Annotated in this window: 28 protein-coding genes (1 of these 28 running past the window's edge); 16 read left to right on the top strand and 12 right to left on the bottom strand. The window is 69.5% G+C overall.

Annotation, left to right across the window (positions count from 1 at the left end; genetic code table 11):
* Positions 1-220: 220 nt before the first annotated feature.
* Both NLX83_RS35880 and NLX83_RS35885 read left to right on the top strand, forming a co-directional pair.
* On the top strand, positions 221-1,018 hold the full coding sequence (locus tag NLX83_RS35880) for a CoA transferase subunit A (protein WP_254239716.1): 798 nt from the start codon (positions 221-223) through the stop codon (positions 1,016-1,018).
* Entirely contained in the window at positions 1,015-1,710 is a 696-nt protein-coding gene (locus NLX83_RS35885) for a CoA-transferase subunit beta (RefSeq protein ID WP_254239717.1), read from the top strand. Before NLX83_RS35880 ends, NLX83_RS35885 begins: the two co-directional genes overlap by 4 nt.
* Here the strand turns inward: NLX83_RS35885 and NLX83_RS35890 are convergent.
* The 6 genes from NLX83_RS35890 to NLX83_RS35915 are packed head-to-tail and all read right to left on the bottom strand — an operon-like array spanning position 1,681 to position 7,632.
* Positions 1,681-2,277 carry a 1,2-dihydroxy-3-keto-5-methylthiopentene dioxygenase gene (locus NLX83_RS35890; RefSeq protein ID WP_254239718.1) on the bottom strand — a complete coding sequence of 199 codons (597 nt, stop codon included), beginning with the start codon at positions 2,275-2,277 and terminating at the stop codon, positions 1,681-1,683. The two genes, NLX83_RS35885 and NLX83_RS35890, sit on opposite strands and share 30 nt — an antisense overlap.
* The gene (mtnB, locus tag NLX83_RS35895; protein WP_254239719.1) at positions 2,274-2,882 is read right to left on the bottom strand and encodes a methylthioribulose 1-phosphate dehydratase; all 609 of its coding nucleotides are present in this window, start codon (positions 2,880-2,882) and stop codon (positions 2,274-2,276) included. The genes NLX83_RS35890 and mtnB overlap by 4 nt, the downstream gene beginning before the upstream one ends.
* Positions 2,882-3,589 (bottom strand): acireductone synthase, encoded by a 708-nt coding sequence (mtnC, locus tag NLX83_RS35900; protein WP_254239720.1) that lies wholly within the window; start codon positions 3,587-3,589, stop codon positions 2,882-2,884. The genes mtnB and mtnC overlap by 1 nt, the downstream gene beginning before the upstream one ends.
* Positions 3,586-4,578, bottom strand: coding sequence for a methylthioribose-1-phosphate isomerase (locus NLX83_RS35905; protein ID WP_254239721.1), 993 nt, complete (start codon positions 4,576-4,578; stop codon positions 3,586-3,588). The genes mtnC and NLX83_RS35905 overlap by 4 nt, the downstream gene beginning before the upstream one ends.
* Positions 4,578-5,750, bottom strand: coding sequence for an acyl-CoA dehydrogenase family protein (locus NLX83_RS35910; protein ID WP_254239722.1), 1,173 nt, complete (start codon positions 5,748-5,750; stop codon positions 4,578-4,580). The genes NLX83_RS35905 and NLX83_RS35910 overlap by 1 nt, the downstream gene beginning before the upstream one ends.
* Positions 5,751-5,769: 19 nt before the next feature.
* On the bottom strand, positions 5,770-7,632 hold the full coding sequence (locus NLX83_RS35915; protein WP_254239723.1) for an acyl-CoA dehydrogenase family protein: 1,863 nt from the start codon (positions 7,630-7,632) through the stop codon (positions 5,770-5,772).
* Positions 7,633-7,806: 174 nt separating this feature from the next.
* Between NLX83_RS35915 and NLX83_RS35920 the strand changes: the two genes are divergently transcribed.
* The 3 genes from NLX83_RS35920 to NLX83_RS35930 all read left to right on the top strand — a co-directional run bounded on the left by NLX83_RS35920 (position 7,807) and on the right by NLX83_RS35930 (position 11,890).
* A complete protein-coding gene (locus NLX83_RS35920) occupies positions 7,807-8,049 on the top strand; it encodes a hypothetical protein (protein ID WP_254239724.1) in 243 nt (80 codons plus the stop codon).
* 256 nt (positions 8,050-8,305) lie between these two features.
* On the top strand, positions 8,306-10,444 hold the full coding sequence (locus NLX83_RS35925) for an AfsR/SARP family transcriptional regulator (protein ID WP_254239725.1): 2,139 nt from the start codon (positions 8,306-8,308) through the stop codon (positions 10,442-10,444).
* A gap of 81 nt (positions 10,445-10,525) precedes the next feature.
* Entirely contained in the window at positions 10,526-11,890 is a 1,365-nt protein-coding gene (locus NLX83_RS35930) for a cation:proton antiporter domain-containing protein (RefSeq protein WP_254239726.1), read from the top strand.
* Here the strand turns inward: NLX83_RS35930 and NLX83_RS35935 are convergent.
* Positions 11,865-12,131, bottom strand: a complete 267-nt coding sequence (locus NLX83_RS35935) for a hypothetical protein (protein ID WP_254239727.1) — start codon at positions 12,129-12,131, stop codon at positions 11,865-11,867. The genes NLX83_RS35930 and NLX83_RS35935 overlap by 26 nt on opposite strands.
* Positions 12,132-12,397: 266 nt before the next feature.
* A complete protein-coding gene (locus tag NLX83_RS35940) occupies positions 12,398-13,249 on the bottom strand; it encodes an SDR family oxidoreductase (protein ID WP_254239728.1) in 852 nt (283 codons plus the stop codon).
* Positions 13,250-13,289: 40 nt separating this feature from the next.
* Between NLX83_RS35940 and lnt the strand changes: the two genes are divergently transcribed.
* Positions 13,290-14,858: an apolipoprotein N-acyltransferase gene (gene lnt / locus NLX83_RS35945; protein WP_254239729.1), complete on the top strand. Its 1,569-nt coding sequence runs from the start codon at positions 13,290-13,292 to the stop codon at positions 14,856-14,858.
* Between the two features lie 43 nt (positions 14,859-14,901).
* The gene (locus tag NLX83_RS35950; protein ID WP_254239730.1) at positions 14,902-15,672 is read left to right on the top strand and encodes a polyprenol monophosphomannose synthase; all 771 of its coding nucleotides are present in this window, start codon (positions 14,902-14,904) and stop codon (positions 15,670-15,672) included.
* A 94-nt stretch (positions 15,673-15,766) separates the two neighbouring features.
* Here NLX83_RS35950 and NLX83_RS35955 read toward each other — a convergent pair whose 3' ends face one another.
* The 3 genes from NLX83_RS35955 to NLX83_RS35965 all read right to left on the bottom strand — a co-directional run bounded on the left by NLX83_RS35955 (position 15,767) and on the right by NLX83_RS35965 (position 19,551).
* Positions 15,767-16,114 carry an RNA polymerase-binding protein RbpA gene (locus NLX83_RS35955; protein ID WP_254239731.1) on the bottom strand — a complete coding sequence of 116 codons (348 nt, stop codon included), beginning with the start codon at positions 16,112-16,114 and terminating at the stop codon, positions 15,767-15,769.
* Between the two features lie 1,059 nt (positions 16,115-17,173).
* Positions 17,174-18,115: an ACP S-malonyltransferase gene (locus NLX83_RS35960; RefSeq protein ID WP_254239732.1), complete on the bottom strand. Its 942-nt coding sequence runs from the start codon at positions 18,113-18,115 to the stop codon at positions 17,174-17,176.
* A gap of 11 nt (positions 18,116-18,126) precedes the next feature.
* Positions 18,127-19,551 carry a class I adenylate-forming enzyme family protein gene (locus NLX83_RS35965; protein WP_254239733.1) on the bottom strand — a complete coding sequence of 475 codons (1,425 nt, stop codon included), beginning with the start codon at positions 19,549-19,551 and terminating at the stop codon, positions 18,127-18,129.
* A gap of 244 nt (positions 19,552-19,795) precedes the next feature.
* On the opposite strand from NLX83_RS35965, the gene NLX83_RS35970 reads away from it, so the two are divergent.
* The 5 genes from NLX83_RS35970 to NLX83_RS35990 all read left to right on the top strand — a co-directional run bounded on the left by NLX83_RS35970 (position 19,796) and on the right by NLX83_RS35990 (position 23,973).
* Positions 19,796-20,578, top strand: coding sequence for a carbon-nitrogen hydrolase family protein (locus NLX83_RS35970; protein ID WP_254239734.1), 783 nt, complete (start codon positions 19,796-19,798; stop codon positions 20,576-20,578).
* Between the two features lie 138 nt (positions 20,579-20,716).
* Positions 20,717-21,535 carry a class I SAM-dependent methyltransferase gene (locus NLX83_RS35975; RefSeq protein ID WP_254239735.1) on the top strand — a complete coding sequence of 273 codons (819 nt, stop codon included), beginning with the start codon at positions 20,717-20,719 and terminating at the stop codon, positions 21,533-21,535.
* A 182-nt stretch (positions 21,536-21,717) separates the two neighbouring features.
* A complete protein-coding gene (locus NLX83_RS35980; RefSeq protein WP_254239736.1) occupies positions 21,718-22,746 on the top strand; it encodes a methyltransferase domain-containing protein in 1,029 nt (342 codons plus the stop codon).
* An 85-nt stretch (positions 22,747-22,831) separates the two neighbouring features.
* Entirely contained in the window at positions 22,832-23,164 is a 333-nt protein-coding gene (locus NLX83_RS35985; RefSeq protein WP_254239737.1) for a PadR family transcriptional regulator, read from the top strand.
* Positions 23,161-23,973, top strand: coding sequence for a hypothetical protein (locus NLX83_RS35990; RefSeq protein WP_254239738.1), 813 nt, complete (start codon positions 23,161-23,163; stop codon positions 23,971-23,973). The genes NLX83_RS35985 and NLX83_RS35990 overlap by 4 nt, the downstream gene beginning before the upstream one ends.
* A gap of 12 nt (positions 23,974-23,985) precedes the next feature.
* Here NLX83_RS35990 and NLX83_RS35995 read toward each other — a convergent pair whose 3' ends face one another.
* Positions 23,986-25,650, bottom strand: a complete 1,665-nt coding sequence (locus tag NLX83_RS35995; protein ID WP_254239739.1) for a flavin monoamine oxidase family protein — start codon at positions 25,648-25,650, stop codon at positions 23,986-23,988.
* Positions 25,651-26,073: 423 nt separating this feature from the next.
* Between NLX83_RS35995 and NLX83_RS36000 the strand changes: the two genes are divergently transcribed.
* From NLX83_RS36000 to NLX83_RS36025, 4 genes are all read left to right on the top strand, one after another.
* A complete protein-coding gene (locus tag NLX83_RS36000; RefSeq protein WP_441296822.1) occupies positions 26,074-37,503 on the top strand; it encodes an SDR family NAD(P)-dependent oxidoreductase in 11,430 nt (3,809 codons plus the stop codon).
* 18 nt (positions 37,504-37,521) lie between these two features.
* Complete coding sequence (locus NLX83_RS36005) at positions 37,522-47,679, top strand: type I polyketide synthase (RefSeq protein WP_254239740.1); 10,158 nt, start codon at positions 37,522-37,524, stop codon at positions 47,677-47,679.
* A 138-nt stretch (positions 47,680-47,817) separates the two neighbouring features.
* Positions 47,818-52,260 (top strand): type I polyketide synthase, encoded by a 4,443-nt coding sequence (locus NLX83_RS41665; RefSeq protein WP_441296823.1) that lies wholly within the window; start codon positions 47,818-47,820, stop codon positions 52,258-52,260.
* A gap of 16 nt (positions 52,261-52,276) precedes the next feature.
* A protein-coding gene (locus tag NLX83_RS36025; RefSeq protein ID WP_254239741.1) for a type I polyketide synthase crosses the window boundary here: on the top strand, positions 52,277-57,671 show its beginning. It continues 10,550 nt past the right edge of the window; only the first 5,395 of its 15,945 coding nucleotides appear in the window; its start codon is at positions 52,277-52,279; its stop codon lies off the right edge, out of view.

Here is a 57,671-nt window from a genome sequence, read left to right on the forward strand (position 1 = left end):
GAGGCCCAAGGGCACGCGCAAGGGGCCCCCAGGTCAAGCCGACCCACCGCTGGAAGCCCAGCGCCCCACGCTGGAAGCCCAGCCAGCTCCGCTGGAAGCCCAGCCCACGAACGCTGGAAGCCCAGCCCACGCAAGCTGGAAGCCCAGTCATACCTCCGAAGTACACCAAGCGAGGCCAGGAGTATTGGACGCCGCGCGCCAACAAGAGCAAGGTGGTGGTGTGCGAGAGATCAGCCTGGCCGAGGCCGTCGCGGAACTGGTGCGGGACGGGGACTCCGTCGCGCTGGAGGGGTTCACCCACCTCATCCCGGTGGCCGCCGCGCACGAGATCATCCGGCAGCGGCGGCGCGACCTGACGTTGATCCGGATGACGCCGGACCTCATCTACGACCAGCTGATCGGGATGGGCTGCGCGCGGAAGCTGGTCTTCTCCTGGGGCGGCAATCCCGGGGTGGGCTCGTTGCACCGGTTCCGGGACGCGATCGAGCACGGGTACCCGCATCCGCTGGAGATCGAGGAGCACAGCCACGCGGGGATGGCCAACCGCTACGTCGCGGGGGCCTCGGGGTTGCCGTTCGCGGTGTTGCGCGGCTACTTGGGCACGGACCTGGCGAAGGTGACGCCGACGATCAGGACGGTGACGTGTCCGTTCACCGGCGAGGAACTGGCGGCGGTGCCCGCGCTCAACCCGGATGTGGCGATTGTGCATGCGCAGCAAGCGGATCGGCGCGGGAACGTGGCGTTCTGGGGGATCACCGGAGTGCAGAAGGAAGTCGTGCTCGCGGCGAAGAGAGCGCTGGTGACGGTCGAAGAGATCGTTGACGAGATCGAGCCACACCACGGGCAGGTCGTGTTGCCGTCGATCGCGGTGGACGCCGTGGTGAAGGCGGAACGCGGAGCTTATCCGTCGTACGCGCACGGGTATTACGACCGGGACAACGCGTTCTACCGCGAGTGGGACGCGATCAGCCGGGACCGGGACACGTTCGCCACATGGATGCGGGAGCACGTGGGATGACGGCGACGACGGACGAGATCATGACGGTGGCGGCGGCGCGGGAGCTGCGCGACGGCGTGTTGTGCTTCGTGGGCATCGGGTTGCCGAGCGCGGCGGCGAACCTCGCGAGGGCCACGCACGCGCCGAACTGCACACTGATCTACGAGTCCGGGACGATCGGGGCGAAGCCGACGCGGCTCCCACTGTCCATTGGGGACGGTGAGCTGGCGGACACGGCGGACGCGCTGGTGTCGGTGCCGGAGATCTTCAACTACTGGCTGCAAGCAGGCCGCGTGGACGTGGGATTCCTCGGCGCGGCGCAGATCGACCGCTTCGGCAACCTCAACACGACGGTAGTCGGGGACTACGCCGACCCGAAGGTCCGCCTTCCCGGAGCCGGGGGAGCGCCGGAGATCGCGGCCTCGGCGAAGGAAGTGATCATGGTGCTGCGGCACAACACGCGCGCGTTCGTGGAGCGGCTGTCCTTCGTCACCTCGGTGGTCAAGGGGCCGCGGGTGGTGCTGACGGACCTCGGCGTGCTGCGGCCCGACGAGACGGGCGAGCTGGTCCTCGTCGCGGTGCACCCGAATGTGACTGTGGAGCAGGCGAAAGCCGCGACGGGCTGGGACCTCCGGGTGGCGGCCGAAGTCGCGGTGACCGAGCCGCCGACCGAAAAGGAACTGTCAGTCCTGCGCGCGCTGCACGCCGCGTGACGCCGCGAGGGTGTCGTAGTCGGGGAACAGCTCCGCGATGGTGCTGCCGGTGAAGTTGCCGACCCATCCGTCGTCGTCGTGGAAGAACCGCACCGACACGTAGTCCGGCCGCGTGCCCATGTCGAACCAGTGCGTGGTGTTCGCGGGCACGCTGAGCAGATCGCCCGCCTCGCACAACACCGCGTACACCCGCCCACCCACGTGCAGGTAGAACACGCCGGAGCCGCGGGCGAAGAAGCGGTCCTCGTCATCGTCGTGGGTGTGCTCGGCGAGGAACTTCTTCCTTGCGGCAGCGGCATCTTCCTGCCACGAAGGGTCGTCGGAGGGAGTCATGTGCATGGCGTCGACCAGCACGTAGCCCTCCGCCTCGACCACCCGGTCCACGTTGTCCCGGTAGACGGCCAGGACTTCCTCAGACGAGGGCGTCGGGGACAGGCCGTCGACGACCTCCCACCGCTCGAACCGCACGCCGAGCCGTTTCAGCTCGGCCTGGATCTCCGCGCCGTCCTCGGTGCGCAGCACCACCGTGCCGGGGTCGTTGTCCGGCCAGACCGTCAGTAGCGTCATCGCTCACCCTCCACCTTGAAGCGCAGCAACCATTCCAGGCACTCCGCACGGTGCCGCGCCTGGAGCAGGTCCGCGCCCCACACGTACAGCCCGTGCCGCGCGACGATCAGCGCGGGGGTGTCGGCGCGGAAGGACTTCTCGAACTCCTCGCCGAGCACCCGCATGTCCTGCCCGTTGGGCACAACGGGGATCGTCACCAGATCATCGTGCGCCGCGCGGCCGAAGCCTTTCAACATTTCCAGGTCGATCAGCTCGACGCCGTCCGGCCACCGCTCCGCGGCGAGCACGGGTGCCATGACGTGCACGTGCACCACGGCTCCGGCACCGGAGACGGCGGCGATGCGACCGTGCAGCCCGGCTTCGGCCGAGGGCACCTTCTCCGGGTGCGGCTGGTCGGGGACCGCGACGCCGTCCGCGTCGACCACCACGACGTCGTCCTCGGACAGCTCGCCCTTGTCCAGGCCGCTCGTGGTGACCGCCAAGCGCAGTGGCTCGTCACGAAGCCGCACGGAAAGGTTGCCGGACGTGCCGCGCATCCACCCGAGCGCCGCGTACCGCGCGGACTCCGCGGCCAGCGCCCGCCCTGCCTCGCGCAACCCCTCCATCAGGAGATCTCCACGTCGGCCAGCGAAGCCAGCGCCGGGTGCGGCGCGAAGTCCGCGTCGGCGAAGGGTTCCCCGGGCCGCGCCAGGCCGACCGTCTGCAAACCCGCCTCAGCGGCGGCGTGCAGCTCGGCCGGAACATCGGACAGGAACACCGTTTCCGATGGCGTTGCCCCCAGAGCGGACGCGATTGCCTTGTAGGACGGCGCTTCCCGCTTCGGGCCCGCGTTGACGGTGTCGAAATGCGCGGTGAACAGGTCGCGGAGGTCGCCATCGGTGGTGCGCGAGAAGAACGCGATCTGCCCCGGCACGGAACCGGAGGAGAACACCGCCAGGGTCAGGCCCGCCGCGTGCCACTCGCGCAGCCGCTTCGCCACGTCCGGGAAGAATTCCGCGGTCAGGTCGCCGATCGCGTACCCGCGCTGCCAGATCAAGCCCTGCAAGGTCTTCAGCGGCGCGATCTTCTGGTCGGCGTCCATCCACCCGTGCAGCACCGCGACCAGCTCTTCGGTCGTGGCCGTCTCGGAAAGCCCGCCCAGCGAACGGATCTGCGCGACCGCGTCGGCCACCACGGGATCGTCGGCGTGCGAGTCGATCCACGGGCCGAGCCGGGGGCGGGCGTAGTCGTAGAGCGTCACGTGCACCTGGCTGGTGGGCGTCAGCGTGCCCTCGATGTCCACGACGACCCACCGGGCGGTCAGCGAGATCACTGGTTCCGTTCTCCTTCTTCGTAGTACTCGTGGACTTCGTAGTACTTAGAGAGAGCTGTGGGCGCGAAAGCACCGCGATCGGTCACCACCGTGGTGACCAGGCGTGGGGGAGTGACGTCGAACGCGGGGTAGAGGCCGCGCACTCCGGAGACGTGAAACGACAACACATCGGTGCCGTCGCGGTATTCGATCGGCACCGCCGCGGCGCTCGGCGCGTCCTGGTCCGGAGCCTGGACCAGCGCGTGGAACGGCACACCGAATGCCTGTGCCGCCGCGGCAAGACCGAGAGTGCCGACTTTGTTGATCACGTGGCCGTCCATGGTGACCCGGTCCGCGGCGGTGACCAATGCGTCCACCCGCCCGTCCGCGATCAGCGCGGCGCCCATCCCGTCAGTGACGAGCGTGGTGTCCACGCCCATCTCCGCGAGGGTCGGCGCGGTCAGCCTGGCGCCTTGGAGGTAAGGACGAGTCTCGGTGCACACGAAGCTGAACTCCTTGTGCGCCTTGCGAAGCGCGACCACCAGCTCGATGAGGTAGATGTCCGCCCAGCAGTGGGTCAGCACCCGCGCGCCGTCCGGCAACAGCTCTGCGGCCGCGGTCGCCAACGCGCGGCTCCGCGCGCGGTAAAGCTCATCGCCTGCCTCGGCCGCCGCCAGCACTCCGGCTACCGATCTGTCTGAAGTGGACAGTACACAGTGGACTGCCTTGTGCAGGTGGTTGTTGGTGCGCCTGGTTTCGACGAGCAGCCGCCCGGCCGCCTCCAGGTCTTCACCGGCGCGTGCGGCCAGCACCATCCCGTACAGCGCGGCGAAGTACGGTCCAGAGGACTGCGTGACCATGTCCTTGATCGCCTGGGCGACCTCGGCGACCGTTTCGCAGCGCACCCACTCGCGTTCCAGCGGCAGCTTGCGGCGGTCCAGGATCAGCACGGCGTCCGCGGTGAGACGGACGCTGTGTTCAATTTCAGGGGGTGCGATCTCCGGAACCATCAGCTGTACCCGGTGATCGGCGGCAGCTCGCCGGTCAGCAGGTGCGCGCCCAGTTCGCGGGCCTTGTAGCTCACCGGGTCGTGCAGCGTGATCGTCCTGGCGTTGCGCCAGAACCGGTCGAAGCCGTACTTCGACGCGGTCGCCCGCGCGCCGACGAACTCGAAGATCTTCGCCGTGACCTCGTTGACCGCCTTGGTGGAGACGACCTTCGCGGAGGAGATCGTCAGCGCCGCCGCGGCGCGCAGCTCCGGGGTCAGCTCGGGTTCGGCCGCCGCCGCGTAGAGCAGCGCGCTCGCGTGGTCGGCCAGCAACCCGGCCGCCTCGGTGGACGCGACCAGCTCGCCGTAGCCGACCAACACGTACAGGTCGTCGGACGCGTTGTCCACGCCGGAGAGGAACCACGGCCGCGACATCGTCCGCGTGTACTCGGCGGCCTGCTCCAGCGCGCCCTCCGCGATGCCGACGTGCAGCTGCGAAAGCACCGCCTGGAAAGCGATCTGCGCCAGCGACAGCCGTAGTGCTGCGGGACTGTCCTCTTCGGACGGTGGGTGGACACCGAGCACGTCGTCGGCCGCGACCGGGGCGTCGGTGAAGAGCACGCCGCCGCTCTCGGTGAGCCGCTGGCCGACGTTGTCCCAGTCGTCCAGGTACCGCACGCCGTTCGCGCGCGCGTCCATGGTGAAGGTCAGCTTCTCGCCGGTGTCGGTCCGCGTCCCGCTCACCACGAGCCGATCCGCGAGGCTCGCCCCGGTCGCGAACGTCTTGCGCCCGTTGACCAGGAAGCCATCCTCGGCAGGCGTCAGTTCCAGCGCGGCGTCCAGCGGATTGGCCACACCACCCCAGAACCACTGGTTCGCCGAGGTCTCCCGGCGCAGTCGCGTGACCCGGTCCTGGTCGCCAAAGAGTTCCGAACGCCAGACGTGCAAGTAGTGGTAACCGAGCAGGTGGCCGATGGACGCGTCGGCCGCGGCGATGATCCGCGTGACCGAGTCCGAGGTCGCCGGGTCAGCGTCCCCGCCGCCCAGCTCCGCCGGGATGAACGCGGTGAGCAGACCAGACGACCGCAGCAGCTCGACCTCGCGCTCGGGCGCGGCGTTCGCGCGGTCCCGTTCGGCGGCGTCCTCGCGGAGCTTGGCCGCGACCTCCTCGGCGACGGTTGTCCACTGGCTCATGGCCAGTACTTTGCCAGCTCTACCGCTGCGCGATGGGCGCTGTGATCCACTCCATGGGAACGCCGAAGGCTTCCACCAGCTCCGTGGCGCGAGGGCGCAGCTGCGCGCACAGATCGTTGACCGCGCTGGTCACCGACTTCGCCCGCGCCGGGGTGAGCCTGCCGTGCCCGAGGAACCACGCGAGGTCGGCCTCGATGGTCGCCAGCACATGCAGGTCGCACACCCGCTCCAACAGTTCGGCCGTGGCCGCATCGGGACAGCGCTCGATCGCCGCGACGAACGCCTCCAGCACGATCCGGTCCACATGCGTCCTCGCCGCGCGCAGCACGTGGTCCTGCGCGTTGTTGAACACGTCGAACGCGTCGCCCTCGCCCGCCTTGCGCAGCCGCCGGACCAGGCCGTCGAGCACGTGCTCCTCCCGGTCGGTGAACAGCTTCAGCTGCCACGCGCGGTCGTGCAGATCGCCGCCCATCAACGACCGGACCGGAGTGCGCTCGATGACCGCGCCGACGAGCTGAGTCGCGACGAACCGGGCCATGCCGAACGCGTCGAGGTCGCCGACGTGATCGCGGTAGCCGGTGAGCAGGCCCTTCGCCACGAGCTGGAGCAGCACGGTGTTGTCGCCCTCGAACGTGGTGAACACGTCCGTATCGGCCTTGAGCTGCGGCAACTGGTTCTCGGCCAGGTAACCCGCGCCGCCGCACGCCTCCCGGCACTCCTGGATCGTGCGCGTCGCGTGCCCTGTGGCCGCTGCTTTCAGCCCGGCTGCCTGTGACTCCAGTTCACGCTTCCTTTGGTCGTTGTCACTGTCACCACCGAAGACCTCGTGCAGCTCGGTGACCAGCTCTTCCTGTGCGAAGTGCAGCGCGTAGGTGGTCGCCAGCGCGGGCAGCAGGCGTCGTTGGTGCGCGAGGTAGTCCAGGATCGGGACCTCGGTGCCATCGGGTTTCGCGAACTGCCTGCGGGCCTCACCGTGGCGGACCGCGATCGTCAACGCCTTCTTCGTCGCGCTCAGCGCCCCGCCCGCGACGCTGATCCGGCCGCGCACGAGGGTGCCGAGCATGGTGAAGAACCGCTTGTTCGCGCCCTCGACGGGACTGGAGTAGGTGCCGTCCTCGGCGACGTGGCCGTAGCGGTCCAGCAGCGCTTCGCGGGGCACGCGCACGTGGTCAAAGGACAGCCGCCCGTTGTCCACGCCGTTGAGCCCGGCCTTCTCGCCACAGTCCTCAATGGTCACTCCCGCGCGCGGAGACCCGTCCGGCTCGCGGATCGGCACCAGCAGCGCGTGCACACCGTGCCGGTCGCCGCCGGTGATCAACTGTGCGAACACGACCGCCATCCGGCCGTCCCGCGCCGCGTTGCCGATGTAGTCCTTGCGCGCCGAGGCGTCCGGGGTGTGCACGACGAACTCGCCCGTAGCCGCGTCGTAACTGGCAGTGGTGTTCAAATGCTGCACGTCGGAACCGTGGCCGGACTCGGTCATCGCGAAGCAGCCGAGCAGGTCCAGCTCGATGATCTCCCGGAGGTGGCGCTCGTGGTGCCGCTCGGTGCCCAGCGCCTGCACGGCACCGCCGAACAGGCCCCACTGCACGCCCGCCTTGACCATCAGGGACAGGTCGCCGAAACCGAGCATCTCGAAGGCGACCACCGACCCGCCGAAATCCCCGTCCCCGCCATAGCGCACGGGGAACCCGACGCTGGAGTGCCCGGCGGAGGCGAGCACCCGGAGCTGGCGCAGCACGTGTTCGCGGTGCCGCTCGCGGTCCAGGCCGGGCGGCGGCGCCTCGATGACGCCGAGCCGCTTGCGGGTGCGTTCGCGCAGATCGGCCCACCTGCCGTCGAGCAGCGTTCGGAGCACTGTGGCCGATCCCGGGGTGTCCATGCCGCAAGAGCTTGCCCGGAGACTGGCCGTTTCGCAGCGTAGCCGAATGCGTTTTCATCCCGTTATCGCTTCGGCGGTGGCTGAGAACGGTCACCGTGATATCCGGTCGAAAATACGAGTTGATAACTTTTCGGCTCGTTCACCGCGTCGGCCGCCGGCGCACGAGGCAAGGAGATGGCTGTGCCTCAGGAGGGCAACGAGACCACGCGCATGGCCCTGGCGCTGCTCGCGGGGGGAGCCTCGGTCTGGGTCGCCGAACGGCTCCTGCGCATTCATCGGCAGCGGTTGAACGCCCTTGCCGAGTACGATCGCATGCGCGAGCGGGCCGATGAGCGCGGAAACGCCCTCCGCGCCGAGCTGAACCAGGTGAACCGGCGGGTTACCGAGATCCAACGGCTGCTGGAACAGCCGGTGTGAACGACGCGGAACGGCCGAGCGGGTTAGCCCGAAAGGTCGGCAGATATCGGAGAATTCGATATCTGGTTTTTTGCCGCGAAGTGCGCGCACGAACGCTCTCGAAGCCCTTGTGATGATGGGGTCCGCCCAGTTCGGAATGCCTGTAACCGTTATCAGGGATACCTCGGGAACTTGGTCGCCAATCGCCTATTTCGGACACCTCGCTCGTGCTTAACTGCATGCGCACACACCAGGTTTCCCGAGAACTGGGGGTTCAATGGGCGACCGCTTGGAATTCACCGTGCTCGGACCGCTCGAAGTGCGGTCGAGTACCGGTCCCGTCCCGATCAGCGGCCAGCGGCAGCGCACCGTGCTGGCCATGCTGCTCCTGTCACCGGGCCGCGTCGTCTCCGTGGACAGCCTCGTCGAGGCGGTCTGGGACGACCGGCCACCCGCGACCGGGCGAACACAGATCGCGATCTGCGTCGCCGGGCTGCGCAAGGCGTTCAAGGCGGCGGGCTGCGCCGACGACGTCATCCTCACCAGGGCGCCCGGCTACCTGCTGCTGCCCGAGGCGCACGGCATCGACGCGGGCGAGTTCGAACGGCAGCTCGACCAGGCGCAGCGCCTGGAGCAGGGCGGCCGCTGCGCCGAGTCGGTGCGCGCCTACGCCGCCGCGCTCAGCCGGTGGAGCGGGCCCGCGCTGTCCGGGGTGACCGGGCGCTTCGCCGAGTCGGCCGCCGCGCGGCTGGAGGAGCTGCGGCTGACCGCCTACGAGCAGAGCGCGGCGCTGCGCCTGGCGGAGGGCGAGCACCGCGAGCTGATCGGCGAGCTGACCGGGCTGCTGTGCCAGCACCCGCTGCGCGAGCAGGTGCGGGCGCACCTGATGCTGGCGCAGTACCGGTCCGGCAGGCGCGCGGAGGCGCTGGAGACCTTCCGCGAGGGGCGCGCGCTGCTGATCGACGAGCTCGGCCTGGAGCCGGGCAAGGTGCTCAGGGAGCTGCACGAGGCGATCCTGGCCGACGACCCGGTGCTCACCCCGGTCGCGGCCGCCAGGGCGCCCGCGCCGGTCAAGGCGAAGGTGGTGCCGGCCCAGCTCCCGCCGAGCACCGCGCGGTTCACCGGTCGCGAGGCCGAGGTATCCATTTTGGACAGTCTGATCACGGTGCGCGGCAAGGCTTCCATGCTTCCGGTCGGTTACCTGACCGGGATGCCGGGCGTGGGCAAGACCGAGCTGGCGCTGCGCTGGGCGCACCGCGCTGCCGACAGCTTCCCGGACGGTCAGCTCCACGTCGACCTCTGCGGCTACGACCGGGACCGGGCCCCGGTGTCCTCCACGGAGGTGCTGGCCGGGTTCCTGCGCGCGCTCGGCGTCCCGGACGGGGAAGTGCCCGTCGAACCGGGCGAGCGCGCCGCGTTGTACCGCAGCCTGCTCGCGGGCAAACGTGTGCTGGTGGTGCTGGACAACGCCGCCTCCTACGCCCAGGTCCGGCCCCTGCTGCCGGGCAACGCGGAGTGCTGCGTCGTGGTGACCGGCCGGGACCAGCTGCCCGAGCTGGTTGGCGGCCCGGGATCGGTGCGCGTCCAGCTGAGCCCGTTCAGCGCCGCGGAGTCCGTCGAGTTCGTGCACCGCGCGCTGCCGTTGCTCGCGCTCGACGACGCGGCCGGTCTGGCGCAGCTGTGCGGCGGCCTGCCGCTGGCGCTGAGCGTGGCCACGACCCGGCTGCTGGCCAAGCCGCACTGGAGCGTCGGCCGCCTGGTGCGGATGCTGACCGACGAGCGGCGCAGGCTGGACGAGCTGAGCTGCGACGAGCGCGGCGGCCTGCGCGCGGCGTTCGAGTCGAGCTACCACCGGCTCTCCCCGGAGGCCGCGCGGCTCTACCGCGGGCTCGGCACCCTCGACGTGCCGCACTTCGCGGCCTGGGTGGGGGCGGCCCTGCTGGACGCCACGGTGCCCGAGGCCGAGAAGCGGCTGGAGGAACTGCTCGACGCCAGCATGCTCGACGTGCGACTGTCCGAAGTGGACGGATCGGTGCGGTACCGGCTGGAGCCGCTGCCGCGGATCTTCGCGCGGGAGTGCGCACTGCTCCAGGAGTCCCCTGTGGACCGATCCGCCGCCACCGAGCGCGCTTTCGGCGCCTGGATGGACCTGGCGAGCACCGCCGCGGCGCTGGCCGAGGGGGCCGCGCCCGTCGCAACCGATGAGCTCGGCAGGTGGCTGGCGCAGGAGGAGATCGCCGAACTCGCCGAGAATCCCTTGCGGTGGTTGGAGATCGAGCGCGACGCGGTGCTCGCGGTCGTGCACCAGGCCACGGGCATGGGCCTGGTGCTCTACGCGTGGAACCTCGCCACGTGCGCGCAGCAGGTGGACGGGGACCGGGACCTCACCGCCCTGCTCGGCAAGCTCGCCTCGTAGCACTTAGCGGGGCGATAACGGGAAGAAATGGGCCTTCGTCAGGGTGAATCGGCGACGATCACCCTGGCGAACGGACCCGAGATGACCCTGGAAGCGACCAAGCCCGGACGAAGACGGGCCGTGCCGCTCGGCGCGCTCGGCAGCCTCATCGCGCTCGGCGTGGTGGTGGCCGTGTGGGGGCCGGAGCTGTTCACCGGCGCGGCCGGCCCGCACGGCGGCTTCGACCCGATCGCCCGGTTCCTGTTGGCGGTGGCGGTCATCGTGCTGGTCTGCCACCTGATCGCCGCGCTGCTGCGCCGGTTCGGCCAGCCGCCGGTGGTCGGGGAGATCCTCGGCGGCCTGCTCCTCGGGCCGTCGGTGTTCGGCCTGCTCTGGCCGTCCGGGCGGGCCTGGCTGTTCCCGGCGGAGGTGCTCTCCACGCTCCAGGTCACCGCGCAGCTCGGCCTGGTGACGTTCATGTTCCTGCTCGGCTGCGAACTGCGGCTGGACGAGGTGCGCAGGCACCGCAAGGCCGTGTGGGTCACGGTGGCGGGCAGCATGGGGCTGCCGTTCGCCGCCGGGGTCGGCGTGGCGCTGGCGGCGGAGGGCGTGATCGCCGGGCGGTTCGGCAGCACGACGGCCTACGCGCTGTTCTTCGGCCTGGCCATGGCGATCACCGCATTGCCCGTGCTGGCAAGGATTCTGGTCGACCTCGGGCTCGACGACACCGCGGTCGGCAGGCTCGCGCTGACCTGTGCGGCGGTCGGCGACGGCGCGGCGTGGGCGGCGTTGACCGTGCTGCTGGCCGTCACCGGGCTCAGCGGCAGCGGCTCGGTCGCCGCCGTCGTCGGGCTGTCGGTGGAGTTCATCCTGGTGACCGTGCTCTGCGTGCGCCCGGCGCTGGCCGCGGTGGTGCGCCGCTGCGAGCGGACCCCCGCGGGGGAGCAGCTGCTGCTGCCACTGCTGGCCGCGGGCGCCATCGGGTTCGCCTCGCTGAGCCAGGTGATCGGCCTGCACCCGGTGATCGGCGCGTTCCTGTTCGGCGTCGTGGTGCCCCGCGACTCGGCTGCGGTGGAGCGGATCAGCAAGCAGCTCCAGGGTTTCGCGGTCACCATCCTGCTGCCGCTGTTCTTCGCCGGGGTCGGCCTGAGCACCTCGCTCGGCCTGCTCAGCGGTGCCGGGCCGTGGCTGCTGTTCCTCGGCCTGCTCGCGGTGGCCTCGGTGGCGAAGTTCGTCGGCGCGGGCGGCGGGGCCAAGCTCGCCGGAATGTCCACAAAGGACTCACTGAAGATCGGCACGCTGATGAACTGCCGCGGCGTCACCGAACTGGTGATCGCCACGATCGGCCTGCAGTACAAGCTCGTCAACGAACTGGGCTTCACGATCCTGGTGCTGATCGCGCTGATCACCACCGCGGCGACCGGCCCGCTGATGCAGCTGTTCAGCCGAGGTGCACATCCCCGTTGATGGTGTTCGCCTGAACCGTGCTCCCCGCGGCGTCGCCGGAGATGACGTTCTGGCTGTTCGCCACCGTGGGCGGTTTCGGCGGGCGCATCGCCCACACGGCGACCACCGCGGCGGCGAGGGTCAGCACCGCGACCGCGATCCACGCCCACATGTTCGATCCGAGGTCGGTCGCGACGTTCACCGCGATCCCGACCCCCGTGGTGACCACCGCGACCGCAAGGGCCGCCAACCAACGCCGCATACCTCCGACCTTAGCGCCCTGAATGACTCGTTCAGGTCCTCCAACGCACCGAATGAGTCATTGAGGTACTCCAACGCCCTGAACGAGTCGTTCGGGGCATTGAGCGCCCCCAACGGGTCGTTGGGGGCGTTGGGTTCCCTGAACGGGTCGTTCAGGGCATGAGCGCGCTGAGCTGGGCGTTCAGGTGGTCGAACGTGCTGAATGAGTCATTGAGGTGGTTGAGCGGGCCGAATGAGTCATTGGGGTGGTTGAGCGCCCCCAATGACTCATTCAGCACGATTGCCCAGGGCGTTGAGGACGCGTTGGGCGCGGTCGCGGGCGGTGTCCTCCAGGTCGCCGTTGGGCAGCGCGTACAGCTCGTCGTTCTCCACGGCGCGGAGGATGCGCTCGGCGGCGGTCGGCGCGGGGATGGCGGTGTCGACCAGCCCGCGCATCTGCGCCAGGAACTCCTCGACGGAGCGCCCGGCGGGCAGACCGCGGGCCAGGGACTCGTAGATCTCCGAGCCGGGTTCGGCGTCGGGGGCGGCGAGGAGATCGGCGACGAGCGGCGTGTCCACGAAGCCGGGGCAGGCGACGGTGACGCCCACCGCGGCACCGACCTGCGAAAGTTCGGCGGCGAGGATCTCCGACACGGCGACGACGGCGTGCTTGCTGGCGGCGTAGGCGCTCTGCCGGGGCGCGCCGGACAGCCCGGCCAGCGAGGCGACGTTGACCACGTGCCCGCTGCCCGCCTCGATGAGGTGCGGCACGAAGGCGCGGATGCCGTTGACCACGCCGAGCAGGTTCACGCCGATGACCCGGTCCCACTGCTCGGCGGGCATCTCCCAGACGGGCTCGCCGCTGCCGCGGACACCGGCGTTGTTGATCACCAGGTCCACCCGGCCGAAGCGGTCGAGGGTCTGCTCGGCCAGGGCGGTCAGCACCGCCGGGTCGCTGACGTCGCCGGTGACCGCGATGGCCCGTTCGCCCAGCTCGGACGCGGTTCGCCGGACGGCCTCCGCAGCGAGGTCCAGCAGGACCACGGCCACGCCGCGCGCGGTGAGCTCCGCCGCGAACGCCGCGCCGATCCCCTGCCCGGCTCCGGTGACGACGGCTACCTGACCCGACTCGATGCGCACCCCCGAAGTGAAACACGAAGGGGGTACGTAGGGTGATGCGGTGGCCGCTCCCGCCGTGACGCCCGAGGCGCCCGTAGACCCCGTGCCCGCCCGGCGGTTCCCGCGTTCGGTCGCCCTCCGCTCGGCGGGCGCCGTCCTGGCGGGCGGGCTGCTCTACGCCAGCTCACCGCCGCGCGAGCTCTGGTGGCTCGCGCCGATCGCGTTCGCGCTGCTCGCCGGGGTGTTGTGGGGGCGGAGGGCGCGGGCCGGGTTCGGCTACGGCCTCCTGTTCGGCCTGGCCTACCTGCTGCCGCTGCTGTTCTGGCTGGAGCACTTCCTCGGCTCCGGGTTCGGCCCGTGGCCCTGGCTGGCGCTCAGCCTCGTGGAGGCCCTGCTGATCGCCGTCGCCGCCACGGGCATGGCCGTGGTCAGCAGGCTGCCCCTGGCCCCCGTGTGGATGGCGGCGGTGTACGTCTCCGGGGACTTCCTGCGCTCCTCCTTCCCGCTCAACGGTTTCCCGTGGGGCCGAGCCGCGTTCACCCAGCCCGAGGGCCCCTACCTCGCGCTCGCCGCGTTCGGCGGCTCGGCGCTCGTGGGCTTCGCCGTCGTGCTCACCGGCTGCGCGCTCGCCGCGCTCGCCCGTGGCCGGTTCCCCGCGATCGCACTGGTCGTGCTCCCGCTGCTGGCCGGTCTGCTGGCCTGGCCGTCGGTCGGCGTCCTCGCGCAGAACGGCACGGTGACCGTGGCCCTCGTGCAGGGCAACGCGCCGGACGCGGGGCTCGCCCTGATGGACCGGATCGGCGAGATCCGCGCCAACCACCTCGCGCGCACCCGGCAGCTGGTCGAGGACATCCGGGAGAACCGCGTGCCCCGGCCCGATCTGGTGGTCTGGCCGGAAACGGCCACCGACCTCGGCCGCTCGGCCGCGCAGGACGCGGAGCTGGACGAGGTGCTGCGCACGCTGGGCGTGCCCGCGCTGATCGGCGCCCGGCTGACCAACGAGGACGGCACCACGAGCAACGTCACCGTGGCCTGGTCGCCGGTGACCGGCCGCGGCGCGGTCTACGCGAAGCAGGAGCTGGTGCCGTTCTCCGAGTACGTGCCGCTGCGCTCGGCAGCCCGGTTCTTCACGCCCTTCGTCGACGGCTTCCGCGATATGACCCCGGGCACGGGGAACAGCTTCCAGCAGGTCGGGAAGGTCCCGCTGGGCGTGGGCATCTGCTACGAGGTCGCGTACGACCGGGTGCTCGCCGAGGCCACCGCGGCCGGTGCGCAGCTGCTGGTCGTGCCCACCAACAACGCGTGGTTCGGCCGCACGGAGATGACCGAGCAGCAGCTGGCGATGTCCCGCCTGCGCGCCGTCGAGCACGGCCGGGCGGTCCTCGTGACGGCCACCAGCGGGGTCAGCGCGGTGGTCATGCCGGACGGCTCCGTCACCCGCAGGACTGAGCTGTTTAACTCAGACGTCCTAGTGGCAGCGGTCCCACTACGGTCGGCGACTACGCTGGCCACTCGGCTCGGTGGCTGGCCGCAGGGGATCGCGGTGGCCATCGCGGTGGCGGCCCTGCTCCTGTGCGCGGCCTCGGCGTTGCGACGCCGGTCCGCCGCACGGGCCGGGTCGAACGGCTAGCGAACGAGGGAAACGCCGGAGGTCTCCGGCGGGGAGGAAGCGGATGTCGGACCAGCGCGACAGCGTCGACGGAGATCTCGGCCGGGTGCTGGTGGTGATTCCCACGTACAACGAACGGGAGAACATCGGGCCCATCATCGAGCGGCTGCACAAGGCGCTGCCCGAGACCCACGCGCTGGTGGTGGACGACGGGAGCCCCGACGGCACCGGCGAGCTGGTCGACAAGATCGCCGCCGAGGACGAGCGGGTGCACGTCATGCACCGCACCGAGAAGGCGGGCCTCGGCGCCGCCTACATCGCGGGCTTCGGCTGGGGCCTGGAGCGCGACTACGGCGTGATCGTGGAGATGGACGCGGACGGCTCGCACGCGCCGGAGGACCTGCCCCGGCTGCTGGAGGCGCTCGCCGACGCCGACCTGGTGATCGGTTCGCGCTACGTCCCCGGCGGCAAGGTGGTGAACTGGCCGAAGCGGCGGTGGGTGCTGTCCAAGGTGGCCAACACCTACGCCAAGGTCGCACTCGGCGCGCGGATCAACGACATCACCGCCGGGTTCCGCGCCTACCGCCGCGAGGCGCTCGAGAAGATCACCCAGACCGATGTGGAGTCGCTGGGCTACTGCTTCCAGATCGACCTGGCCTGGCGCACGGTGCTCGCCGGGTTCCGGGTGTCGGAGGTGCCGATCACGTTCGTGGAGCGCGAGATCGGGGTGTCCAAGATGGGCGGCGGCATCATCGGCGAGGCGCTGTTCCGCGTGGCCCAGTGGGGGATCAAGCAGCGCGCCAGCCAGGTGAGGCGGTTGTTCACCAGGTCCTAGGGAGCACATGTCCTAGGGAACACATGCGGAAAGGCCCGTCCGGGCGGGAGATCCGGACGGGCCTTTCGCGTGCTTGTCCTGCTGTACGGCGCTGTCAGGCGCTGGAACGGGTGCGCCGCCCGCGCAGCTCCTCCAGCCGCTCGGTGAGCAGCTCCTCCAGCTCCGCGATGGAGCGCCGCTCCAGGAGCATGTCCCAGTGCGTGCGCGGCGGCTTGCTCTTCTTCTGCTCGGGCTCCTTGCCGTCGATCACCTTCGACTCCAGCCCGTGCAGACGGCATTCCCAGATCGCCGGCAGCTCCGCGTCGTCGGCGAAGGGAACGTCGAAGTCGTGCCCCTTGGGGCAGGCGAAGGAGATGGTCCGGCGTGGTGCGAGGTCGTGGTCCCGATCAGTCTCGTAGCTGACCGCCCCGAGCCGGCTGCCCCGCAGTACGCGGTCGGCCATGACGGTGTCCTTTCGCTCGGCTCAAGGCCGCCCGCCTTGAGTGTCGTGCTTACTGAGTGCAACGACGGAGGATGCTCTGTCGTTCCCGTTCTGGTTAATCGGTAGCCCTGAGTGACGTAGTTCACCGGTCAACGAGGGCCACACCTGTAGGGATGTCATCGCGCGGCAGATGTGACGCGTTATCCGCCCCTTCAGCTACGGGTCCACCCAAACGGGGGAACCCTACTGTAAAAGTTGCGAGCAGGGTGAGGTGTAGTTCGCCAAACTGGACTGCTCATCCCCGGCCGTCCTTAGTACGTTTGGGCTACATCCATCGATTTTCATCACCGAGCGTAGCGGCGTGCTCGCCCGCTGCCCTTCTACGCTCCGTGTCACCGGCTGCGGGTACCTCGTCGTCCAGGCCCGTTAACCGTCCCGGTTCGCCCGGCACCCGATCGTCGGTGCCGAAACCGCCGTCCGTCGTCCATCGCCTCCGCCCCCCGGGGTAGTCCGGCGCGGAGCCCGATCGAGCGTCCGGCGTCGTGAGATTCTGTCCGAAACCCTGTCGCATATACCCGTGCCAGTGCCGAAGGAGCACGCCCGGTGACCATCATGTGACCGGATGGCGACACCGTCCACTGTGGTCAGTCAGCTGAGGCCGGTCAGCCGAGGCCGGTCGGCGGGATCACCGCGAAGGGTCCACATCGAGGCTAACCGCGGCCGCACGGGATTTATTCCGTGCGTGGGGATCCACCCGGACCCCTTGCCCGGCTTGTGGATTCCTGGCGACTCGCGCGAAGGTCGAAGTGGGGGGTCCCCGGGGCGGGCGAAAGCCACCCTCGCCCGCGCGGGCGCCGGGCGGGTGCGGAGTCCGGCAGGGCGGGTGTCGGCAGCGTGGGGCTGAGGGCGGGCGTGGGCCCTGGCATGTCAGAAGGCGAGCGGCGGGAGACGGCCGCGTCGGCGACCGGGCCGCCCTCCACGCTCAGGGGGCGAGCGGGCACGCCCGCGAGCGTCCTTTGTGGACGGTGCGGGAAGAGGGGGAGGGCCCCGGGGGCGATTCCGGGGCCCTCGTGGGTCCGATCAGCGGGAGGCGACGTGTCGCCGGGCAGGGCGACGAGGGCGCATCGCGTCCTTCGGACCGACCGGGATGAGCTCGAAGTTCTTCTTCAGCGTGCCGAGGCGGTGGATCAGCAGGTCCGGACCGGTCACGCAGAGCCGGGTCACGCCGTGCTCCACCAGGGTCGCGGTGATGTGCCCCCAGTGCACCTGGTTGACCACCGAGTCGACCAGCATCGTCCGCACGTCCGCGCCGGTGGTCACCACCGAGCCGTCCTGGTCGGAGAGCACCGGCAGCGCGGGCGCGGTGAAGGAGAAGCGCGGGTAGACCTCGTCCTGCATCCGCTTGCGCAGCGGTTCGAGCACCTGCGCGTGCGCGGGCGGGCGCATCGTGGTCAGCGAGTAGCCGCCGAGCTCGCGGACCCGCTGTTTGAATGCGTCCAGGTGACGCTCGGACATCGTGACCAGGTGCACGTCCTGGTCGAAGTACGCGGAGACCTCGTGCCACTCGCCGCGCCCGGCCATCCCCGCCAGCACCTCCTGGAGCCGCTCCAGCGGGGTGCGCACGATGAACTGGCTGACCACGTCCTGCTGCTCGGTGCGGTAGTAGTCCAGCTCGCACGCGGCCAGCTCCGCGGTCAGCCGGATCAGCTCGGCGAAGGGCATCGCGCCGGAGTACGCGGCCGCGGCGCGCTCGCCGAAGCTGGGGCCGACGCACAGCTCGGGGCGTTCGCCGAGGACGTCCTCGGCCCAGTCCGCCATGGCCAGCGAGTTGACCACGAAGGCGATCTGGGAGGCCGCGGTGTAGCCGTCGCCCGCCGACCGCAGCGCGTCGAGCACCGAGTAGCCCAGCGCGGCGTCCGCCTCCGCCAGCCTGCGCCGGGCGAACGGGCTGATCATCATGAACCGGCCGACCTCGGAGAAGCGGGACGGGCCCATGCCGGGGAAGACGAAGGCGGTGCTCACGGTCATCCCCCTCAGCCCTGGTCGGCGGCGGCGAGGACTTCGAGCTGCTTGCGGTCGAACTTGCCGTTGCGGTTGAGCGGGAACTTCTCCAGCACGGTCACCCGGTTCGGCTGCTCGTAGGGCGGCAGCACCGAGCAGATCAGGTCGCGCCAGTGGCCCGCCTCGCGGCCCTGCTCGTCCTGGACGAAGAAGGTCAGGCTGGCACCCCTGCGCTCGCAGGGCAGGGCGACGATCTTGGTCACGCAGCCCTTCGCGGCCAGGCTGTGCTCGATGATCTCCGGGTGCAGCGTGTGCCCGTTGCGGTGCACGGCCATCTTGCGGCCCGCGATGAACAGGTTGCCCTCGGCGTCGAGGTAGCCGAAGTCGTTGGTCTTGTACCAGTCCCGGCCGACCGGCTCGATCGCGCCGTCGGCGTCGAGGTAGCCCTCCATCAGGTCCGGGTCCAGCACCTCGATCTCGCCTATCTCGCCGGCGGGCAGCACCGAGCCGTCCTCCGCGGTGATCCGCAGCTCCAGGCCCGCGACGGCCTGGCCGGCGCCGACCGGGTTGTCCACGGTGGCGAAGGCGACGTTGCCCATCTCCGTGCTGCCGTAGCTGTCCAGCAGCGGCATCCCGAAGGTCTCGATCGCGCGGTCCACCAGGCCCGGCTCCAGCGGGGCGGCGCCGCTGCACAGCATGCGGACGTTGCTGAACTCGCCGACCGCGCTCGGCCGCTTGCCGACGATGTTGAGGATGCTGCGGTAGGTCGACGGCGCCGCGTCCACCACGGTGGCCCCGGTCATGCCCGCGATGCGCAGCGCGCGGTCGAGCCTGCGGTACGGCGCGATCACCAGCGAGCAGCCGACCAGCCACGAGATCAGCACCATGGACAGGCCGTACTGGTGGTTGAACGGCAGCAGCGGCAGCAGCACGTCGCCGGAGTGGTGGCCGACCAGGTCGGCGTTGCGCCGCAGGTTGGTCAGGAACCGCCCGCCGTTCTTCACCACGCCCTTGGGCACGCCGGTGGAACCGGAGGACCACATGATCAGCGCGTCCGGCAGCTTCTCCCACGCGGTGAAGTCCAGGCGCTGGTCGATCGGGGAGCGGCCAGCGGCGGCGACGGCCAGCTCGTAGGTGTAGACGACCTGCTCGCCGACCGCGATCGGGGCGTCGTCGTCGGCGATGACCAGCTTCACCCCGGACTGGCGCGTGGTGCGCTGCGTCTGGTCCGGCTTCTCCTGGTGGTCGACGAGCACCACCGAGGTGCCCAGGTGCATCAGCGCGAACAGGGTCGAGAGGTAGGCGACGGAGTTGTCCGCCTTGAGCAGCACGCGGTCGCCGTAGCCGATCCCGCGGTCGCGCAGCGCGTCGGCCACCCGCAGCGCGGCCTGTTCGAACTCGGCCACCGTCTGCACGGAATCGGGTGCGAAGATTTTCGCGGTCTTCCCAGTGGACATCACTATCGAACTCCTTTCCTGGTCCTGATCGAGGCGGATACCCCTCGGAAGAAGAATCAGGTGATCCGTCGTTCGATGTCGACGCCTTGACCGCATGTCTGGTCAAGTATCGCCAAAGTCGAGGTTATGCCCGGGTGGGGAACGGCTGAAGGGGTGTCGTTCCACCCGGCGCCCATCGTGAAGTAACTCACGGGGAGGAGCTGATAGCGTCCGTCGCGGAATTGCGTTGAAGGGAACTCGCCCGATGAGGATCGCCTGCTGGCAGGCCACCGCCCGCCGAACCGATGTGCCCGCCGCACTCCGAGCGCTGCGCGCGCGTGCCGGGGAAGCGGCGGAGGCCGGGGCATCGTTGCTGGTCACGCCGGAGATGTCGCTGACCGGCTATCACATCGGCGCGCGCAGGCTGCGTCAGCTGGCCGAGCCCGCGGACGGCCCGATGTGCCAGGCGGTCAGCGAGATCGCCTCGGCCAACGGCATCGCGATCGTGCACGGCTGGCCGGAACTGTCCGGCGGAGGGGTGTACAACTCCGCGCGCCTGGTGGATTCTTCGGGCGAGGAGTCGGCCACTTACCGCAAGGCCCATCTTTTTGGGGATATCGACCGCAATGCGTTCAGTCCCGGGGATACCGGGCTGGTGCGCGCCGAACTCGGCGGCGTCCCGGTGGGAATCATTATCTGCTACGACGTGGAATTCCCCGAGTCGGTGCGCGCGCACGCGGTCGCGGGCACCCGGCTGCTGCTGGTGCCGACCGCGCTGATGTCGCCGTGGGACTTCGTCGCCGAGACCCTGGTGCCGGCGCGGGCCTTCGAGAGCCAGCTGTTCCTCGCCTACACCAACTGGGTCGGCAGCGAGCGCGAGCTGAGCTACTGCGGGCTGACCCGGGTGGTCGGCCCGGACGGGCGCGTGGTGGCCGGTCGGCGCGACGGAGAGGGCCTGGTGCTCGCCGACCTCGACCTGTCCCTCGTGGACCGGGCGCGCGCGGAGACGACCTACCTCGCCGACCGGCGCCCGGAGCTCTACTCCTGACCCACTCGCCGGTAATCGGCGCCCGGGAACTCCAGTGGGCACCCCGATGGTTCTCGGGTGGTGCCGCGCGGTTCTCGCTTTCCGCCGATGCCGCCGCAAAGCTTTCGAGCAGGGGACAACTTGCTTGGGAGCGTGCACATGCGTCGGACCTTTACAGACTTCACCATCGAGGTCGACATGAAGCGCCCGGATTTCCTGCGGAGCAAAGGAAATGGTCAGCGCAATCTGCTGCTCGGCCGGGCGGTCGCGGAACTCGCGGCGGACCTGCACCACCTGGACGCCATTCAGCAGGAGGTGTTCGTCGACGGTGCGTGGCGCCCGCACATCCGCAGTGACTGGTCCTCCAGCGGCGCGGACTACAGCGATTCCTCGCAGCTGCTGATCGAGGGCCAGCAGGTCATGCAGGACTGGGAGCACCCGCTGATGCGCAAGCTCGCCGAGAACGCCTGCCAGAGCAGGGGCGACATCCTCGAGGTCGGCTTCGGCATGGGCATCTCCGCGGGCTACGTGCAGGCGTGCGGGGTCCGTTCGCACACCATCATCGAGATCAACAAGGGCGTGGCGGAGCGGTTCGAGGACTGGCGCGCGCAGCGGCCCGGCGCCGACATCCGGCTGGCCTTCGGCGGCTGGCAGGACGTGATCGACGACCTGGGCCAGTTCGACGGCATCCTCTACGACACCTATCCGACCAACGAGGACGAGTTCGTCAAGACGCTCGGCCCGAAGGTGGTCACGCTGGCGGCGAACTTCTTCCCGGCCGCGGCCGCGCACCTGCGCCCCGGCGGGACCTTCTCCTACTACACCAACGAGATCGACTCGCTCAGCCGCGCGCACCAGCGGCTGCTGCTCGAACACTTCAGCTCGTTCGAGGTGGAGCTGGTCCGCGATCTCCACCCGCCGGCCGACTGCACCTACTGGTGGGCCGACCGCATGGCCGCGGTTACCGCGTACAAATAGTAATAGAATAAAACGTCGTCACCAATCAGAATGATTAGCGAACCCAGGTTCGACATTCCCTTTGCAATGTCGTTAACCTCGGGTTACGGCCTTGCGCCTCGGGAGGGGAATTCATGGGTTCCATGCATGTTCAAGCTATTTCCGTCGCCGGACACGACGTTCCTGTTCGAGTGTGCGACAAAATGGAAATGCCCCTCCTGATGCCCTCGGTCGGCGAGTACCCGATTTATGACCCGCAGGCCTATGAGTTCATGATTGCCGACAAGCTGCGCACCGACGCCTACCGGGAGGCGGTGCGGGCGCTGGCGCCGGGCCGGGTGGTGCTCGACATCGGCACCGGTCAGGACGCGATCTGGGCGGTGACCGCGGCCAAGGCCGGGGCGAGCCGCGTGTACGCGATCGAGGTGCTGCGCGACGCGGCGAAGCTGGCCAGGGAGGCGGTGGACCGGGCGGGGGTGGCGGACCGGGTCACCATCCTGGAGGGCCTGTCCACCGAGATCGAGCTGCCGGAACAGGTGGACCTGCTGGTCTCGGAGATCATCGGCACGATCGGCGGGTCGGAGGGCGCCGAGGCCGTGCTCGACGACGCCCGCCGCCGGTTCCTCAAGCCCGGCGGGCACTCCATCCCGCACCGCTGCGTGACCACGGTGGCCGCGGTCGACCTCGGTCGGCTGATGCCGGACCTGGCGTTCGCGCCGATCATGGCGCCGTACGTGGAGCAGGTCTTCGCCAGCGTCGGCCGCCCGTTCGACCTGCGGCTGTGCCTGATGGGACTGGGCCGCCAGCAGCTCATGTCCACCCAGGCCGAGGTCGAGGACCTGCGGTTCGAGGAACTGCGGCCGGGCTCCGGGGTCGACCGGGCCGAGCTGCGCGTCACCCGCGCCGGGCGGATGCACGGGCTGGGGCTCGGCATCCGGCTGTGGATCACCGAGGAGGGCACCGCGATCGACTCGATCGCGCAGTGGACGAACTGGGCGCCGGTGTTCGTCCCGGTGTCGGAGTCCGGCCTGGAGCTGGCCGAAGGCGATGTCGTCTCGCTGGAGTTCACGAGGAAGCTGAGCGCGGACGGCGTGCACCCGGACTACGGGATCAGCGGCGTGGTGCGGCGCGGCGATGCCGTGCTGGCCGACATCTCCTGGGAGTCACCGCACGGTGGCGGGGGGTTCCGGGAGAACCCGGTCCACCGGTCGCTGTTCCCGCTGCCCCGCTGAGCCGCTCGCGAGCTGAATCCCCGGTCAGTGCTAGTCTGAATCTGGACTAGTCCTGACCGGGGATTACTCGTGAGAGGGATGAGCGGTGGCCGACGCGTCGATGGGGTGGCTGCGGGGAACGCTGGAGCTGGTGCTCGCCGCGGTGCTGGCCGAGGGCGACCGGCACGGGTACGCGCTGACCCAGCGGATCGCGGAGCTGGGGCTCGGCGCGGTGCGCGGCGGCGCGCTGTACCCGGTGCTGGGCCGGATGGAGGCGGCCGGGATGGTCGAGGCCGAGTGGGAGGCGGGCCAGGGCGGCCCCGGGCGCAAGGTCTACCGGCTGACCGCGGCCGGGCGGGAGCGGTTGGACGCGGAGACCGAGCGCTGGCACCACTTCTCCGTCGCCATGGATCGGCTCGTGGGAAAGGCGGCGGGATGAACGAGTGGGACGAGCGCGCGCGGCTGGAGCTGGCCAGGAACGGGGTGGGCGCCGAGGTGGCGGACGCGGTGCTCGCGGAGGTGGAGCAGCACTGCGCGGACAGCGGCGAGAGCAGGCAGGAAGCGTTCGGGACTCCGGCGGAGTTCGCCGGAACCGTCGCGGCGGAACGGGTTCCGATCGGAGAGCGGGCGGCGCGCGATCGCAGGGGGTTCACCGCGCGGCAGCGGCGCTCGGCGATGATCGGGTTCTTCGGGTTCCAGCTGCTGCTGATCGGCGTCGTCGTGTGGGCCGAGGTGGGGGCGACGGTTCCCCTCACGATGGCCGGGGTGGTGGGGACGGCGTTGTGCGTCGCCGCGGCCGTGGGTGCGGTCTTCGCGGCGTTCGAACTCCGGCCCGCGGGACGTCCGCGCAGCGTCGGGAAGGCGTTCGTGGTCGTCGGTGCGGGTGTGGTCCTGGGGGCGATGTCGTACGAGTGGTTGCCGAGGACGCAACTCTTCAGGATGCCGGTGCTCGTCATCCCCGCGCTCGGCGTCGTGGTGCTGTTGTGGGCTGTCCGGCGCGGGCCCGAACGGACGCCGACCAAGGCGCCCGCCGGTACCGAGGAATGGCTGTCCCGCCTCGGCGGGCTCCTTGAAGGACGCCACGACGTTTCTCGTGCGCGCGTGGTCGAACTCGTCGAGGAAGCGCGTCACCATCTGGTCGCGGGCGGACTCAGTCCTGAGGATGAGTTCGGACCGGCCGACCACTACGCGGCGGAGCTCGCCGGGCACGAGCCGGCCAGGCCGCCGCGGTGGCGCCGTCTGCTGTGAGGCTTCCCGGCTTCAGAGCTTGAGCGGGGCCAGGTCGTCGAAGAGGTCGCCGGGGCCGGGGTTGTCGGGGTGGGTGGCGCCGCCGAGGTGGTTGATGACGCCCCACACCGCGTTCAGCGCGGTGGTCACGGCGTTCTCCGCGAAACCCGCGACCCAGGAGATGTCGTCACCGGCCATGAAGAAGCCCCGGTGCTCCTCGGCGAACTCCTCCTGCATGAAGTGCGTGAACAGCTCGCGCTGGTAGCGGTAGTGGCCGGGCAGGCTCGACTTGAAGGCGCCCATGAAGTACGGCTCGGTCTCCCAGGTGATGGTGACCGGGGGCGCGATGATGTGCGAGCGGATGTCGACGTCGGGGTAGATCTGCTTCAACGAAGCCAAGATCACGTCGAGGCGCTCCTCGGCGGTGAGCGTGGCGACCTTGAGCGAGTCGTCGTTCCACGTGTAGGACAAGCACATCACGCCGGGCTTGTCGGGGCCGTCGTCGAACAGGTACACCCCGCGCGGCAGCCGGTCGGTGAGCGTCATGCTCATCACGTCGCGGCCGGTCTTGGGATCGCGGTCGCGCCAGAACGGGCGATCGGTCAGCACGAACAGCTTCGAGGAACCCATGTAGTGCGTGCGCTCCACGGCGGTCCACAGTTCCTGCGGCAGCAGCGCGGGGTCGCTCTTGATGCGGGACAACAGGTTCCAGCTCTGCGCGGTGTACACGGCGGCGGGGAACTTGCGGAACTCGCCGGCGGAGTCCTGGACCACGTAACCGGTGGCGGTGCGGTTGATGCTGACGACCGCGGGGCGCGGGGTGCCACCGTGCAGGGACGCGAGCGAGGTGCCAGCGGGCCAGTGGGTGAGCGACTCCGGCCGGTGCTCCCACAGACCGGTCGGAACCTGTTGGCAGCCACCGAGAATCCGGTGGTGGCGGTCGCTCGCCTCGGTGTAGACCACGCGCAGGATGTCGAGCATCGAGTTGGTGAAGTCGGTGTCCCAGCCGCCGCAGCCGAAGCCGACCTGGCCGAAGATCTCGCGGTGCTCGAAGGAGGAGAACGCCGCCGACGAGGCCAGGAACCCGTAGAAGGACTGGTTGTCCAGCTCCGGCACCATGTGGTTCCACAGCGCCTTGATGGTGCCGACGTCGCGGCGCGCGATCGCGTCCTCCATCAGCGACATGTCCGCCTTCTCCTGCAGGGCTTTCGCCCACGCGTCGGAGACCTGTTGGTAGACCTCGGGAAGGTCCTCCTGGGTGCGGGCCCAGTGCGAGACGCCGCGGAGGTTCACCACGGTGCTCGGCGTCGCGGGGGACAGCGGGTTCGGGAACGGCTTGGTCTTCAGTCCGAGCTTGTCGACGTAGTGGAACAGCGTCGCCGACGGCGGGAAGCGCATCGCGCCCATCTCCGCCTTGACCTCGGGGTGGCCCTCGAAGGCGACCGAGCGCATCCGCCCGCCCAGCTGGTCGGCCTCGTAGACGACGGGGCGCAACCCGAGCTTCATCAGCTCGTAGGCGGTCACCAGGCCGGAGATGCCGCCCCCGATCACCGCGACCTCGGCGCCGTGGTGCTGCGCGGGCAGCGCGCCGAGCCCGGCCGGGTGCTGGACCCACTCGTCGTAGGCGAACGGGAAGTCGGGGCACAGCACCGTGGTCGGCTTCGGCTGGTCCTGCTCGTCGGCGTGCGTCGAGACCATCGGGGGTACCTCCTCCGGACTGGGGAAAATTAGTACGACGAACCGCTTGCGGGTTCGAGCATCAGCACTGCATAAATACGGGGCGGCAAATCACAACGTAAATGTCGGCGTCCGGGATTGTGTAGCACCGGTGTTCCGCGCCTCGCCCATCAAGTGGAAACTCGGCCAGGAGAGCTCGCGGATCAGTAGGCGTATTACCAGTGCTCCCACCGGGGGTGCCCGGCTAGACTGCACGTGCTGACCTGGGCTGATGGAGCCCGAGTTACCGGATAGTGGGTCGGCGGTGGAGCGATGACCCCTCGGTCCGGTTCGTTGCCCGAAGGTAGGTTGATTACGCATTCCGCACTTGTCGCATATATATGCGGACGGTGTGCGGTTTCGGGTTCGCGGTTTATCTTGCCGACGTAGTTGTGGAGTGCGCTGATGAGCGAGTTCGACGACCTGGTCCGGACGATCACGGCCGGGGTGCTGCGGGACATGCTGCCGGACGCGTCGGGCTTCGACGCGCGGCGGACCTTCCTCGAACTCGGTTTCGACTCGATGGCCGTGGTGGAGCTGCACGCGCGCCTGGTCGCGGCGACCGGGCTGGACCTGCCGGTGACCGTGGTCTACGACCACCCGACGCCCGCCGCGCTGGCCAGGCGCCTCGGTTCCGGGGACGCGCCGGAGGAGGCGGTGCCGCAGCGGGTCGTCGCGCCCGGTGAGGACATCGCCATCGTCGGCATCGGCTGCCGTTTTCCCGGTGGGGCGACGTCCCCGGAGGAGCTGTGGCGGATCGTCGCCGAGGGCGCCGACGCGATCACCGGGTTCCCCACCGATCGCGGGTGGGACGTGGACGGCCTCTACGACCCCGATCCGGACAAGCCCGGCAAGACCTACGCGCGCGAGGGCGGGTTCCTGCACGCCGCCGGGGAGTTCGACGCGGAGTTCTTCGGGATCTCGCCTCGTGAAGCCACCGCGATGGACCCGCAGCAGCGGCTGGTGCTCGAAGCGTCCTGGGAAGCCCTGGAGCGCGCGGGCATCGACCCGAACACCTTGCGCGGCAGCCGTTCCGGCGTGTTCGTCGGCGTCGAGCCCCAGGAGTACGGGCCGCGGCTGTTCGAGGCCCCGGAAGGTTTCGAGGGCCACCTGATGACCGGCAACGCGCCCAGTGTGGTGTCGGGGCGCATCGCCTACCTGTTCGGGCTCGAAGGGCCGACGTTCACGGTCGACACGGCGTGCTCCGGCTCGCTGGTCGCGCTGCACGTGGCCGTGCAGTCGCTGCGGTCCGGGGAGTGCGATCTGGCGCTCGCCGGTGGCGTCGCGGTGATGGGCAGCCCCGGCACGTTCACCGCCTTCTCCCGGCAGCGCGGCCTCGCGCAGGACGGGCGCTGCAAGTCCTTCGCCGCGTCCGCCGATGGCACCGGGTGGGGCGAGGGCGTCGGAATCCTCGTGGTGGAGCGGCTTTCCGACGCCGTCCGCAATGGACACCAGGTGTTGGCGATCGTCCGGGGCACGGCGATCAACTCCGATGGCGCCTCGAACGGGCTGACCGCGCCGAACGGGCTCGCGCAGCAGCGGGTCATCCGGGACGCGCTCGCCAGCGCCGGACTGTCCACTTCGGACGTCGACGCGGTCGAGGCGCACGGCACCGGCACCCGGCTCGGCGATCCCATTGAGGCGCAGGCGCTTCTGGCCACCTACGGCAGGGAGCGCGAGCAGCCGCTGTACCTGGGCTCGATCAAGTCCAACATCGGGCACGCGCAGGCCGCGGCCGGTGCGGCCGGTGTGATCAAGATGATCATGGCGATCCGGCACGGGGTGCTGCCGAAGTCGCTCAACATCGACGAGCCGACGCCGCAGGTGGACTGGTCCGCCGGAGCGGTGTCGCTGCTGACTGAGGCTGTGCGGTGGCCTTCGGTCAAGATGCTCGACCCCGCAAGCGGGTCGTCGGTGGACCGGCCGCGTCGTGCCGGGGTGTCGTCGTTCGGCATCTCGGGCACCAACGCGCACGTGATCATCGAGCAGCCGCCCGCCGTCGACGTCGACGAGGCGCCGGAGTCGGAGGGCGCACTGCGCGCGCGGATCACCCCGACGCCGTGGGTGCTCTCGGGCAAGACCACTGAAGCCCTGCGCGCGCAGGGGGATCGGCTCAAGTCCTTTGTGGAGGGAAACCTCCAGCTGCGCCCCGCTGACGTCGGCCTGTCGCTGGCCACCACGCGCGCCGCGCTCGACCACCGCGCCGTCGTCATCGGCACCGGGCGGGACGAGCTGCTGGCCGGGCTGGACGCGCCGACCGTGCAGGGCACCGTGTCGCCGGGCAAGCTGGCGTTCCTGTTCACCGGGCAGGGTTCGCAGCGGTGGGCGATGGGGCTCGACCTGTACGAGCGGTTCCCGGTCTTCGCCGACGCGATCGACGAAGCTTGTGGGTATCTCGATCTTCAGCTCGACTTGCCGTTGTTGGACGTGTTGTTCTCCGAGGAGGGGAGTGCCGAGGCGGAGCTGTTGAACCAGACGGCGTATGCGCAGCCCGCGCTGTTCGCTCTGGAAGTGGCTCTGTATCGGCTGTTGGAGTCGTGGGGTGTGCGGCCGGACTTCGTGGCCGGGCACTCGATCGGCGAGATCGCCGCCGCGCACGTCGCCGGTGTGCTCAACCTGGACGACGCCGCGACGCTCGTCGCGGCGCGCGGTCGGTTGATGCAGGCGCTTCCGGCCGGTGGCGCGATGGTGTCATTGCGGGCTTCCGAGGCTGAGGCTTTGGAACTCCTCGCGGGGAACGAGCGTGCGGGGATCGCGGCGGTCAACGGGCCGGACTCGGTGGTGATCTCCGGGGACGAGGACGTCGTTCTCGGGATCGGCGAGGCGTGGAAAGCCAAGGGCGGCAAGGCAAAGCAGCTCAACGTCAGCCACGCGTTCCACTCGCCGCTGATGGCGGGGATGCTGCGCGAGTTCGGCAACCTGGCCGAGCTGTTGACCTACTCCGAGCCCACCATTCCGTTCGTTTCCACCGTGACCGGCCAGGTCGTCAGCGCGGAGCTGTGCTCCCCGGAGTACTGGGTCGAGCACGTGAGCCGGGCTGTGCGGTTCCACGATGGCATCCGGACTCTTGAACAGGCCGGGGTCACCACGTACTTGGAGCTGGGGCCGGACGGTGTGCTCACCGCCATGGCCCAGGACTGCGTCACGACCGACGCTGATGTCGTGTTCCGGGCGGCGCTGCGCCGGGATCGGCCGGAGGAGCCGGAGGTGCTGGCGGCGCTCGCGCAGCTGCACGTGCGGGGCGCCTCGGTGGACTGGGCGGCGTTCTTCCCGGCCGACGCGCGCAAGGTCGACCTGCCGACGTATGCCTTCCAGCACCAGCACTTCTGGCTCCAGGGCTCGGCCGTCACGGGTGACCTGGCCTCGCTCGGCCTCGGTGCCGCTGATCATCCGATGCTCGGCGCGGCGGTTCCGCTGGTCGATGTGGACGGATATGTCCTCACTGGACGGTTGTCGCTTTCCACGCACCCGTGGTTGGCGGATCACGTTGTGCTGGATCGGGTTGTGGTGCCCGGGACCGCGCTGGTCGAACTCGCAGTGCGCGCCGCCGATGAGGCCGGGTGCGCGCAGGTGGAGGAGCTGACGCTGCAGGCTCCGCTGATGCTGCCGGAGTCGGGCTCCGTGCAGGTGCAGGTTTGGGTGGGGCCGCCGGACTCCAGCGGTCGGCGCGCGTTGAGCATCCATTCGCGGCTTGACGGCTGGGTTCAGCACGCCGCGGGGACCCTGGCCGTCGAGGCCGGAGAGTCGTCGTTCGCACCGGCGCAGTGGCCGCCCGCCGGGGCGAAGGCCGTGTCGTTGGAGGGCGTGTACGCCGAACTGGCCGACACCGGCTTGATCTACGGGCCGCTGTTCCAGGGGCTGCGCGCCGCGTGGGCTCAGGGCAATGACGTCTACGCCGAGGTGGCGCTCGAAGGGGATTCGGGGTTCGGGTTGCACCCGGCGCTGTTGGACTCCGCGCTGCACGCGATGGGGCTCGGCGGGGTCGGCAAGGACAACGGCCAGGCGCGGTTGCCGTTCGCGTGGTCCGGTGTCACGTTGCACGCGACCGGAGCCACCACGCTGCGCGTCAAGCTGACGTCGAACGGTGCCGATGAGGTTTCGCTGCACGCCATTGACGCGAGCGGCGCGCCGGTGATCACCGTCGAGTCGTTGGTGTCGCGGGCGGTCACCGCCGAGCAGTTGAAGGCGGCCGATCAGGACCCGTTGTACGGCGTGGACTGGATTCCCGTCGCGGCGGCGGAGCCCGTGGAGTGGGTCGCTCTCGACTCGGTCGACGGCACGCCGCCTGCCGTCGTGGTGCTGGCTGCCGACTCGGTCAACCAGGTTCTCCTTGCTGTGCAAGGGTTCCTGGCCGACGAGAAGTTCGCGGACTCGAAGCTTGTTGTGGTGACGGAGGGGGCGGCCGGGCCGGATGTGTCCGATCTGGGCTGTGCCGCGGTGTGGGGCTTGATCCGGTCGGCGCAGTCGGAGAACCCGGAGCGGTTCGTGCTCGTCGACGGCCCGATGTCGTCGGTCGGCAGCGCTGTCGCGAGCGGTGAACCGCAGGTTGCCGTGCGCGAGGGCGCGCTGTTCGCGCCGCGTTTGGTCCGGGTTGCCGCGGGAGGTTCGAAGCCGCCGCTCGATGGCACGGTGTTGATCACCGGCGGCACGGGTGGCCTGGGTGGCTTGCTGGCCAAGCACTTGGTGGTCGAGCACGGCGTGACGAACCTCGTGCTGACCAGCCGTCGCGGTGGTGCCGCGCCGGGAACCGCCGACCTGAAGGCGGAGCTGGCCGGGCTCGGCGCCGACGTCACGATCGCCGCGTGCGACGCCGCCGACCGGGACGCGTTGGCCACCGTGCTGCGCGCGGTTCCGGCGGACAGGCCACTGGTGGGTGTGGTGCACGCGGCCGGTGTGCTCGAGGACGGGCTGATCACGTCGCTGACCGTTGATCAGGTCGAGAAGGTGTTGCGGCCCAAGGCAGACGCCGCGTGGAACCTGCACGAACTGACGCGCGAGCTCGACCTGTCGCTGTTCGTGCTGTTCTCGTCCACGGCCGGTTTGTTCGAGGGCGCCGGGCAGGGCAACTACGCCGCTGCCAACGCTTACCTGGACGCGCTCGCGATGTATCGGCACGGCCAGGGGCTGCCCGCGCATTCCCTGGTGTGGGGGCTGTGGGCCTCTGGCATGGGTGGTCAGCTCGCTCAGTCCGATGTGGACCGTGCTGCGCGGCAGGGCTTTGGTGCACTGTCCGCGTCGGATGGCCTGTCGTTGTTCGACGCTGCGGTGGCTGGCGATCGTGCGGTCACCGTGACGATGAAACTGGACACCGCTGCTCTCCAGTCGCATGCACGCAATGCGGTAATTCCGTCGTTGCTGCGCGGGCTTGTGCGGACGTCGACGCGGCGCGTGGCGCAGGGCGGCGACAGTGGGGCTTCTCCGCTGGCACAGCGGCTTGCCGGATTGTCCGCCGCTGACCAGGATCGCGCGTTGCTCGACCTCGTGCGCGCTCAGGTCGCGTCGGTGTTGGGGCACGCGACCACGGACGCGATCGAGCCGGAGCGCGCGTTCACCGACCTCGGATTCGACTCGCTGACCGCCGTGGAGCTGCGGAATCGGCTCAACAGTGCGACTGGGCTCCGGCTCCCGGCGACGTTGGTGTTCGACTACCCGGCGCCCGCGACGCTGGCGGCGTTCATCCGTTCCGAGCTTGTCGGCGCGGAGGAGACCGCGGCTGTCACGGTCACGGCCGCTGTCGGGCTGGACGAGCCGATCGCGATCGTGGGCATGGCGTGCCGGTACCCGGGCGGCGTGAACTCGCCGGAGGACCTGTGGAACCTGGTCGCGACCAGCACTGACGGGATTTCCGGCTTCCCGGTGAACCGCGGTTGGGACCTGGACACGCTGTTCCACCCCGACCCCGACCACCGCGGCACCTCGTACGCCGACCAGGGTGGCTTCCTGCACGACGCGGACGCCTTCGACGCGGAGTTCTTCGGGATCTCGCCGCGTGAAGCCATCGCGATGGACTCGCAGCAGCGGTTGCTGCTTGAGGTCTCGTGGGAATCGTTGGAGCGCGCCGGGATCGACCCGATGTCGCTCAAGGGCAGCAACACCGGTGTCTTCGCCGGGATCATGTACTACGACTACGCACACGGCCTCAGCTCGATCCCCGAAGAGGTCGAAGGTTATGTCGGCACCGGCACCTCGGCGAGCGTGCTCTCCGGTCGCGTGGCGTACAGCTTCGGCCTGGAAGGGCCTGCGGTCACTGTGGACACCGCGTGCTCGTCTTCCTTGGTGGCCATGCACATCGCCTCGCAGGCGCTGCGCTCGGGTGAGTGCTCCCTGGCGTTGGCCGGTGGCGTGACGGTCATGTCCACGCCGGAGACCTTTGTGGACTTCTCCCGGCAGCGCGGTCTGGCCGCGGATGGCCGGAGCAAGTCCTTCGCGGCCGCGGCGGACGGGACCAGCTGGTCCGAGGGCGTCGGCATGGTCGTGCTGGAGCGCCTGTCCGACGCTGTCCGAAATGGACACCAGATCCTCGCGGTGGTGCGGGGTTCGGCGATCAACCAGGACGGCGCGTCGAACGGCTTGACCGCGCCCAACGGTCCTTCGCAGCAGCGGGTGATCCGGCAGGCCCTCGCCAACGCCGGACTTGATCCGTCCGATGTGGACGCTGTCGAGGCGCACGGAACGGGCACGCGGCTCGGCGACCCGATCGAGGCTCAGGCGCTGCTCGCCACCTACGGCCAGGACCGCTTCGAGGACAAGCCGTTGTGGCTCGGCTCGATCAAGTCCAACATCGGTCACACCCAGGCCGCCGCGGGCGTCGCGGGTGTGATCAAGATGGTGCACGCCATGCGCAACGGCGTGCTGCCGCAGAGCCTGCACGTGGACGCGCCGACCCCGCACGTCGACTGGTCGGCCGGTGCGGTGTCGCTGCTGACGGAGTCCATCGAGTGGCCTGCGGTCGATCGCGCTCGTCGGTCCGCCGTGTCGTCGTTCGGTATCTCTGGAACGAATGCCCACCTCATCCTGGAGCAAGGACCTGCTCTCGATGTGCACGAGGCTCCGGTCGCGGCGGTGACGCCGTGGGTGCTTTCGGGCAAGACCGAGGAGGCCGTGCGGGCTCAGGCTCAGCGGTTGCGGGAGGCTTCGGGCAACCTCGCCGACATCGGTTTCTCGTTGGCCACCGCTCGTGCCGCCCTGGATGTGCGGGCTGGGGTTGTCGGTTCTAGTCGCGAGGAGTTGCTTGCGGCGCTTGATGTCTTGGCTTCGGGCGGATCCGCGCCGAACATTGTTCGCGGATCTGCGGTGGCGGGGCGGTTGGCGTTCCTGTTCACCGGTCAGGGTTCGCAACGGTTCGGGATGGGCGAGGAGTTGTACGCCGCGTACCCGGTGTTCGCGGCGGCTTATGATGAGGTGCGTGCGCTTCTGCCTGCGGCTGCTTCCTCGCAGGAGGAGTTGAACCAGACGGGTAATGCCCAGCCTGCGTTGTTCGCTCTTGAGGTTGCTCTGTACCGGCTCGTCGAGTCGTGGGGCGTCAAGCCGGATTACCTGGTCGGGCATTCGATCGGTGAGTTGGCTGCGGCGCATGTGGCTGGGGTGTTCTCGTTGGAGGACGCTGCTCGTTTGGTGTCGGCTCGTGGTCGGTTGATGCAGGCTTTGCCTGGTGGTGGGGCCATGATCGCGATCCAGGCGACTGAGGAGGAGGTTTCTTCCAAGCTTGTCGATGGTGTGGACATCGCGGCGATCAACGGGCCTACCTCGATCGTCATTTCCGGTGTGGAGGCGGCCGCGCTCGCGGTGGCGGAGCAGTTCAAGGACCGCAAGACCAAGCGGCTCTCTGTGTCGCACGCGTTCCACTCGTCGTTGATGGACGACATGCTGGCCGATTTCCGCACTGTTGCTGAGTCGATCTCCTACGACGAACCGACGATTCCGTTGGTGTCCAACGTGACTGGGGCGCTCGGCGAGGCGGTGTCCAATCCGGAGTACTGGGTGCGGCACGTCCGCGACGCGGTGCGCTTCGCCGACGGGATGGCAGTCCTCGAAGCCGAGGGCGTCACGAAGTACGTGGAGATCGGCCCGGACGGTGTGCTCTCCGCGATGGGCGCGGACTGTGCTAACGGTGTCTTTGTGCCGGTGTTGCGCAAGAACCGCGACGAGGCGATCACGGCGACGGCCGCGCTGGCGCAGATGCATGCGGTGGGCATCGAGGTCGACTGGACTGCGGTGTTCCCCGGAGCGCAGCGCGTTGACCTGCCGACTTATGCCTTCCAGCACGGACGTTACTGGCTGCGCGCGGCCGGGCCCGGCGGAGACGCCACCGGCCTGGGCCTCGCCTCGGCCGACCACCCGTTGCTCGGTGCTGCGGTTGCCTTGGCAGACACGGATTCCTATCTGTTCACGGGACGGCTTTCGCTGTCCACGCACGGTTGGTTGGCGGACCACGCGGTCATGGGCCAGGTGCTCGTGCCGGGCGCCGCGCTGATCGAGCTCGCGGTGCGGGCGGCGGACGAGGCGGGATGCGGGACCGTTGAGGAGCTGATGCTCCAGGCGCCGCTCGTGCTGCCGGAGTCCGGCGCGATCCAGGTGCAGGTGCACGTGGGCGCGGCGGACGACGACGGTCGGCGGACCATCAACATCCACTCCCGCAAGCAGGACGGCGTGGACTGGACGCTGCACGCCACCGGAACCGTTGTGCCCAGCGATGCCGCGCCGGAGTTCGACTTCGCCACGTGGCCGCCCGCCGGAGCCGAGGCCGTTTCCGTTGAGGGGCAGTACGAAACGCTCGCCGAGACCGGTCTCGTCTACGGGCCGACGTTCCAGGGGCTGCGGGCGGCTTGGCGGAACGGCAACGACGTGTATGCCGAGGTTTCCCTTGGCGAGGGCGATGGGGCGAAGTATGGCCTCCACCCCGCGCTGTTGGACGCGTCGCTGCATGCGATCGGGATTGGTGAGGACACGCCTGCTTCACTGCCGTTCTCGTGGAGCGGGGTGACGCTGCACGCTTCCGGCGCTGGCGAGCTGCGCGTCAGGTTGACGACGCAGGACAACGGGTCTGTTTCCATTGCCATCGCCGATGGCACGGGTGCTCCGGTGATGTCGGTGGAGTCGCTTGCGCTGCGCGAGGTTTCGGCTGAGCAGCTGAAGACCGAGTCGGACCAGTTGTTCCGGCCCGAGTGGGTTTCGGTCGCGCTGGGCGAGCCCGTCGAGTGGATTGCTTACGGCGAAGGCGAAGCGCCCTACGTCGTGCTGACGATCGAGTCGACCGAGGGCGATGTGCCGGAGGCGGCCCGTGCGCTGTCGCACCGTGTGCTGGACATCGTGCAGCAGTGGTCGTCGGAGGATTCGAAGCTCGTCGTGCACACCAAGCCCGGGGATCTCGCGGCGGCCACCGCGTGGGGGCTTGTGCGGACCGCGCAGCAGGAGAATCCCGGTCGCTTCGTGCTGGTCGAGGGCGAGGCCGACGACGAGCTGCTGGGCAAGGCGCTCGGCACCGGCGAGTCGCAGCTGATGATCCGCGACGACGCCGCGTTCGCGCTGCGGCTGGTGCCGGCGCGCGAGGACCGCGTGCTGCCGCCCGCCGGGACCGACGCGTGGCGCTTGGGCATGTCCGGCAAGGGAACCCTGGATCACCTGGTCATGGAGCCGAACCCCGGAGTGCTGGAGCCCTTGGCGCCCGGCGATGTCCGGATCGGTGTCCGCGCGGCCGGGCTGAACTTCCGCGATGTGTTGACCGTGCTGGGGATGTACCCCGGTGACGCGGGGATCATCGGCAACGAGGCCGCGGGCGTGGTGCTCGAAGTGGGTTCCGCGGTCACCGACCTCCAGCCGGGTGACCGGGTGATGGGCCTGGTGATCGGCGGTATCGCCCCGGTCGCCGACGCGGACCGCCGCCTGGTGACGCGGATGCCGGACGGGTGGGGCTTCGAGGAGGCGTCGGCGGTTCCGCTGGTGTTCCTCACCGCCTACTACGGCCTGTGCGACCTCGGCCGCTTGAAGGCGGGGGAGTCGGTGCTGATCCACGCCGCCGCCGGTGGTGTGGGCATGGCGGCGACGCAGATCGCGCAGCACCTGGGCGCGGAGGTCTACGGCACGGCGAGCACGGGCAAGTGGGATGTGCTGCGGGAGCAGGGAATCAAGCACATCGCGTCGTCGCGCACGCTGGACTTCGAGCAGGAGTTCCGTGCCGCGACCAGTGGTCGTGGTGTCGATGTCGTGCTGGACGCGCTCGCGGGTGAGTTCGTCGACGCGTCGCTGCGGCTGGTCGCCGAGGGCGGCCGGTTCGTGGAGATGGGCAAGACCGACGTCCGCGAACCCGTTGTGGTGGCGGCGGAGTACGACGGCGTGGAGTACCACGCGTTCGACCTGATCGACGCGGGCCCGGACCGCATCGGCGAGATGTGGGACGAGCTGGACAAGCTCTTCGCCCAGGGCGCGCTGAAGCCGTTGCCCACCAAGGCGTGGGACGTCCGCCAGGCGCCGGAGGCGTTCCGGTTCATCAGCCAGGCCAAGCACATCGGCAAGGTCGTGCTGACCCTGCCCCGGGTGGTCGACCCGGACGGCACGGTCCTGATCACCGGTGGCACCGGCGGTCTCGGTGGCGTTCTGGCGCGGCACCTGGTGGAGCAGGGCACGCGGAACCTGGTGCTCACCAGCCGTCGCGGGCTCGATGCGCCTGGCGCGGCTTCATTGTCAGCGGAGTTGGCCGCCTTGGGCGCCAAGGTCGAGGTCGTGGCGTGCGATGTCGCGGATCGTGACTCGGTTTCGGCTCTGTTGAGCGGAATTCCCCGGCTCACCAGCGTGATCCACACCGCGGGCGTGCTCGACGACGGGTTGCTGGCGTCGTTGACGCCGGAGCGGATGGACAAGGTGTTGCGGCCCAAGGTGGACGCGGCCTGGCACCTGCACGAGCTGACCCGCGATCGTGACCTGGCGCAGTTCGTGCTGTTCTCCTCGATCACCGGGTTGATGGGCACGGCGGGCCAGGCGAACTACGGCGCTGCCAACGCTTTCCTCAACGCGGTGGCCGAGCACCGGCGGGCTCAGGGCCTGGCCGCGCAGTCGCAGGCATGGGGCCTGTGGGCGGGCGGCATGGGCGCCGGGCTGACCGACACGGATCTGGCGCGGATGGCGCGCGAAGGCTTCGGCGCGCTGACCGAGGACGAGGGCATGGCGTTATTCGACGCCTCCGTCGCAGCTGGCGAAACCGTTGCGGCGCCGGTGAAGCTGGACCGTGCGGCATTGCAGACCTACGCGAAGAACAACGATCTCGCGCAGATCCTGCACGGCCTGGTGCGGGCTCCTGCGAGGCGGGCGGCGAAGGCGGGCGAGGACAAGGCGTCCTCGCTGACCCAGCGGTTGACCGGGCTCACTCCTGTTGAGCAGGAAGGCATTCTGCTCGATGTGGTGCGGACGCACGCCGCGGCGGTTCTTGGGCACAGTGGTGCTTCGGCGATCGACGCCGAGCAGGCGTTCACCGAGCTGGGCTTCGACTCGCTGACCTCGGTGGAGCTGCGCAACCGGCTCACCAGCGCGACCGGCGTGCGGCTGTCGGCCACCGCGGTCTTCGACTACCCGACCGCGACGGCGCTCGCGGGTTACCTCCGGGAGACCGTGGCGCCCGCGGCGACTACCACGCTGTCGGCGGCGTCGGTGCTGGCCGAGCTGGACCGGTTGGAGGCCAGCCTGGACGCGGTGGGCGCGGAGGGCAGGCTGTCGATCACCTTGCGGCTGGAGGAGCTGGTGTCCAGGTTCTCCGGCACCGGCGCGCCGGAGGCGAGTGGTCTTGAGGACGCCTCGGCGGACGAGGTCGTGGACTTTCTGGAACGGGAACTCGGCATTTCCTGATGAGTGTGGGGTTGTGACATGGCGGATCAAGACAAGCTCCTCGGGTTGCTGAAGAAGGTCACGGCGGACCTCCAGCAGACGCGGGCGCGCCTGCGCGAGGCCGAGTCGGCCGACAACGAGCCGATCGCGATCATCGGGATGGGCTGCCGGTTCCCCGGCGGCGTTGACTCTCCCGAGGACCTGTGGGACCTGGTCGAATCCGGCCGCGAGGGCATCACCGGCTTCCCGAACGACCGCGGCTGGGACCTCGACGGGCTGTTCCACCCCGATCCCGGCAACCCGGGCACGTCCTACGCCAGCACGGGTGGGTTCGTGCACACGGCGGCGCGGTTCGACCCGGAGTTCTTCGGGATCTCGCCGCGCGAGGCTCTTGCGATGGACCCGCAGCAGCGTTTGCTGCTGGAGGTCTCGTGGGAGGCCATGGAGCGGGCGGGAATCGATCCGATCTCGTTGAAGGGCTCCTCGACCGGCGTCTACGCCGGTGTGGCGTCGCAGGAGTACGGTCCGCGCCTGCACGAGCCCGCCGAAGGCGTTGAGGGCTACCTGCTCACCGGAACGACGTGCTCTGTCCACTCTGGACGCGTCGCGTACTCCTTCGGGTTCGAGGGGCCCGCGGTCTCCGTGGACACCGCGTGCTCGTCATCGCTGGTGGCGCTGCACTGGGCTGTGCAGGCGCTGCGGGCCGGTGAGTGCTCGATGGCGCTCGCGGGTGGCGCGAACATCATGGGCGCCCCGGGCATCTTCGTGGAGTTCTCCCGGCAGCGCGGGCTTTCCCCGGACGGCCGCTGCAAGTCCTTCGCCGCCTCCGCCGACGGCACCGGGTGGTCCGAGGGCGTCGGCATGATCCTCATCGAGAAGCTGTCCGACGCTCAGCGCAACGGTCACGAGGTGCTGGCGGTCATCCGGGGAAGCGCGATCAACCAGGATGGCGCGTCCAACGGCCTCACCGCCCCGAACGGCCCGTCGCAGCAGCGCGTCATCCTCGCCGCCCTTGAGAACGCGCGACTGTCCACAAGGGACGTCGATGTCGTCGAGGCGCACGGGACGGGCACGGTGCTCGGCGACCCGATCGAGGCGCAGGCGCTGATCAACACCTACGGCCAGGACCGCGACCAGCCGTTGTGGCTGGGGTCGCTGAAGTCCAACATCGGCCACGCGCAGGCCGCCGCGGGCATCGGTGGCGTGATCAAGATGGTGCAGGCACTGCGCGCGGGTCGGCTGCCGAAGTCGTTGCACGTCAACGAACCGACTCCGCACGTGGACTGGTCCGCCGGTGCCGTCTCGCTCCTGACCGAGGCGCGCGACTGGCCCTCGGTGGATCGTCCTCGCCGGGCAGCTGTCTCGTCTTTCGGGATCTCGGGCACCAACGCACACATCGTCTTGGAGCAGGCTCCGGTCGCGGAGGTTGAGGACGTCCCGCGTGCCTTCACCTCGCCGATTCCGTGGCTGCTGTCCGCGAAGACCGAGGAGGCTTTGCGGGTTCAGGCATCGCGGCTGCTGTCTCGCGTGTCCACGCACCCTGTGGACATCGGGTTCTCACTGGCCACCGGGCGGGCGGCGCTCGACGTGCGTGCCGCTGTCATCGGTTCCTCGCAGGAGGAGCTGATCGCGGGTCTGACCGCGCTGGCGGAGGGCGGTCGCGCGTCCGTGCAAGGGCGCGCCACCAAGGGGAAGACCGCGTTCCTGTTCACCGGCCAGGGTGCGCAGCGGTTCGGTATGGGGCGCGAGCTGGCCGAAGCATTCCCCGTGTTCGCGACTGCCTATGACAAGGTGCTTGCGCTCCTGCCATCGATTTCGCACGAGGAGCTGGACCAGACCGGCAACGCGCAGCCCGCACTGTTCGCGTTCGAGGTCGCGCTGTACCGGCTGATCGAGTCGTGGGGTCTGCGCCCGGACTTCCTCGCTGGCCACTCCATCGGTGAGCTGGCCGCGGCGCACGTGGCCGGTGTGTGGTCGTTGGAGGACGCTGCTCGCATCGTCGCCGCTCGTGGTCGGTTGATGCAGGCTTTGCCCGGTGGTGGAGCCATGATCGCGATCCAGGGGACTGAGGAGGAGGTTCGCGCCCAGCTCGTCGAGGGTGTGGACATCGCGGCGATCAACGGACCCACCTCGGTGGTGATCTCGGGTGTCGAGGAGGCTGCGCTCGCGGTCGCGGAGCAGTTCAAGGATCGCAAGACCAAGCGGCTCTCGGTGTCGCATGCTTTCCACTCCGGTTTGATGGACGGGATACTCGCGGAGTTCGGCAAGGTGGTCGGTTCGGCCACCGCCTCTGCGCCGACCGTCCCGATCGTTTCCACTCTGACCGGCAAGACGGCCACTGCTGCCGAGCTGTCCTCTGTGGACTATTGGGTGCGGCACGTGCGGGAGACAGTGCGCTTCGCCGACGCGGTGCGCACGCTCGGTTCCTTTGGTGTCACCAAGTTCGTCGAGGTCGGGCCGGACGGTGTGCTCACCGCAGCCGGTGCGGACTGCCTGGACGAGGGCACGTTCGTCGCGCTGTCCCGTCGTGACCGCGATGAGCCGCACACGCTCGTCACCGCGCTGTCGCAGTTCCACGTGGCCGGTGGCAAGGTGGACTGGGCGAAGGTCTTCGCGCCGACCAGCGCGCGGCGCGTGGACCTGCCCACGTATGCCTTCCAGTACCAGCACTTCTGGCTCAACGGACCGACCGGCGGTGCCGATGTGGCCGCTGCTGGCCTGACCGCGGCCAAGCACCCGCTGCTCGGTGCGGCGATCTCGCTGGCCGATGGGGACGGGTTCCTGTTCACTGGGCGCCTGTCACTCAGCTCGCACGCATGGCTCGGCGAGCACGTCGTGATGGACTCGGTTCTCGTGCCGGGAACCGCGTTCGTGGAGCTGGCGATCCGCGCGGGCGACGAGGTGGGTTGTGGCGTCGTCGAAGAGCTGACGCTGCACGCGCCGTTGGTGCTCGCCACCGCGACGATGGTTCAGGTCGTGGTGGGCGGCGATGAATCCGGGCGCCGTTCGGTGTCTGTGTACTCGTCGCGTTCCGAGGACCAGTGGACGCTGCATGCCTCTGGTGTTCTTGCTCCGCAAGGAACTCCGGTCTCATTCGACTTCGGCCACTGGCCGCCTGCGGACACCACTGCGGTTGCGCTGGACGGTGTCTACGATCGGCTCGCCGAGGTCGGTCTGCGCTACGGGCCGCTGTTCCAGGGCCTCAAGGCGGCGTGGACGCGTGGCGAAGAGGTGTTCGCCGAGGTCGAGCTGCCCTCTTCTGATGCGGACAAGTTCGGCATCCACCCGGCGCTTCTGGACGCCGCGCTGCACGCCACGGGACTCGGTGAGCAGTCCGGCGCGTCGCTGCCGTTCTCGTGGAGCGGCGTCACGTTGCACGCTGCTGGAGCCACCGCGCTGCGAGTGCGGTTGGCGCCTGCCGGGACCGAGTCGGTGTCGCTGACCGCTGTCGATCCGACCGGTGCTCCGGTGATCTCGGTGGATTCCCTTGCGCTGCGGGCGGTTTCCGCTGAGCAGGTGCACGCCGCCGCGTTGGAGCAGGACTCGCTGTTCCGCCTCGACTGGGTTCCCGTGGCTTCACCGTCCCCTGTGGACGGTGGCTTCGAGGTGCTCGCCGTCGAGCCGGGATCGGGCGACGTCGTCGCTGACGCGCACGCGGCCACGACGCGCGTTCTCGCTGCTGCGCAGGAGTTCCTGGCGGATGAGAACGCCGCCGACTCCAAGCTGGTCGTCGTCACGAACGGTGCCGCTGGCCCGGACGTGACCGATCTGGCCGCTGCCGCTGTGTGGGGTCTGGTCCGGTCGGCGCAGTCGGAGAACCCGGATCGTTTCGTGCTGGTGGACGGCCCTGCGTCCGACCTCGGCGCCGCTGTGGCGACCGGTGAAGGCCAGGTCGTCGTCCGTGACGGCAAGCTGTTCGTGCCGCGTCTGTCGCGTGGTGCGTCTGCTTCGCCCGCCGAGTGGGACTCGTCCGGAACAGTGCTGATCACCGGCGGTACCGGTGGGCTCGGCGCGTTGCTGGCGAAGCACCTTGTCGCTGAGCGCGGTGTGACCAGCCTGGTGCTGACCAGCCGTCGTGGTCTGGAGGCGCCGGGCGCGGGTTCCTTGGCCGCCGAGTTGGCGGAGTGGGGCGCGCAGGTCGAGATCGCCGCGTGCGATGTGTCCGACCGTGACGCGGTTTCGGCTCTGTTGAGCGGAATTTCGAACCTGACCGGCGTGATCCACGCCGCCGGTGTGCTCGACGACGGCGTGGTGTCCGCGCTGAGCCCGGAGCGCATCACCGGTGTGTTCACGCCGAAGGTCGACGCCGCGTGGCACCTGCACGAGCTGACGGAGAACCTTCAGCACTTCGTCTTGTTCTCCTCGGCCGCCGGTGTGCTCGGCGCGCCCGGCCAGGGCAACTACGCGGCGGCGAACTCGTTCCTGGACGCCCTTGCACGGCACCGCCGTTCGCAGGGCCTGGCGGCCAGCTCGATCGCGTGGGGTCTGTGGCAGCAGGACAGCGGCATGAGTGGCGAGCTGTCCAAGGACGAGCTGGCGCGGATGCGGCGTGACGGGTACGGCGCGCTCAGCCCGGAGGAGGGCCTTGAGCTCTTCGACATCGCGCTTGCCCAGGACGATGCTTTCCTGGCCGCGGTCAAGCTCGACATCCCGTCGCTGACTTCCTTTGCCCGCACGGGCGTTGTGCCGCAGGTGCTGCGCGGTCTGGTGCGAGTTCCGGTGCGCCGCACCGCGAACGCCGCGGAGGCCGCAGGGCTGCGGGACCGCTTGGTGTCGCTGTCGGCGGCGGAGCAGGACCGCGCGTTGCTGGAGCTGGTGCGGACCCAGGTCGCCCAGGTGCTCGGGCATTCCGGTGGTGGCGCGATCGAGCCGGATCGTGCGTTCACCGACCTCGGGTTCGACTCGCTCACCGCTGTGGAGCTGCGCAACGGCCTCACCGCCGCGAGCGGTCTGCGGCTGCCCGCCACGCTGATCTTCGACTACCCGACGCCGCTCGACCTGGCCCGGCACGTCCGCGCGGAGCTGCTGGGCGAGCTGGCGGAAGTGAAGGCGACCGCGGCAGTCGGCTCCGACGAGCCGATCGCGATCGTCGGCATGGGTTGCCGTTACCCGGGCGGCGTAAGCACTCCCGAGCAGTTGTGGGAGCTCGTGGCCTCCGGCGGGGACGGCGTCACTTTCTTCCCCGACAACCGTGGGTGGGACCTGGAAGGGCTCTACCACCCGGACCCCGACCACTCCGGCACCTCGTACAGCCGCGAAGGTGGCTTCCTCCTCGACGCGGCCGAGTTCGACCCGGAGTTCTTCGGGATCTCGCCGCGTGAGGCTCTTGCGATGGACCCGCAGCAGCGCTTGCTGTTGGAGGTCACGTGGGAGGCAGTGGAGCGGGCGGGGATCGACCCGGTTTCGTTGAAGGGAACGGACACCGGGGTCTTCGCGGGCGTCATGTACTACGACTACGGGTCCCATGTGGACTCTGTGCCGGAGGAACTGGAAGCCTTCATGGGCACCGGGACCTCGGGCAGCGTCACCTCCGGGCGGATCGCCTACACCTTCGGCCTCGAAGGGCCCGCGGTCTCCGTGGACACCGCGTGCTCGTCCTCGCTCGTCGCGCTGCACTGGGCCGCTCAGGCGCTGCGCAGCGGTGAGTGCTCGCTGGCCCTCGCCGGTGGTGTGACCGTCATGCCGACCGCGGAGTCCTTTGTGGCCTTCTCGCGGCAGCGCGGCCTCGCGCCGGACGGCCGGTGCAAGCCGTTCTCCTCGTCGGCCGATGGCACCACGTGGTCGGAGGGGGTCGGCATGATCCTGCTGGAGCGCCTGTCCGACGCTGTCCGAAATGGACACCAGGTGCTCGCGGTGGTGCGGGGCTCGGCGATCAACCAGGACGGCGCGTCGAATGGCCTTACTGCGCCGAATGGCCCATCGCAGCAACGCGTGATCCGCCAGGCGTTGGCGAATGCGGGACTGTCCTCTGATGAGGTCGACGCGGTGGAGGCGCACGGCACGGGCACTGTGCTGGGCGACCCGATCGAGGCGCAGGCGCTGATCAACACCTATGGCCAGGAGCGACCGGCAGAGACACCGCTGTGGTTGGGATCGCTGAAGTCCAACATCGGCCACGCGCAGGCGGCGGCCGGTGTCGGCGGCATCATCAAGATGGTGCAGGCGATGCGGCACGGCGTGCTGCCGAAGTCGTTGCACATCGAGGAGCCGACCGCGCACGTGGACTGGTCGGCGGGCGCGGTGTCGCTGCTGACGGAGTCCATCGAGTGGCCTGCGGTTGATCGCCCGCGGCGTTCTGCGGTCTCGTCTTTCGGGATCTCCGGCACCAACGCGCACGTGATCCTTGAGCAGGGCCCGGCGCCTGTGTCGAGCCCCGCGAAGTCTGTGCCTGATGTTCCATGGGTTGTCTCGGGCAAGTCGCCGGACGCGCTGCGGGCGCAGGCGGGGCGGATTCGAGCTTGGGCTGAGGAGAACCCCGACGCTGACCTGGTGGACGCCGGGTTCTCGCTCGCCACCGGGCGCGCCGCGCTGGAGTACCGGGCGGCGGTCGTCGCTTCGGATCGCGATGGTTTGCTTGCGGGGCTTGAGGAACTGGCCATCACCGGGCACGCGAACAGCGGCAAGGTCGCGTTCCTGTTCACCGGCGGCGGCGCGCAGTACCTCGGCATGGGCCGTGAGCTGTGCGAGAAGTACCCGGTGTTCGCGGCCGCGTTCGACGCCGTGACCTCGGAGTTCGACAAGCACCTCGCGTCGCCGTTGCGTGACGTGATGTTCGCGGAGAACTCAGATCTGTTGGACCGCATCGACTACATGCTTCCCGCGCTGTTCACCATCGAGGTGTCGCTGTTCCGGCTCCTCGAATCGTGGGGGATCACCCCCGATTTCGTTGCCGGGCACTCCATCGGCGAGTTCGGCGCGGCGCACGTGGCCGGGCTGTGGTCGCTGGAGGACGCCGTTCGCGTGGTGTCGGTCCGGGGTCGGTTGATGAACTCCATGCCGCCCGGTGGCGCCATGGTCGCGATCCAGGCGTCCGAGGAGGAGGTGCTGCCCGAGCTCACCGGCAACGTGGGGATCGCGGCGCTCAACGGTCCACTGTCGACGGTGATCTCCGGTGACGAGGAGACCGCGCTGCGCATCGCCGCCGGGTTCAAGGAGCGCGGCCGCAAGGCGAAGAAGCTCGTGGTCAGCCAGGCGTCGCACTCCGCGTTGATGGACGGCCTGCTCGGCGAGTTCGGCGAGGCCACCGCGAGCCTGACCTACCACGAGCCGCGCATCCCGATCGTGTCCACCCTGACCGGCAAGCCCGCCACGCTCGCCGACGTCGGCGATCCCACGTACTGGGTGCGCCACATCCGGCAGCCCGTCCGGCTCTTCGACGCCGTGCGGGTGCTGGAGTCCGAGGGTGTGACGAAGTTCGTCGAGATCGGCCCGAACGCCGTGCTCACCGCGGCCGCGCAGGACTGCGTGGAGAACCCGGACAACGCGGTCTTCATTCCGTTGGTGCGCAAGGAACAGGACGAGTCCCTCGCGATGGTGCGGGCGCTGGCCCAGCTGCACGTCGCGGGCGCCAAGGTCGACTGGGCGGCGTTCTTCCCGAAGGACGCTCAGCTCGTTGACCTGCCGACCTACGCGTTCCAGAACCGGTCCTACTGGTTGATGCAGGGCACCGGTGGCGCGGATGTCACCGCGGCTGGCCTTGTGTCCGCTGGGCACCAGCTGCTCGGCGCGGCGGTGCCGTTGGCCGATGGGGACGGCGTGCTGTTCACCGGCCGGATCTCCTTGGCCACGCAGCCGTGGCTGCTTGATCACGCGGTGATGGGCACGGTCCTCATTCCTGGTGCTGGGATCGTCGAGCTGGCGATCCGTGCCGGTGACGAGGTCGGTTGCGGCACCGTGGAAGACCTGACGCTCCAAGCTCCGTTGGTGATTCCCGAGACCGGTTCCGTTGTGGTGCAGGTTGTTGTGGGTTCCGATGCTGATGGACGTCGCGCGGTGTCGATCTACTCGCGGCGTGGTGAGGAACCGTGGACCGTGCATGCCGTTGGTTCCCTTGTGGCCAGCGCGGAGTCCACTGTGGACATCGGCTCGTGGCCGCCCGCTGGTGCGGAGTCGGTCGCGGTGGAGTCCCTGTACGAGGACCTGGTGGGCTCGGGCTTCGGCTACGGGCCGCTGTTCCAGGGCATCCAGGCGGCGTGGAAGCTCGGCGACGACGTGTACACCGAGCTGGCGTTGCCCGCCGACACGGACACCGGTTCGTTCGGGATTCACCCAGCGTTGTTGGACGCGGCATTGCACGGGATGTTCCTGCGGGACAACAACCCGGCGGGCGTCGCGCTGCCGTTCGCGTGGTCGGGGGTCACCCTGCACGCGACCGGGGCGAGCACGCTGCGCGTCAAGCTCACGCCGACCGGGCCGGACTCCGCGCGGGTGATCGGCGTGGACGGCGGTGGGAACCCGGTGATCACCGTCGACTCGATCGCGGTGCGAGCTGTCTCCGCCGATCAGTTGCGGACCGACAGCGATTCGCTGTTCCAGGTCGACTGGGTGCCGGTGAACAGTGCGGGGGACACCCCGGAGTACGAGGTGCTCAGCCTGGAGTCCACAAATGACGATCCGGTCGGTGAGGCTTACCGGCTGACCCACGAGGTGCTGGAGACCGCGCAGCGCTGGCTGGCGGAGAACGACTCCACCCTGGTGATCCACGTCGAGGAGCAGAACCTCGCCACCGCGGCGGTGTGGGGACTGATCCGTTCGGCGCAGTCGGAGAATCCCGGACGGTTCGTGCTCTTCGAGGGCCCCGCGGAGGCGATTGACGCTGCCGTCGCGACCGGGGAGCCGCAGGTGCGGGCGCGCGACGGAGGGCTCTTCGCGCCCAGGCTCGCCAAGCCGCAGCCTGCGGGTGACACGGGGACGTGGGATGCCGAAGGCACGGTGCTGATCAGCGGTGGCACCGGTGACCTCGGTGCCCTCGCGGCGCGGCACCTCGTTGCACAGCACGGAGTGACGCAGCTCGTGCTGACCAGCCGTCGCGGCATCGACGCGCCTGGCGCGAAGGAACTCCAGGCGGAGCTGACCGAACTCGGTGCCACCGTGCGGATCGAAGCGTGCGACAGTGCTGATCGGAACGCGCTTTCGGCTCTGTTGAGCGGAATCTCGGACCTGACGGGTGTGATCCACACTGCCGGTGTGCTCGACGATGGCGTGATCTCGGCGCTGACGCCGGAGCGGGTGGACGGGGTGTTCCGGCCGAAGGTCGACGCCGCGTGGAACCTGCACGAGCTGACGAAGGACCTCAGCCAGTTCGTCGTCTACTCGTCGGCCGCCGGTGTGCTCGGCGGTCCCGGGCAGGGCAACTACGCCGCCGCCAACTCGTTCCTGGACGCCCTGGTGCGGCTGCGCCGGGAACAGGGCCTCGCCGGGCAGTCGCTGGCGTGGGGCCTGTGGGAGCAGGACGGTGGTATGGCCGGGGATCTGGGCAGCCAGAACGTCGACCGGATGAGCCGGGACGGTTTCGGGGCGCTCAGCCACGCCGAGGGCATGGAGATCTTCGATGCCGCGGTCGGGCTGAACCAGCCGGTGCTGGTGCCGATCAAGCTGGACCGCACGGCGTTGCGTGCCGGGTCGGTCCCCGCGATCCTGCGCGGCCTGGTGCGTGCCCCGGCGCGCCGGGCCGCGCAGGCCGCCGTCGCCGAGACCGTCTCGCTGGCCGACCGGCTCGCCGCGATGCCCGCGCTGGAGCGGGCCGAAGCGGTGCTGGACGTGGTGCGCGCCCAGGTCGCGGCGGTGCTCGGGCACGGGTCGGGCGCGGAGGTCGATCCCGATCGTCCGTTCACCGAGCTGGGCTTCGACTCGCTGACGTCGGTGGAGCTGCGGAACCGGCTCAACACGGTCACTTCGCTGCGGTTGACGGCGACGGCGGTGTTCGACCACCCGACGCCGCAGGCCATGGCCGATCACCTGAAGCCGTTGCTGCTGCCCGCGGAGCAGGCGGAGGAGCCGGTGGAGGTGGACGAGAAGGCCGTCCGCGCGGCGCTGGCGAAGATCTCCATCGACGACTTCCGCAAGGCCGGGGTGCTCGACGCCCTGGTGCGGCTGGCCGGGTCGGTGGGGCCGGAGAACGCCGAGGTCGAGTCCATCGATGAGATGGACGTCAGCGACCTGGTCCAGCGGGCCATGGCGTCGGCAAAGGGCAGCTGATATACCGAAAAAGGCCAGCTCAGCCACTGTCTATGTGTTCTCCTACTAGTCCGTGGTTTTGGTTGACCGACCCCCGCGACTGCCCATCCAATGGACCTTGCACAAGGCCGCTGGATGGGCAGTTTCGCTGTTCAGGGCGTGTTTCTAGCTATTCGTACAGTTGACGCCAGAGAAGCGGAGAGTGGGATGGCGAATTCCTCCGAGGAGCTCATCGCGGCGCTGCGTGAGTCCCTGAAGGAAAACGCGCGGCTGACGGCCCGGAATAGCGAACTCGCCGCCGCCGCGACCGAGCCGATCGCGATCGTCGGCATCGGCTGCCGCTTCCCCGGCGGTGTGCGCACCCCGGAGCAGCTGTGGGACCTGGTGGCCAGGGGCGGCGAGGGCGTCTCGGACTTCCCGACCGACCGCGGCTGGGACCTCGGCTCGCTGTTCCACCCCGACCCCGACCACCAGGGCACCTCCTACACCAGCCGCGGCAACTTCCTGCACGACGCCGCCGAGTTCGACCCGGAGCTGTTCGGGATCAGCCCGCGCGAGGCCCTGGCGATGGACCCGCAGCAGCGGCTCCTGCTGGAGGTCGCGTGGGAGGCGTTCGAGCGCGCGGGAATCGACCCCGGCACCGTGAAGGGCAGCGCCACCGGGGTGTTCGCGGGCCTGATGTACAACGACTACGGCCAGAACCTGGACGAGCTGCCCGAGGGCGTCGAGGGGTTCCTCGGGACCGGCACCACCGGCAGCGTGCTCTCCGGCCGGATCTCCTACACCTTCGGGCTCGAAGGCCCCGCGGTCACCGTGGACACCGCGTGCTCCTCCTCGCTGGTCTCGATGCACCTTGCGGCGCAGGCACTGCGCACGGGGGAGTGCTCGCTGGCGCTGGCCGGCGGCGTGACGGTGATGTCGGTTCCGGACACCTTCGTCGACTTCTCCCGCCAGCGCGGCCTTTCCGTGGACGGGCGGTGCAAGTCCTTCGCCGCCGCGGCGGACGGCACGGGCTGGTCCGAGGGCGCGGGCATCCTGTTGCTGGAGAAGCTTTCCGACGCCAAGCGCAACGGCCACCCGATCTTCGCGGTGGTGCGCGGCTCGGCGGTGAACCAGGACGGCGCCTCCAACGGCCTCACCGCCCCGAACGGCCCTTCGCAGCAGCGGGTGATCCGCCAGGCGCTCGCCAACGCTGGTCTGTCCACTTCGGACGTTGACGCGGTCGAGGCGCACGGCACCGGCACCGTGCTCGGCGACCCGATCGAGGCGCAGGCCGTTATCGCCACGTACGGCCAGAAGCGTGACACTCCGCTGTACCTGGGATCGTTGAAGTCCAACATCGGGCACGCGCAGGCCGCCGCCGGTGTCGCCGGTGTGATCAAGACCGTGATGGCGCTGCGGCACGGAGTTCTGCCGCAGACGCTGCACATCGATGAGCCTTCGCCGCACGTGGACTGGACGGCCGGAGCCGTTTCGCTGCTCACCTCCGCTCAGGAGTGGCCTGAGGTTGACCGCCCGCGCCGTGCGGCTGTCTCGTCGTTCGGGATCTCCGGCACCAACGCACACGTGATCCTGGAGCAGGCCCCTGCTGTCTCCTCTCCATCGGAGAAGGTTGTCGAGCCGGTCGCGCTGCCGTGGATCGTCTCCGGCAAGACTCCCTCGGCGCTTGAGGCTCAGGTCGCGCAGCTGCGGTCCTTTGTGGACGCCAATGAAGCTTTGTCCAGTTTGGACATTGCATTCTCGCTGGCCACCACGCGTGCGGCGCTGGATGAGCGGGCGGTCTTCCTCGGTTCGCTCGACGGTGAGCCTGTCGCGCGGGGACGCCTGGTCAAGGGCAAGACCGCGTTCCTGTTCACCGGCCAGGGTTCGCAGCGTCGTGGTATGGGTCAGGAGCTGTACGCCGCGTACCCGGTGTTCGCTGCGGCTTATGACGAGGTGCGTGCGCTTCTTCCCGCGATCTCCGAGGAGGAGTTGGACCAGACCGGGAATGCTCAGCCCGCGCTGTTCGCGCTGGAGGTTGCTCTGTACCGGCTCGTCGAGTCGTGGGGCATCAAGCCGGACTTCCTGGTCGGGCACTCCATTGGTGAGTTGGCCGCCGCGCACGTCGCCGGTGTGTTCTCGCTGGAGGATGCCGCTCGTCTGGTGGCAGCTCGCGGGCGGTTGATGCAGGCTTTGCCCACTGGTGGAGCCATGATCGCGATCCAGGCGACTGAGGAAGAGGTTTCTTCCAAGCTTGTCGACGGCGTGGACATCGCGGCGATCAACGGGCCCCGCGCCGTGGTGATCTCCGGTGTGGAGGCGGCCGCGCTCGCAGTGGCGGAGCAGTTCAAGGACCGCAAGACCAAGCGCCTGGCCGTGTCGCATGCGTTCCACTCGTCGCTGATGGACGACATGCTGGCCGATTTCGCCAAGGTCGCGCTGTCGGTGACGTACTCCGAGCCGACCGTGCAGATCGTTTCGAACGTGACGGGCACGGTTGCCAAGGCGGCCGAGCTGATGTCGCCGGAGTACTGGGTGCGGCACGTGCGCGGCGCGGTCCGCTTTGCTGACGGCATCGCCACCTGCGCGGAGAAGGGCGTCACCCGCTACCTCGAGCTGGGGCCGGACGGGACTTTGTCGGCGATGGGCGCGGACTGCGCTTCCGCTACGTTCGCGCCGGTGCTCCGGAAAGACCGTCCGGAGCCGGAAGCGCTGCTCACCGGAGTCGGCCAGGTGTTCGCGGCCGGAGCGAAGGTGGACTGGGCCGCGGTGTTCGCCGGGACCGGCGCGCGCCGCGTCGACCTCCCGACCTACGCGTTCCAGCACCAGCGCTTCTGGCTGAAGTCCGCGCAGCGCAACAAGGATTCCTGGCGCTACCGGGTCAGGTGGGACGCGATCACCGTTCCGCGCTCGTCGCTGCACGGGACGTGGGCGGTCATCGGTTCCCCGAATCCGCTCGTCGAAGCCGCGCTCACCGCCCGCGGCGCGCAGGTCCAGTGGGTGTCGAGCCCCGCCGAAGCGTCCGAAGTGGACGGATTCCTGTCTATCGGGGCGGACCTCTCCACGACCCTGTCCCTCGTTCAGAACGTCGACGTGCCGCTGTGGTGCGCGACGGTCGGGCGGGCTCCCGAGCAGGCACAGGTGTGGGGGCTCGGGCAGGTCGTCGCACTTGAACACCCGGAGCGCTGGGGCGGCCTGGTCGAACTCCCGGCGACTCCGGGAGAGCAGGACTTCGAGCTGCTGGCCGATGTGCTCGGCGGGGCGGAGAAGCAGGTCGCCATCCGCGAGAACAGCGTGCTGGCGCGTCGTTTGGCGCACTCCGAGCCGGGGGCGGCGAAGCGGGAGTGGAAGCCGCGCGGCACGGTGTTGCTGACCGGTGGCACCGGCGCGCTCGGTTCGTTCACCGCGAAGTGGCTTGCCCGCAACGGCGCAGAGCACCTGGTGTTGTTGTCCCGCCGAGGAAACACGGCCCCTGGTGCCGCCGAGCTGAGCGCGGAACTGACCGAACTGGGCTCGCGGGTGACCGTGGCGGCGTGCGACGTCACCGACCGCGACGCGCTGGGCGAGCTGATCGAGAAGCTGCACGCGGACGGCGAAACCATTCGCTCCGTCATGCACATCGCGGGTGTCGTCGACGACGGACCCCTTGCGGCACTTGACAATGCGCGCCTTGAAGGCGTGTTGTCGCCGAAGGTCACGGCCGCGCGGAACCTGCACGAGCTGACCAAGTCCCTGGATCTGGACGCGTTCGTGCTGTTCTCCTCGCTGGCCGGAGTGTGCGGCAATCCCGGGCAGGGCGCCTATGCGGCGGCCAACGCCCACCTTGACGCGCTCGCCGAACAGCGGCACCTGGACGGGCTGCCCGCGACCTCGATCGCGTGGGGAGCCTGGGCCGAGGCGGGCATGGCCACCAACGGCACGCTGGACGACGAGCTGCGGCGCTTCGGGATTCGGCCGATGGACCCCGCGCGGGCGCTCACCGCTCTGCAAGGCGCCCTGGACCAGGAGGACGTGGCGATCACCGTCGCGGACATCGACTGGCCCCTGTTCGCGCCGAACGTGCCCGGCACGCTGTTCGACGCGATCCCGGAGGCGGCCAAGCCAGCCCAGCCGGAGAACGAGTCGGCCGCGTTGCTGCGCAAGCTCGACGGCGCGCCCGAGGCCGAGCAGACCCGGGTGCTCGTGGAGCTGGTCCGGTCGCGAGTGTCCACTGTGCTCGGTCACGCGACCACTGCCGCAGTGCAGCCGGAGCGCGCGTTCTCCGAACTGGGCTTCGACTCGCTGACCTCAGTGGAGTTCCGCAACCGGCTCAACATGGCTACGGGCCTGGTGCTGCCGACCTCCCTGGTCTTCGACTACCCGACGCCGGTTGCGCTCGCGGCCTTCCTGCGCGAGGAGCTGCTGGGCTCGGACAGCGACGCCGACCAGTTGCTGGACCGGCTCGAAGACACCTTGCAGGGCCTGGAACCCGGCACCGAGCTGCGCGAGCGGCTGGTCGGGCGGCTCAAGGCCCTGGTGTCGGCCACCACGTCGAGCGAGGAGGGGGCCGACCTCGTCGAGTCGCTGCGGTCCTCCTCCAACGACGAACTCTTCGACTTCATCGACAAGCAGCTCGGCAATTGAGTAGTGGGGATCTCTAATGTCTTCTGCTGAGAACAACAAGCTCCGCGATTACCTCACGCGCGTCACGGGCGAGCTGCACGCGACGAAGCTGCGGTTGCGCGAGGCCGAGGAGAAGGACTTCGAGCCGGTCGCGATCGTCGGGATGGCCTGCCGGTTCCCCGGGGCCGACTCGCCGGAGGCGTTCTGGCGGATGATCGCGGACGGCGTCGACGGCGTCCGCGAGTTCCCCACCGACCGCGGCTGGGACCTGGAACGGCTCTACGACCCCGATCCCGACCACCTCGGCACCTCCTACGTGCGCAGCGGCGGATTCCTCACCGCGGCGGGGGAGTTCGACGCCGAGCTGTTCGGGATCTCCCCGCGCGAGGCCCTGGCGATGGACCCGCAGCAGCGGCTGTTGCTGGAGACCTCGTGGGAGGCGTTCGAGCGCGCGGGCATCGACCCGACCTCGCTTCGCGGTTCACGGACCGGTGTCTTCGCGGGCACCAACGGCCAGGACTACGGCCGCACGATCACCGAGCCGATGGAGGGCATCGAGGGCTACCTCGGCACCGGCATCTCGGGTTCGGTCCTGTCCGGCCGACTGTCCTATGTGTTCGGCCTGGAAGGCCCGGCCGTCACGATCGACACCGCGTGCTCTTCGTCACTGGTGGCCATGCACCTTGCCGTGCAAGCACTTCGGTCCGGTGAGTGCACTCTCGCGCTCGCAGGTGGCGTCAGCGTGATGTCCGGTCCGGACGCGTTCGTCGAGTTCTCCCGCCAGCGCGGCCTCGCCCGCGACGGGCGGGTCAAGGCGTTCTCCGCCTCCTCCGACGGGACGGGCTGGGGCGAAGGCGCCGGAATGCTGCTGCTGGAGAAGCTTTCCGACGCGCAGCGCACCGGACACCCGGTCTTGGCCATCCTGCGCGGCACCGCCGTGAACCAGGACGGCGCTTCGAACGGCCTCACCGCGCCGAACGGCCCGTCGCAGCAGCGCGTCATCCGCCAGGCGCTCGCCAACGCTCGTCTGTCTACTAAGGACGTAGACGCGGTCGACGCGCACGGCACCGGTACGACGCTCGGTGACCCCATCGAGGCTCAGGCGCTGCTCGCCACCTACGGCCAGGGGCGCGCCGAGCCCCTGTGGGTCGGATCGGTGAAGTCCAACATCGGCCACACCCAGGCCGCCGCCGGTGTGGCCAGCGTGATCAAGATGGTGATGGCCATCCGGCACGGTGTGCTGCCGCAGTCGCTGCACATCGACGCGCCAACCCCGCACGTGGACTGGACCGCTGGCGCGGTCTCTCTGCTTTCGTCTGCCCGTGACTGGCCCCAGGTGGACCGCCCGCGTCGTGCGGGCGTTTCGTCTTTTGGTATCTCTGGAACCAATTCGCACGTCATCGTCGAAGAAGCGCCTGCCCCCGTTGAGGAGAACACCGAGCCGACTGCGTGTCTCCTTGGCGCGCACGTGCCGTGGGTGGTGTCCGGCAAGACTCCGGAAGCTTTGCAGGCTCAGGCTGCGGCACTTCTGTCCGTTGTGGACGGTTCTGAGCCGCTTGACCTCGGGCGCGCGCTGGCCTCGACGCGGGCTCGACTGGACCACCGCGGCGTCGCGTTCGGCGTTTCGCAGCTGCGCGCTCTGGCGGCTGGTGAGCCGGGGGTTGTGACCGGGCAGGCCACGGGCGGTCAGCTCGCGGTGCTGTTCACCGGTCAGGGTTCGCAGCGCCTGGGAATGGGGCAGGCGCTCTACGAGGCGTTCCCGGTGTTCGCGGCGGCCTACGACGAGGTGCGGGCGCTTCTGCCTTCGGTTCCCTCCACACAGGAGGAGCTGAACGAGACCGGCAACGCCCAGCCCGCGCTGTTCGCCCTGGAAGTGGCGCTGTACCGGCTGATCGAGTCCCTGGGTGTGCGCCCGGACTTCCTCGCTGGGCACTCGATCGGTGAGCTGGCCGCCGCTCACGTCGCGGGCGTGTGGTCGCTCGAAGACGCGGCCCGGATCGTCACCGCACGCGGTCGGTTGATGCAGGCTTTGCCCAGCGGTGGAGCGATGATCGCGATCCAGGCGACTGAGGAGGAGGTTCGCGCCCAGCTCGTCGATGGCGTGGACATCGCGGCGATCAACGGGCCCCGCGCTGTGGTGATCTCCGGCGAGGAGGCTGCTGCGCTCGCCGTTGCGGAGCAGTTCAAGGACCGCAAGACCAAGCGTCTTCCCGTCTCGCACGCTTTCCACTCCGGCCTGATGGACGGGATGCTCGCCGAGTTCGGCAAGGTTATCGCGTCGGCCACCGCCTCCGCGCCGACCATCCAGATCGTCTCCACGCTCACCGGTCGCGCCGCGACCACCGAAGAACTGTCCTCTGTGGACTACTGGGTTCGGCATGTGCGCGAATCCGTGCGTTTTGCCGATGCCGTCACGACGCTCGCGGAAGCCGGAGTCACCAAGTTCCTGGAGCTGGGTCCGGACGGTGTGCTCACCGCCGCGGGCGCGGACTGCGCTGAAGGCAAGTTCATCGCGTCTCTGCGCAGGGATCGCGACGAGCCGCAGACCTTCGTCACGGCGCTGGCCGAGCTGTACGTCAACGGCGGCAGCGTGGATTGGGCCTCGGCGTTCGAGGGCCCGGCCCGGCACGTCGACCTGCCCACCTACGCTTTCCAGCGGCGCCACTACTGGCTGCCGATGCAGCGGGCCACCGGCGATGCTTCCGGCCTGGGCCTCGGCTCCCTGGACCACCCGCTGCTCGGCGCTTCGGTGTCTCTGGCCGACGCTGAGGGTTTCCTGTTCACCGGGCGCCTCTCGACCTCCACGCACTCGTGGCTGGCCGATCACGTGGTGATGGGCGCGATCGTCGTGCCTGGCACCGGCTTGGTCGAGCTGGCCGTGCGCGCTGCCGACGAGGTGGGTTGCGGCGTCCTCGAAGAGCTGACGTTGCAGGCCCCGCTCGTGCTGCCCGAGGACGGCGGTGTTCAGGTCCAGCTCGCTGTCGCGGCTCCCGATGAGTCCGGCCGCCGCGCGCTGACCTTGCACTCCCGTCGTGACGACAGCGCGTGGACCTTGCATGCCATCGGTTCCGTTGCGCCCGTCGCCGCTGCACCGAACTTCTCCTTGGAGGAGTGGCCGCCTGCCGGAGTCACCGCTGCCTCCGTGGAGACGCTGTACGACGACTTCAACGCCACCGGTCTGAGCTACGGGCCGACCTTCCGTGGACTGACCGCCGCCTGGACTCGCGGCGAGGAGATCTTCGCTGAGGTCGAACTGCCCGAGGCTGTTCAGGGGGAGGCGGGCAAGTTCGGCCTGCACCCGGCGTTGTTGGACGCCGCACTGCATTCGTTGGTCGTCGGCGAGTCTTCGGATGAGGGCGCCAGGTTGCCCTTCGCGTGGAGCGGAGTGTCGCTACACGCTTCCGGAGCTTCCGCGCTGCGCGTGCACGTGAAGATCACCGGCAAGGACGTGGTGTCCCTGCGGGTCGCTGACACCACCGGTGCTCCAGTGGCCACTGTGGACTCTCTTGCGCTGCGGGCGGTTTCGGCCGAGCAGATCCAGGCCGCGGGTGCCGGAGAGCACGACTCGCTCTACCGGGTCGACTGGACGCAGGTGCCGCTCGCACAGGGCTCTGCCTCTTCCTACGTGGTGCACCGCGTTGTCGGCGAGGACGGCGACACGGTCAGCGCCACGCACACGGCCACGCACGACGTACTGCGCGTTCTTCAGGATTTCCTTGCTGAGGAAGGTGATTCCAAGCTCGTCATCCACACCACCGGCGCGGTCATGGACGTCACTGACCTGCCCGCCGCCGCGGTGTGGGGCATGGTTCGGGTTGCGCAGGCGGAAAGTCCCGATCGCGTTGTGCTGATCGATGCCGAGGACGACGCGAAGTTCGACGAGATCGTCGCCAGCGGTGAGGCTCAGGTCGCGGTGCGCGGCGCCGAGGTCTTCGTGCCGCGCCTGGCGACGATGGCGGGCAGCGGAGTGCTCGTGCCCCCGGCCGAGAAGACTTGGCGCCTGGGCATGTCCGGCAAGGGCACACTGGACCACCTGGTCCTGGAACCGCTTCCGCAGTCGGAGCTCGCGCCGACCCACGTGCGCATCGGGGTTCGCGCGGCCGGTGTGAACTTCCGGGATGTGCTCAACGTCCTGGGCATGTACCCGGGCGACGCGGGGCTGCTCGGCAACGAGGTCGCCGGTGTCGTGCTTGAGGTCGGCTCCGAGGTGACCGACCTCGCGGTCGGCGAGAAGGTCATGGGCCTCGCGTTCGGCGGCATCGGACCCGTCGCGGTCACTGACCGGCCGATGCTGACCCGCGTCCCGAAGGGCTGGACGTTCGAGGAGGCCGCCTCAGTTCCGCTGGTGTTCCTCACCGCCTACTACGGTCTGCGGGACCTCGGTGGCCTGAAGGCGGGCGAGTCGGTGCTGATCCACGCCGCCGCCGGTGGTGTGGGTATGGCCGCCACGCAGATCGCGATGCACCTGGGCGCGACGGTTTACGGCACGGCGAGCAAGGGCAAGTGGGATGTGCTGCGGGAGCAGGGCATCGAGCACATCGCGTCGTCGCGCACCACGGACTTCGAGCAGGAGTTCCTGTCCATTTCGGACGGTCGCGGCGTTGACGTGGTGCTCGACGCACTCGCGGGTGAGTTCGTCGACGCGTCGCTGCGGCTGATGCCGCGTGGCGGCCGGTTCCTGGAGATGGGCAAGACCGACATCCGCGAGCAGGAGGACGTCGACCGGCAGTACCCCGGTGTCCAGTACCAGGCGTTCGACCTGATCGAGGCCGAGGCGTCGCGCGTGGCGTCGATGTGGGCCGAGCTGATCGAGCTGTTCGACGCCGGTGTCCTGAAGCCGCTGCCGATCAGGACCTGGGACGTTCGCCGCGCCCCCGAGGCGTTCCGGTTCATCAGCCAGGCCAAGCACATCGGCAAGGTCGTCCTGACCGTCGAGCGCGGGGTCGACCCCGAGAGCACCGTGCTGATCACCGGTGGCACTGGCGGGCTCGGGAAGCTCTTCGCCCGTCACATGATCACCGCGCACGGCGTGAAGAACCTGGTGCTGACCAGCCGCCGCGGTGCCGACGCGCCCGGTGCCGCCGCCCTCGTCGAGGAACTGGCCGAACTTGGTGCCTCCGTCGAGATCGCGGCGTGCGACGTGGCCGACCGCGACGCGGTTTCGGCTCTGCTGGGCGGAATCCCGGACCTGGACGGGGTGATCCACACCGCCGGTGTGCTCGACGACGGCATGATCACCTCGCTCACCCCGGAGCGGGTGGACACCGTGTTCGGGCCGAAGGTCGACGCCGCGTGGCACCTGCACGAGCTGACCCGCGACCGTGACCTGGCGATGTTCGCGCTCTTCTCGTCGGCGGCGGGCCTGCTCGGCAACCCCGGGCAGGGCAACTACACCGCGGCCAACGGGTTCCTGGACGCGCTCGCTTCGTATC

The sequence above is a fragment of the Allokutzneria sp. A3M-2-11 16 genome (genome assembly GCF_024213555.1).
In the GTDB taxonomy this organism is placed as follows: Bacteria; Actinomycetota; Actinomycetes; order Mycobacteriales; family Pseudonocardiaceae; genus Allokutzneria.

Coding starts and splice junctions, on each gene's coding strand:
- NLX83_RS35955 (WP_254239731.1), bottom strand. CDS start 16,114: ATGGCCGACCGCGTACTGCGGGGCAGCCGGCTCGGGGCGGTCAGCTAC.
- NLX83_RS35970 (WP_254239734.1), top strand. CDS start 19,796: ATGAGGATCGCCTGCTGGCAGGCCACCGCCCGCCGAACCGATGTGCCC.
- NLX83_RS35925 (WP_254239725.1), top strand. CDS start 8,306: ATGGGCGACCGCTTGGAATTCACCGTGCTCGGACCGCTCGAAGTGCGG.
- NLX83_RS35995 (WP_254239739.1), bottom strand. CDS start 25,650: ATGGTCTCGACGCACGCCGACGAGCAGGACCAGCCGAAGCCGACCACG.
- NLX83_RS35980 (WP_254239736.1), top strand. CDS start 21,718: ATGGAAATGCCCCTCCTGATGCCCTCGGTCGGCGAGTACCCGATTTAT.
- NLX83_RS35950 (WP_254239730.1), top strand. CDS start 14,902: ATGTCGGACCAGCGCGACAGCGTCGACGGAGATCTCGGCCGGGTGCTG.
- NLX83_RS35905 (WP_254239721.1), bottom strand. CDS start 4,578: ATGGTTCCGGAGATCGCACCCCCTGAAATTGAACACAGCGTCCGTCTC.
- NLX83_RS35935 (WP_254239727.1), bottom strand. CDS start 12,131: ATGCGGCGTTGGTTGGCGGCCCTTGCGGTCGCGGTGGTCACCACGGGG.
- NLX83_RS35975 (WP_254239735.1), top strand. CDS start 20,717: ATGCGTCGGACCTTTACAGACTTCACCATCGAGGTCGACATGAAGCGC.
- NLX83_RS35885 (WP_254239717.1), top strand. CDS start 1,015: ATGACGGCGACGACGGACGAGATCATGACGGTGGCGGCGGCGCGGGAG.
- NLX83_RS35890 (WP_254239718.1), bottom strand. CDS start 2,277: ATGACGCTACTGACGGTCTGGCCGGACAACGACCCCGGCACGGTGGTG.
- NLX83_RS36005 (WP_254239740.1), top strand. CDS start 37,522: ATGGCGGATCAAGACAAGCTCCTCGGGTTGCTGAAGAAGGTCACGGCG.
- NLX83_RS35990 (WP_254239738.1), top strand. CDS start 23,161: ATGAACGAGTGGGACGAGCGCGCGCGGCTGGAGCTGGCCAGGAACGGG.
- NLX83_RS35915 (WP_254239723.1), bottom strand. CDS start 7,632: ATGGACACCCCGGGATCGGCCACAGTGCTCCGAACGCTGCTCGACGGC.
- NLX83_RS35930 (WP_254239726.1), top strand. CDS start 10,526: ATGACCCTGGAAGCGACCAAGCCCGGACGAAGACGGGCCGTGCCGCTC.
- NLX83_RS35920 (WP_254239724.1), top strand. CDS start 7,807: ATGGCTGTGCCTCAGGAGGGCAACGAGACCACGCGCATGGCCCTGGCG.
- NLX83_RS36000 (WP_441296822.1), top strand. CDS start 26,074: ATGAGCGAGTTCGACGACCTGGTCCGGACGATCACGGCCGGGGTGCTG.
- NLX83_RS35965 (WP_254239733.1), bottom strand. CDS start 19,551: ATGTCCACTGGGAAGACCGCGAAAATCTTCGCACCCGATTCCGTGCAG.
- NLX83_RS35910 (WP_254239722.1), bottom strand. CDS start 5,750: ATGAGCCAGTGGACAACCGTCGCCGAGGAGGTCGCGGCCAAGCTCCGC.
- mtnB (WP_254239719.1), bottom strand. CDS start 2,882: ATGGAGGGGTTGCGCGAGGCAGGGCGGGCGCTGGCCGCGGAGTCCGCG.